Origin of the sequence: Pedobacter cryoconitis, assembly GCF_001590605.1 — a bacterium.
GTDB classification, from domain to species: Bacteria; Bacteroidota; Bacteroidia; order Sphingobacteriales; family Sphingobacteriaceae; genus Pedobacter; species Pedobacter cryoconitis_A.
Map to the genome: position 1 here is coordinate 5,823,866 of NZ_CP014504.1, position 57,671 is coordinate 5,881,536.

The 57,671-nt window shown below is 38.5% G+C and carries 49 protein-coding genes and 1 tRNA gene (2 of these 50 running past the window's edge); 25 read left to right on the forward strand and 25 right to left on the reverse strand.

The window, feature by feature from the left end:
- Nucleotides 1-4,066, reverse strand: partial view of a translocation/assembly module TamB domain-containing protein gene (locus tag AY601_RS24640; protein ID WP_068406604.1) — the 5' portion only. Its footprint begins 953 nt before the window's first position; 4,066 of the gene's 5,019 nt are visible here — the first part of the coding sequence; its start codon is at nucleotides 4,064-4,066; its stop codon lies beyond the left edge, outside the window.
- Between the two features lie 168 nt (nucleotides 4,067-4,234).
- Entirely contained in the window at nucleotides 4,235-5,089 is an 855-nt protein-coding gene (locus tag AY601_RS24645; protein WP_068406605.1) for an Rpn family recombination-promoting nuclease/putative transposase, read from the reverse strand.
- A 233-nt stretch (nucleotides 5,090-5,322) separates the two neighbouring features.
- On the opposite strand from AY601_RS24645, the gene AY601_RS24650 reads away from it, so the two are divergent.
- Together AY601_RS24650 and AY601_RS24655 are read left to right on the forward strand one after the other, a co-directional pair.
- Complete coding sequence (locus AY601_RS24650; RefSeq protein WP_068406612.1) at nucleotides 5,323-5,811, forward strand: cytidine deaminase; 489 nt, start codon at nucleotides 5,323-5,325, stop codon at nucleotides 5,809-5,811.
- A 104-nt stretch (nucleotides 5,812-5,915) separates the two neighbouring features.
- Nucleotides 5,916-9,122 (forward strand): DNA gyrase/topoisomerase IV subunit A, encoded by a 3,207-nt coding sequence (locus AY601_RS24655; RefSeq protein ID WP_068406615.1) that lies wholly within the window; start codon nucleotides 5,916-5,918, stop codon nucleotides 9,120-9,122.
- On the opposite strand, the gene AY601_RS24660 is transcribed toward AY601_RS24655, so the two are convergent.
- Entirely contained in the window at nucleotides 9,119-9,709 is a 591-nt protein-coding gene (locus AY601_RS24660) for a HupE/UreJ family protein (protein WP_068406625.1), read from the reverse strand. The two genes, AY601_RS24655 and AY601_RS24660, sit on opposite strands and share 4 nt — an antisense overlap.
- A gap of 167 nt (nucleotides 9,710-9,876) precedes the next feature.
- Nucleotides 9,877-10,929, reverse strand: coding sequence for a hypothetical protein (locus AY601_RS24665; RefSeq protein ID WP_068406629.1), 1,053 nt, complete (start codon nucleotides 10,927-10,929; stop codon nucleotides 9,877-9,879).
- 215 nt (nucleotides 10,930-11,144) lie between these two features.
- On the opposite strand from AY601_RS24665, the gene AY601_RS24670 reads away from it, so the two are divergent.
- On the forward strand, nucleotides 11,145-12,305 hold the full coding sequence (locus AY601_RS24670; RefSeq protein ID WP_068406632.1) for an HmuY family protein: 1,161 nt from the start codon (nucleotides 11,145-11,147) through the stop codon (nucleotides 12,303-12,305).
- Between the two features lie 31 nt (nucleotides 12,306-12,336).
- Here AY601_RS24670 and AY601_RS24675 read toward each other — a convergent pair whose 3' ends face one another.
- The 3 genes from AY601_RS24675 to AY601_RS24685 are packed head-to-tail and all read right to left on the reverse strand — an operon-like array spanning nucleotide 12,337 to nucleotide 14,729.
- The gene (locus tag AY601_RS24675; protein ID WP_068406634.1) at nucleotides 12,337-13,224 is read right to left on the reverse strand and encodes a class I SAM-dependent methyltransferase; all 888 of its coding nucleotides are present in this window, start codon (nucleotides 13,222-13,224) and stop codon (nucleotides 12,337-12,339) included.
- 21 nt (nucleotides 13,225-13,245) lie between these two features.
- Nucleotides 13,246-13,998, reverse strand: a complete 753-nt coding sequence (locus AY601_RS24680) for an ABC transporter ATP-binding protein (RefSeq protein WP_068406637.1) — start codon at nucleotides 13,996-13,998, stop codon at nucleotides 13,246-13,248.
- Nucleotides 13,995-14,729 carry an MlaE family ABC transporter permease gene (locus AY601_RS24685; protein ID WP_068406641.1) on the reverse strand — a complete coding sequence of 245 codons (735 nt, stop codon included), beginning with the start codon at nucleotides 14,727-14,729 and terminating at the stop codon, nucleotides 13,995-13,997. Before AY601_RS24685 ends, AY601_RS24680 begins: the two co-directional genes overlap by 4 nt.
- A gap of 319 nt (nucleotides 14,730-15,048) precedes the next feature.
- Between AY601_RS24685 and AY601_RS24690 the strand changes: the two genes are divergently transcribed.
- From AY601_RS24690 to ispG, 4 genes are all read left to right on the forward strand, one after another.
- Complete coding sequence (locus AY601_RS24690) at nucleotides 15,049-15,717, forward strand: PspC domain-containing protein (RefSeq protein ID WP_068406643.1); 669 nt, start codon at nucleotides 15,049-15,051, stop codon at nucleotides 15,715-15,717.
- Nucleotides 15,718-15,737: 20 nt separating this feature from the next.
- Entirely contained in the window at nucleotides 15,738-16,691 is a 954-nt protein-coding gene (locus AY601_RS24695; protein WP_068406646.1) for a LiaF transmembrane domain-containing protein, read from the forward strand.
- Between the two features lie 6 nt (nucleotides 16,692-16,697).
- Nucleotides 16,698-17,306, forward strand: coding sequence for an RDD family protein (locus AY601_RS24700; RefSeq protein WP_068406649.1), 609 nt, complete (start codon nucleotides 16,698-16,700; stop codon nucleotides 17,304-17,306).
- A 197-nt stretch (nucleotides 17,307-17,503) separates the two neighbouring features.
- Nucleotides 17,504-19,462: a (E)-4-hydroxy-3-methylbut-2-enyl-diphosphate synthase gene (gene ispG, locus AY601_RS24705; RefSeq protein ID WP_068406652.1), complete on the forward strand. Its 1,959-nt coding sequence runs from the start codon at nucleotides 17,504-17,506 to the stop codon at nucleotides 19,460-19,462.
- 40 nt (nucleotides 19,463-19,502) lie between these two features.
- Here the strand turns inward: ispG and AY601_RS24710 are convergent, their stop codons facing one another.
- Nucleotides 19,503-20,333: an alpha/beta hydrolase family protein gene (locus tag AY601_RS24710; protein ID WP_068406654.1), complete on the reverse strand. Its 831-nt coding sequence runs from the start codon at nucleotides 20,331-20,333 to the stop codon at nucleotides 19,503-19,505.
- A gap of 174 nt (nucleotides 20,334-20,507) precedes the next feature.
- Here AY601_RS24710 and hemA point away from each other — a divergent pair, with 174 nt between their 5' ends.
- From hemA to AY601_RS24765, 12 genes are all read left to right on the forward strand, one after another.
- Entirely contained in the window at nucleotides 20,508-21,734 is a 1,227-nt protein-coding gene (gene hemA / locus AY601_RS24715) for a glutamyl-tRNA reductase (RefSeq protein WP_068406657.1), read from the forward strand.
- Between the two features lie 172 nt (nucleotides 21,735-21,906).
- Nucleotides 21,907-23,487, forward strand: coding sequence for a hydroxymethylbilane synthase (gene hemC / locus AY601_RS24720; RefSeq protein WP_198163575.1), 1,581 nt, complete (start codon nucleotides 21,907-21,909; stop codon nucleotides 23,485-23,487).
- A 17-nt stretch (nucleotides 23,488-23,504) separates the two neighbouring features.
- A complete protein-coding gene (gene hemB / locus AY601_RS24725; RefSeq protein ID WP_084359462.1) occupies nucleotides 23,505-24,473 on the forward strand; it encodes a porphobilinogen synthase in 969 nt (322 codons plus the stop codon).
- Between the two features lies 1 nt (nucleotide 24,474).
- On the forward strand, nucleotides 24,475-25,845 hold the full coding sequence (gene hemL, locus AY601_RS24730) for a glutamate-1-semialdehyde 2,1-aminomutase (RefSeq protein ID WP_068406665.1): 1,371 nt from the start codon (nucleotides 24,475-24,477) through the stop codon (nucleotides 25,843-25,845).
- 61 nt (nucleotides 25,846-25,906) lie between these two features.
- A complete protein-coding gene (locus tag AY601_RS24735; protein WP_068406668.1) occupies nucleotides 25,907-26,773 on the forward strand; it encodes a sensor histidine kinase in 867 nt (288 codons plus the stop codon).
- Nucleotides 26,774-26,778: 5 nt separating this feature from the next.
- Nucleotides 26,779-27,486 carry a response regulator transcription factor gene (locus AY601_RS24740; protein ID WP_068406671.1) on the forward strand — a complete coding sequence of 236 codons (708 nt, stop codon included), beginning with the start codon at nucleotides 26,779-26,781 and terminating at the stop codon, nucleotides 27,484-27,486.
- Nucleotides 27,486-28,010, forward strand: a complete 525-nt coding sequence (locus AY601_RS24745) for a tetratricopeptide repeat protein (RefSeq protein WP_068406674.1) — start codon at nucleotides 27,486-27,488, stop codon at nucleotides 28,008-28,010. The genes AY601_RS24740 and AY601_RS24745 overlap by 1 nt, the downstream gene beginning before the upstream one ends.
- 6 nt (nucleotides 28,011-28,016) lie before the next feature.
- Nucleotides 28,017-29,039, forward strand: a complete 1,023-nt coding sequence (gene hemE, locus AY601_RS24750) for a uroporphyrinogen decarboxylase (RefSeq protein WP_068406679.1) — start codon at nucleotides 28,017-28,019, stop codon at nucleotides 29,037-29,039.
- Nucleotides 29,039-29,587 (forward strand): CopD family protein, encoded by a 549-nt coding sequence (locus AY601_RS24755; RefSeq protein ID WP_068406682.1) that lies wholly within the window; start codon nucleotides 29,039-29,041, stop codon nucleotides 29,585-29,587. Before hemE ends, AY601_RS24755 begins: the two co-directional genes overlap by 1 nt.
- A 383-nt stretch (nucleotides 29,588-29,970) precedes the next feature.
- The gene (locus AY601_RS25830; protein ID WP_157288098.1) at nucleotides 29,971-30,129 is read left to right on the forward strand and encodes a hypothetical protein; all 159 of its coding nucleotides are present in this window, start codon (nucleotides 29,971-29,973) and stop codon (nucleotides 30,127-30,129) included.
- 576 nt (nucleotides 30,130-30,705) lie between these two features.
- Entirely contained in the window at nucleotides 30,706-31,530 is an 825-nt protein-coding gene (locus AY601_RS24760; protein WP_068406686.1) for an outer membrane beta-barrel protein, read from the forward strand.
- 167 nt (nucleotides 31,531-31,697) lie between these two features.
- Complete coding sequence (locus tag AY601_RS24765) at nucleotides 31,698-32,690, forward strand: ABC transporter ATP-binding protein (protein WP_068406690.1); 993 nt, start codon at nucleotides 31,698-31,700, stop codon at nucleotides 32,688-32,690.
- 9 nt (nucleotides 32,691-32,699) lie between these two features.
- Here the strand turns inward: AY601_RS24765 and AY601_RS24770 are convergent, their stop codons facing one another.
- From AY601_RS24770 to AY601_RS24780, 3 genes are all read right to left on the reverse strand, one after another.
- Nucleotides 32,700-33,110 carry a hypothetical protein gene (locus tag AY601_RS24770; RefSeq protein WP_068406693.1) on the reverse strand — a complete coding sequence of 137 codons (411 nt, stop codon included), beginning with the start codon at nucleotides 33,108-33,110 and terminating at the stop codon, nucleotides 32,700-32,702.
- A 154-nt stretch (nucleotides 33,111-33,264) separates the two neighbouring features.
- Nucleotides 33,265-34,398, reverse strand: a complete 1,134-nt coding sequence (locus tag AY601_RS24775; RefSeq protein ID WP_157288100.1) for a hypothetical protein — start codon at nucleotides 34,396-34,398, stop codon at nucleotides 33,265-33,267.
- A 1-nt stretch (nucleotide 34,399) separates the two neighbouring features.
- Entirely contained in the window at nucleotides 34,400-34,831 is a 432-nt protein-coding gene (locus AY601_RS24780) for a hypothetical protein (RefSeq protein ID WP_157288102.1), read from the reverse strand.
- A gap of 122 nt (nucleotides 34,832-34,953) precedes the next feature.
- On the opposite strand from AY601_RS24780, the gene AY601_RS24785 reads away from it, so the two are divergent.
- Nucleotides 34,954-35,439 (forward strand): M12 family metallopeptidase, encoded by a 486-nt coding sequence (locus AY601_RS24785; RefSeq protein ID WP_084359464.1) that lies wholly within the window; start codon nucleotides 34,954-34,956, stop codon nucleotides 35,437-35,439.
- A gap of 168 nt (nucleotides 35,440-35,607) precedes the next feature.
- Nucleotides 35,608-36,459: a cupin-like domain-containing protein gene (locus AY601_RS24790; protein WP_068406705.1), complete on the forward strand. Its 852-nt coding sequence runs from the start codon at nucleotides 35,608-35,610 to the stop codon at nucleotides 36,457-36,459.
- 144 nt (nucleotides 36,460-36,603) lie between these two features.
- Here the strand turns inward: AY601_RS24790 and ilvA are convergent, their stop codons facing one another.
- The 11 genes from ilvA to AY601_RS24845 form a co-directional block, all read right to left on the reverse strand.
- Complete coding sequence (gene ilvA / locus AY601_RS24795) at nucleotides 36,604-37,854, reverse strand: threonine ammonia-lyase IlvA (RefSeq protein WP_084359465.1); 1,251 nt, start codon at nucleotides 37,852-37,854, stop codon at nucleotides 36,604-36,606.
- Nucleotide 37,855: 1 nt separating this feature from the next.
- The gene (locus AY601_RS24800; protein ID WP_232324667.1) at nucleotides 37,856-39,370 is read right to left on the reverse strand and encodes a 2-isopropylmalate synthase; all 1,515 of its coding nucleotides are present in this window, start codon (nucleotides 39,368-39,370) and stop codon (nucleotides 37,856-37,858) included.
- Nucleotides 39,371-39,372: 2 nt separating this feature from the next.
- Nucleotides 39,373-40,464, reverse strand: coding sequence for a 3-isopropylmalate dehydrogenase (leuB, locus tag AY601_RS24805; RefSeq protein ID WP_068406711.1), 1,092 nt, complete (start codon nucleotides 40,462-40,464; stop codon nucleotides 39,373-39,375).
- Entirely contained in the window at nucleotides 40,461-41,930 is a 1,470-nt protein-coding gene (locus AY601_RS24810; RefSeq protein ID WP_198163576.1) for an ATP-binding cassette domain-containing protein, read from the reverse strand. The genes leuB and AY601_RS24810 overlap by 4 nt, the downstream gene beginning before the upstream one ends.
- Nucleotides 41,930-42,514, reverse strand: coding sequence for a 3-isopropylmalate dehydratase small subunit (leuD, locus tag AY601_RS24815; protein ID WP_068406717.1), 585 nt, complete (start codon nucleotides 42,512-42,514; stop codon nucleotides 41,930-41,932). The genes AY601_RS24810 and leuD overlap by 1 nt, the downstream gene beginning before the upstream one ends.
- Before the next feature lie 9 nt (nucleotides 42,515-42,523).
- Nucleotides 42,524-43,930, reverse strand: a complete 1,407-nt coding sequence (leuC, locus tag AY601_RS24820) for a 3-isopropylmalate dehydratase large subunit (protein ID WP_068406721.1) — start codon at nucleotides 43,928-43,930, stop codon at nucleotides 42,524-42,526.
- Nucleotides 43,931-43,986: 56 nt separating this feature from the next.
- Nucleotides 43,987-45,468 carry a ketol-acid reductoisomerase gene (gene ilvC, locus AY601_RS24825; protein ID WP_068406724.1) on the reverse strand — a complete coding sequence of 494 codons (1,482 nt, stop codon included), beginning with the start codon at nucleotides 45,466-45,468 and terminating at the stop codon, nucleotides 43,987-43,989.
- 68 nt (nucleotides 45,469-45,536) lie between these two features.
- The gene (gene ilvN, locus AY601_RS24830) at nucleotides 45,537-46,157 is read right to left on the reverse strand and encodes an acetolactate synthase small subunit (protein WP_068406727.1); all 621 of its coding nucleotides are present in this window, start codon (nucleotides 46,155-46,157) and stop codon (nucleotides 45,537-45,539) included.
- A 9-nt stretch (nucleotides 46,158-46,166) separates the two neighbouring features.
- Nucleotides 46,167-47,906 carry a biosynthetic-type acetolactate synthase large subunit gene (gene ilvB / locus AY601_RS24835; RefSeq protein WP_068406730.1) on the reverse strand — a complete coding sequence of 580 codons (1,740 nt, stop codon included), beginning with the start codon at nucleotides 47,904-47,906 and terminating at the stop codon, nucleotides 46,167-46,169.
- 32 nt (nucleotides 47,907-47,938) lie between these two features.
- Complete coding sequence (gene ilvD / locus AY601_RS24840) at nucleotides 47,939-49,639, reverse strand: dihydroxy-acid dehydratase (RefSeq protein WP_068406733.1); 1,701 nt, start codon at nucleotides 49,637-49,639, stop codon at nucleotides 47,939-47,941.
- A gap of 17 nt (nucleotides 49,640-49,656) precedes the next feature.
- Nucleotides 49,657-50,547: a branched-chain amino acid transaminase gene (locus AY601_RS24845; protein WP_068406736.1), complete on the reverse strand. Its 891-nt coding sequence runs from the start codon at nucleotides 50,545-50,547 to the stop codon at nucleotides 49,657-49,659.
- 739 nt (nucleotides 50,548-51,286) lie between these two features.
- Between AY601_RS24845 and AY601_RS24855 the strand changes: the two genes are divergently transcribed.
- Nucleotides 51,287-53,668 (forward strand): ABC transporter permease, encoded by a 2,382-nt coding sequence (locus AY601_RS24855; RefSeq protein ID WP_068406741.1) that lies wholly within the window; start codon nucleotides 51,287-51,289, stop codon nucleotides 53,666-53,668.
- A gap of 60 nt (nucleotides 53,669-53,728) precedes the next feature.
- Here the strand turns inward: AY601_RS24855 and atpC are convergent, their stop codons facing one another.
- Together atpC and atpD are read right to left on the reverse strand one after the other, a co-directional pair.
- Entirely contained in the window at nucleotides 53,729-53,971 is a 243-nt protein-coding gene (gene atpC / locus AY601_RS24860) for an ATP synthase F1 subunit epsilon (RefSeq protein WP_068406744.1), read from the reverse strand.
- Nucleotides 53,972-53,993: 22 nt separating this feature from the next.
- Nucleotides 53,994-55,499, reverse strand: a complete 1,506-nt coding sequence (gene atpD / locus AY601_RS24865) for a F0F1 ATP synthase subunit beta (protein ID WP_068406747.1) — start codon at nucleotides 55,497-55,499, stop codon at nucleotides 53,994-53,996.
- 150 nt (nucleotides 55,500-55,649) lie between these two features.
- Here atpD and AY601_RS24870 point away from each other — a divergent pair, with 150 nt between their 5' ends.
- From AY601_RS24870 to AY601_RS24880, 3 genes are all read left to right on the forward strand, one after another.
- Entirely contained in the window at nucleotides 55,650-56,582 is a 933-nt protein-coding gene (locus tag AY601_RS24870) for an SDR family oxidoreductase (protein WP_068407951.1), read from the forward strand.
- Nucleotides 56,583-56,613: 31 nt separating this feature from the next.
- Nucleotides 56,614-57,078, forward strand: coding sequence for a redoxin domain-containing protein (locus AY601_RS24875; protein WP_068406752.1), 465 nt, complete (start codon nucleotides 56,614-56,616; stop codon nucleotides 57,076-57,078).
- Nucleotides 57,079-57,184: 106 nt separating this feature from the next.
- A tRNA-Arg gene (locus AY601_RS24880) sits at nucleotides 57,185-57,258 on the forward strand.
- Here AY601_RS24880 and AY601_RS26140 read toward each other — a convergent pair.
- A protein-coding gene (locus AY601_RS26140; protein ID WP_335340596.1) for a recombinase family protein crosses the window boundary here: on the reverse strand, nucleotides 57,217-57,671 show its 3' portion. The gene runs 274 nt beyond the window's last position; only the last 455 of its 729 coding nucleotides appear in the window; its start codon lies off the right edge, out of view; the stop codon is at nucleotides 57,217-57,219. The two genes, AY601_RS24880 and AY601_RS26140, sit on opposite strands and share 42 nt — an antisense overlap.

Genomic DNA, 57,671 nt, shown 5'->3' on the forward strand with positions numbered 1-57,671 from the left:
TTAAGCTTGTCTTACCACTAGGATCTATCGTTGCAATCAGGTTAGCTGTTCCTTTTACTTTCAAAGCATCACCATTTGCCGGGTCAACTACCACATTCAGTTCTGCCTCCGGATCAATCTTGATATTGGCACTCAGATTAATTCCTTTAATAGGCGATTTGCTGATACTATCTGCTTTCAGCGCCTTCTGACCATTAAATGGTGCCGCGTCTGCATCAATAAACTGTACAATACCTTCCTGGCTGATTACCGAAGGATCATCAGGAGGTAATGCGAAAAAGAACTTGGTTCCTTTCTCTACCTGAACGTTCATATTGACATCTGGCTGGTTTAAGTCACCTCTTACCTTGATCAGACTGGTTAGGAAAACCGTTCCATAAATCATTTCATTATCCGCTGCTGTAGAATGCAACGCCCTGAAGTTATTAGTTTTGATATCCATATTGAACTTGAAGTTCCTGTAATCTTTCGTCAGGATCCCACCGTTTATAGTGGCTTGTTTATTCAATGAATCAATAATGGTGAAGTTATTGAACTTAACGCCTTCTTCAGTAAAGCTGATCGTCTCATTTGGCATTCTGAAGTATGAATTCACATAAGTTGCATTGAATGCAGCCTGGTTAAATTTAATGTCTCCTAATACTTTTGGTGAAGCGATTGCCCCTTTAATGGAAAGTTGTCCGGTTATCGTTCCTGAACCCTGCTTAATCTGTCCCATGGAAACACTTTCCAATGCTTTAAGGTCTATTTTGTCAATATTTAAGGTAAGATCCAAAGCATTCTCGGCTTTCGTATAATAGAATCCATTTACCCTTAATTCATGAACACCTGTCAAAGCTATATTCGTTTCAAATGCGTTTTCAGTATTGTTATTTACAGCTACCCGTAGCGTTCCCAGCTGATCTTTCTGATAACGAAGATGATCAATAGTCAGGTTGGCTTCGAATTTTGGGCTACCGGTTAACTCCTTCACATCCACTATTCCGTTAATAGCCCCGCCTACTAAAGAACTGTCTTGTTCTGCAAACTTAGTCAATGTTTCTATCTGAAAATTCTTGAACTCTACTTTTAGCGGTGAACCTGGTGTTGAATTCAAACTATTCACACTCAATAACTGCCCGCCTTTGCTCAGGTTAAATTGATTGGCCAGAATACCCGAAGCTCCAAACTGGATAAAGTTTTCTGGCGAAACTGCCCATTTATCATAATTCAAAAGTAACTTCTGCGGATCGAAACTGAACTGGAAGTTTTTATTAATTGATTTAAATGTACCTCCAAGTACATATTTATCTTTCAGTTTACTATCTCTAAGGAAAATGTTAACCCCCAATAGATTATTAGCAGCTTCACCACTTAGTTCTGTATTATATAAAGCGATTGATTTGCTTTGCACATGCTTTACCAATAACTTATAGTTCAGTTTTTGATTGACATTGTCTACAGTAAGGCGTGTACTGTCCACCTGATAATCTCCATAAACAACTTGTGGGATCCAGGCGTTCATGACTAAGCTGTCTTTTTTTGTATCCAGTAAACCACTGATTCTGGAAGGAGAGAAAGTGGTCAGTTCAGGAACAAAGTTTTTAATGAACTTAGGGTTATAAATGTTCATACTAAATCTGAAACGCTGATCCGGTATCTTCGTCACCTCACCAAATGCATAATATTTATTAAGCTGATTGATCATGGCAGGCGCCAGGTTGGTGAGTTGGTATTGTCCATCAACACGTGCACTTAGTAACTCTGATTTTAAAGTTAATAAGGTATGGTTGGCTGTTGCCTGAGCATGTGCATCAATCGTGTCTACATTAAACCTTTGTCCATCCTTAACAAGTTGTAAACCCCTGATGCTTACATCACCATTCAGGTAATTCGGGTCTGCTGTTTTGATATCGGCTTTAACCACACCGGCCATCCTTAATTCTGTAGCACTAAAATTTAATTTCTGCAGATCGACTTGTTTTAAGTTAAGGTCTGCTTTAACTGCAGGGTATTTGTCAGCCATATTTACAAAAGCAGTTAAATTGAAATTAGCATTGGTATCTGCCATTTCACTTTTGATATTCATTTTCTGGCCTGAATAAGTACCGCTCAGCAATAAGTTCTTGTAAGTGTATTTATTATAATAAGCACTTAATAGCTGTGCATTGATCTTTGCATTAGCCGTTTTTGCATCTAAACCTGTTCCATTCACTGTCGCTTTAACACTGATTTTTCCTAACTGAGGCTGCATTTTTAACAAGCGGCCAGCATTAAAGTTATTCAAGTTGATATTTGCAGTATAACTCTCTTTTCCTTTAGGCCCTTTCAGGCTGGCCAGTAATTTGGCTGCACCCATATCTGTGTTGATATTGAAATCCGTATTGAAATTGGTCATGGATCCTTTAAACTTTCCGTTCGCTACAATCGTGTTAGGCAATTCAATATTAGCAGGCAGGGATTTTTTAGGAATAACGACTAAAAGATCTCTTTTTGTTAAAGAGAAGCGCTTAATGTTAAGGTCCAGAAACGTTTTGTTGACATCTGGTAAGCCTTTAGCAGTACCATTCACGTCTATATTTGTGCTTTTCAATCCACTAATCTGCAATTGAGGAATTGAAAGATTATTCATATATCCATTGGCGCGGGCAGTTATTTTAATCTTCTCATTGCGGTATGCTGCTGGAATTGCATCACTGAAATAGGTTGCATCTTTTAAGCCTAATACAGAATTTTTCAGCTGTATGTTTATTTTCACCTTTTCGGGATGTTTTGTTAAATCATCGAGCGAGGTATAGTTCAATGTAGTATTGTTTTCAATATTGGTATTAGGCGTTTTAAAGACAAGATTAGTTAGTTTAACCATTTTATCACTATAGACTACATCACCTTGTAACTTTGAAAGTTCAAAACCACTTCTTTCCTTGAATGCCCCACTTTTAACGTTTACTTTGATTCCGGCCTGACTGTAGGAGAGTGAGTCTGCTGCTAATCCAAGTCCATTGACTTTTAAGTGGTTATAATCCAGTCCTTTTGCGGTAGGTTTTACAGCCAGATTATCATACTGTATATTGTTTTCTGCAAGATTTAATTTGCTAACCAGTACAGCTAACGCAGAAGGTTTTGCAGCAGCACTATCCACGTGTTTTGTTCCGGAAGCATCAGGGAGTGGCTTAAAAGCAAAGAGGATATTAGATTTGTTCAGTGTCGCCTCTTCCAGCTTAAAATCACTTTTAGTCAGGTCGGCAAACAGTTTTTTCAGGTTAAGTTCATTGATGTTTAAATCGGCACGCATGTCTGAAAGCATGTCGTTGAAGTTGATTTTTACATTATTAAAAGTAACGTCCTGAATCTCTACCAAAGGAAGTTTTCCGGTCGCTGTTTTTGCAGTATCAATACTCTTTTCCAAATGGGCCGCCAGTTGGGTAAGTGGTTTTTGCTGCAAATATTTCAGGGAAGTATTTTTCAGCACCAGGTCTTTAATCACATAGTGTTGGTTATCCAGATCAAAGTCTTTAATATTTGTCTGAAATTCTCCAAGATTTACGCTTACATCATTACCTGCAACATCATCACGATAAACAATACCTATATCTTTTAAGCTTATTTTGCTGATCGAAAACTTCATGGTAGAAGTAGTATCCTTTTTTACTTCGTCTTCTGGTTTTTTCTGCTCGGACATAAAAGCATCCAACAAGAAAGAGAAGTTAAATGTAGTATCAGGATTGATACGGGTTACGTTTGCGCGGATTTTCTCCAGCTCAATATTGTTGATTTCAATTTTATTACTGAGTAACTTGAAAAGACTAATATCGACAGCTAATTTCTGTGCATACAATAAAGTGTCGCCTTTTTTATCTTCCATGTAGAATTTGTTGAGCACAATATCCTTAGGCAAGGCAATCTTAATACTTTCCAGACTAACTTCTGTATGGGTTTTATTTTTTAGGTAGCCAATAGCTTTGCCTTTAACGAAGTTCTGAACAGCGGGGATATTTAAAGATATAGCCACTGCGACCACCAATAGTATGATTGTGGCAATAATCCATAGAACGACCTTTAAACTTTTACGTACGTATTTATTCAATTCAAGTAGATTTTGAGAGATTTATGACTAACCAAGGTATAAAAACTATGCCATAAGGCTGTTTTAACCTATAGTATACTACAAATAAACCAAAACTTTGTTTAAATAAATATGACAATATATACATAAAGATCTCGGATCCGGTTCTTTATGTATATAATGAGATAGCTATAAATTATTAATGACTTCTATGGGTAACTTCGTAAACTGAACGATCTTAAGTGTATCAAAATTTTCTTTTTTCATTTCTCTTGCCAGTTCAAGAGAAATTTCGAGTTTCCCTTTTTCAAGGCCTTGTTCAAACTGGTCATCAAGAACACATTGATATTCCCATTTTTTCTGCTGATCTAAATCGTGTATAAACCGTTGTTCGGGTGTTAGTCTGCTCATTTCAGATACATTAAATATTTTTTGAAAGATACGTTTGTCCAGATACTCCGGGATTTTGCCCAGACTTTGCATGTGTTTAAGCATATAAACCCATTTGTCCAGTTCATTCTCCAGCTCATCTTCTTTTTTATCAAATTTAGGTAGTTCCAAAAACTTAAATCCCAGTCCATTGTGGAATATTTCACCTGTGCCCGTGTTAACCAGTGAAATACTCTGCAGATAATGATCGTTTGTGCTGCTTTTCATTTTAAAATCCAGTATAGCAATCAGAAAGACCTCTTTCAACTTGAAATTCCAGTTTTCTTTACCTAGTGATTTTTGCTGGTGGATCAGCCGGCTTAAGTAAAAAATACACCGGTCGCCAAAATTAGAATGTGCAAGCCGCTGCATTTCCACAATAAACTGCTCACCCTGCGTTCCAGTACATAATAGATCAAAAGAGACTTTTCTGTAATCTTGCTCATCACCCCCATACTCCGTTGGACCATAAATAATATCGGTAATGTGTTTCTGTCCTTCAAATATTGCATTTAAAAATCCGATCATAATATCCTTATTCGGCTCACCGCCGAAAAGGTGCTTAAAACCGAAATCTGACAACGGATCAATATACTTGTTCATTTTTTCTGACATAATTCGATTGATTTGTGCCCAACTTACTCTACATTTCTCTATTGTTGGTAATATTTATCTATATTAGAAATAATATGTTTTATTATTACATGTGCTTGTGTTATTTAGGATCTGTTCAAATTAACAGCGTATATTGTGAGCCCTAATTTTTATTGGGATATAATTGTTCTCTAATGGTTTACCAGGCATGAACATCAATAATGATGTCTGCTGTATTTTAATTTTAAATTGATATGAATAACTTAAATATTTCCATTGCTTATGAATCCTACGATCAGTTAGAAGAACTGAATGCAGCCGATCAATCCTTATGTATACAAGCAAAGGAAGCATTAAAGACCTCTTACTCTCCATACTCCAAGTTTAAAGTTGCCACTGCGGTAAGGCTAAATGATGGTGTGGTCGTTTCTGGAAGTAACCAGGAGAATCTGGCCTACCCATCCGGACTTTGTGCAGAACGTGTGGCTCTTTTTACAATTGGTGCCACTTATCCTGATGCAATTATAGAAACGATGGCGATTACAGCCCATACCGATAACTTTAAAATTGAACAGCCTATTACTTGCTGTGGTGCTTGTTTACAAGTTATGGCCGAATTTGAAAGAAAACAAAATAAAGAAATAGAAATACTTTTTTATTGTCTGAATGGTAAGATTCTAAAAGTGAAGGGTATCAAAAGTTTGCTGCCTTTTGTATTTGTAGAAGATCGTCTGGCTGAATAACTTCGAAATCCAAGCAGCACATCAGTTTTTTAAAACTGTTGGGAAATTGTGTTCTCAAAATTTGAGCGGATGCCTTATCTTTACGCCATCCAAACCCTTTCTTAATGAGCGACGAATTAGATAATAACGTAAACGAAGAGACAAAACATACCGTAATACCTATTAATGGCCTTTACGAGAACTGGTTCCTCGATTATGCCTCTTATGTAATTTTAGACCGGGCAGTACCCCATATTAATGATGGACTGAAACCCGTTCAGCGTAGAATTATGCACTCGCTGAAAGAAATGGACGATGGACGTTTCAACAAGGCAGCCAATGTGATTGGAAATACCATGAAGTATCACCCGCACGGGGATGCTTCAATTGGAGATGCCATGGTGCAGATTGGTCAGAAGGATTTGCTGATTGACTGTCAGGGTAACTGGGGAGACCCGATTACCGGAGACAGTGCAGCTGCGCCACGTTATATTGAAGCACGTTTGTCAAAATTCGCCACAGAAGTCGTTTTTAATGCAGACACAACCATCTGGCAATTAAGTTATGACGGACGGAATAATGAACCACTTACTTTACCTGTAAAATTCCCGCTGCTATTGGCGCAGGGAGCTGAAGGAATTGCAGTAGGTCTGGCTACTAAGGTTATGCCGCATAACTTTATTGAGTTACTTGATGCCTCTATTGCTATCCTGCAAGGTGGAAAACCCAATATCCTTCCCGACTTTTTTACCGGAGGTATGGCAGATTTTTCTGCTTATAACGAAGGAATGCGTGGTGGTAAGATTCGGGTCCGTGCTAAAATCACTGAAAAAGATAAGAAGACCCTGGTCATTACTGAGATTCCTTACAGTACAACAACGGGTTCTGTGATTGACAGTATTCTTTCTGCCAATGATAAAGGTAAAATCAAAATCAAGAAGATTGAAGACAATACTGCCGCACATGTGGAGATTGTGATTCAACTTGCTCCGGGTATATCACCGGATGTGACTATAGATGCACTTTACGCATTCACTTCTTGTGAGGTTTCTATTTCTCCGAATACTTGTATTATTAAAGATGATAAGCCTCAGTTCCTGAGTGTAAATACTATCCTGATAGAAAATACTCAGAATACTAAAAATCTGTTAAAACAGGAGCTTGAAATCAAACTGCATGAGCTTCAGGAAAAGATTTTCTTCAGTTCTTTATTGAAGATCTTCATTCAGGAAGGAATGTACAAGCATGCTGAATATGAGAATGCAAGTAATTTCGATGCCGTAGTAGAAGTACTGAATATCTTGTTTGCCCCGTTCAAGGAGCAATTGTACAGAGAAATCCTGCCAGAAGATTTCAAGAAGCTGATCGATAAACCGATGAGCAGCATTACCCGCTTTGATGTTAAGAAAGCGGATGACCAGATGAAAGCATTGGCGGATGATATTAAAGTAGTGAAAAATCACCTTCGCCATCTAACTGATTATGCGATTGCATGGTATCAGAAATTGAAAGATAAATACGGAAAAGGCAGAGAACGTAAAACGGAGATCCGCCTGTTTGACAGAGTGGAAGCTTCCAAAGTTGCTTTAGCCAACGTTAAACTTTATATGAACCGGGAAGATGGTTTTATCGGAACGGGACTTAAAAAAGACGAATTTATTGCTGACTGTTCTGATCTGGATGAAATTATTGTATTCAGAGAAGATGGTAAATGCACGATTACTAAAGTTGCAGATAAAACATTTGTGGGTAAAGGAATTGTTTACGCACACGTATTTAAAAAGAATGACGACCGTACCATTTATAACCTGATTTACAAAGATGGAGCAAGTGGTACTTCTTATATTAAACGTTTTGCTGTAATAGGGGTGACCCGTGACAAAGAATACGACTTAACAAAAGGAAGTAAAGGGTCGAAGATGTTATATTTCACGCCTAATCCAAATGGTGAGGCTGAGATCGTTACCGTACTGCTTAAACCGCATACTAAGCTAAAGAAATTACAATTTGATATAGACTTTGCGGAAATTGCTATTAAAGGACGTGCTTCTCAGGGAAACATAGTTTCTAAATATCCTATTAAGAAGGTTTTATTAAAGAGCAAAGGTGTTTCTACATTGTCAGGTTTGAAAATCTGGTATGATGATTTATTAAGAAGATTAAATGTTGATGGAAGAGGTAAATACCTGGGTGAATTTGATGGTGACGATAAAATCCTTCAGGTACATAAAGAAGGTTGGTATGAACTGAGTTCTTTTGAATTGAGTAATCATTTTGATGCTGATCTGCTACTGATTCAGAAATTTGATCCTGAAAAAGCATTCGCAGTTGTGCAGTATGAAGGAAAGGCTAAGAATTACTTTATTAAGCGCTTTGTCTTTGAGCCTATTGCAATAGGAAAAAAACAAACGCTGATCAGTGAGGAAACCGGGTCCAGGTTCCTGCATCTGACCAGTAATCCTGAAGCTACCTTAACGGTAGATGTATTAAAAGGTAAAACACAGATTCCTGAGACATTAGAAATTGTGCTTGCAGATTTTATAGACTTAAAAGGTATCAAAGCTAACGGTAACCGGTTAAGTCAGCATGAGGTGAAAAATATTACAATCAGCAATGCGGAGGAAAATGAGCTTGTTCTGGAAGAGGAGGTTAAAGAGAGTACTGTTGTAGCAGAGGAAGTTTCTGGAGATGATCAGGAGCCTTCAGCTAAAGCAGGATTAATTGAAACTAAGACTGAAACGGAGGATAATGAAGCTGAGGATGATGAGGCTGAAACCAATGGTGAAATTACATCGGTTCAGGAAGAAACCACACCAGTTGACGATATTTCTGAAGAAATAGCCGAAGAAGTAATTATTGAAGAAGAAGTAATAGCTATTGAAGCTACTACTATAGAGAAGCAAGAGAACGCTTCTATAGTTGAAGAGAAAAAAGAGGTTCCTGTTGTTAAAAAAGAGTGGGTTAGGCAGGAGAATGTAGTTCAGCCTGTTGAAGAAGCAGATAAAACTGTGCGAACTCCGGTAAAACGAACAAAGAAAGCAGAATTACCAGTTACTCCAGAAGTGGAAGAAACACCAGTTGTTTCTGAAAAAGCCGAAGTGCCTGTTACCCCGGAAGCGGAAGAAACACCAGTTGTTCCTGAAAAAACAGAAACACCTGTTACTCCTGAAAAAACAACATCACCGGCAACTAAGCCAGCGAAGCCAAAGAAAACTGACGATGCTAAAAGTAAAGTCACTAAAGAGGCATCACTCAATAAAAATGTCAAACTCGAGATCACTAACCCTGATGATGTAGAGATCGATGATAAAGGTCAGCTTGGCTTATTCTAACGGAATAAGTCAGGCCACCGCTCTGCGGCCATAATAAAAGAGATACCAAATATTGCGGAAGACAGGAAGAAATTCCAATTCCATTTTTTGACCTTGAAGATATTGATCAGGGCAAAAGAAATCAGCAATATACCAGTGACGATAATAATCTGACCGAATTCCAGCCCGATATTGAAAGCAAATAACTCTGCTACAATATTGGTGCTTTTACCCAGCAAGCTATTCAGATAATTGGAAAAACCCATTCCATGGATCAATCCGAAGAACAGGGCAAGTATATACTTCAACTGCACACCCTTGGGCCTTGATGATTTTCCACCAAGTATATTCGAAGTTGCTGTAACTAATATCGTTACCGGAATCAGAAACTCAATCAGATTAGTTTTGACTGTAATTACCTTGAATACACTTAAAGCAAGTGTGATACTATGGCCAATCGTGAAAGCGGTAACCAGTAATAATACCCTCTTCCAATCTGTTAAAGTATACGCTCCACACAATACGATCACAAAAAGAATATGATCATATCCCTTCCAGTTTAATATGTGTTGCCAACCCAATTCGAAGTATAAAGAGAAATCATGCATGAACCAAACTTATTAATTTTAATTAACAATGAAAGTATAATTGTTGTGTCTCGAGGCAAAGGAACGGTTATATTACAGGATAACCGTTTTAGATATTCGATTTTGCAGGAATAAAAAAACGCCCTGTTAATTGTTAACAGGGCGTTTCTTGTAGAAAATCAACAGAACTACTGATACTGTATGTATACAGGTACCGGTGTAAGTTTCAATAACTCTTCAGGTGTCATTAATCTGTTTGGTGCTTTTTTCAAATCGTTCTTATAAAACAATTTGAAACCTGTGAACTCTACCGGTTCGCTGAAAATGAAGTGACGGTAAGTACCTTTTTTAAGGTCTGGCTCTCCCCATCCATCCATATGCATTACGATTTGAACCTCAGGACGTAATTTGATATTCTTGTAATTCGTAATCATTTTCTTTGTAAAACGGTGAACAGTAAAAACCTTTGGAGGCAAATTGTATTTTTTTACCAGGTTAGCAAGGAATTGTGAACAGTAATTGATATCAGCAGCATCATATGTACCTATTCTTTTTCCTGGTTTCACGCCTTCTTTCATAGAGAATTCAGGATCTATACCTAAATGGACATTTGGCATTTTCAGATATTTTTCCAGCAAAGGCAATTCATCTCTGATCGTACTTAACGATACTTGAATATCAAGAAACACAATCATGTTTTTGCGCATTCTTGAAATAGCCAGTACAGAATCAATTTGTTTATCCGGCATTCTGAATCTATGCTTGCCATCTTTACCAGGGTCACCCTGAGCTACAACAGCTATATAATGTAAAGCAGGCTGAACAGGGGTAGAAGGATCAGCCTTTTCCCATTTCTTAACTTCAACATCCAGTCTGGATAACATTTCCTTAGGTGCGTATTCACCTAAAGCACCCATTCTTTTTGAATATATATTTCCGTAGTAAGCAATAATCCTTTTGTAAGGTAAAATAGCACCAGGCAGTGGATAAGGCTGAGGTTTAACCGGCCATCTTCCCGTAGTATCTCCATGTGCAAGCTTAAGCATTAAAGCGTTATATTTTGCAGTGTCAATAGGCTTACGTGAGGTATCAGTCACAGCAACTTCCGAAGAATCTCCTGATGCACTTATAGTCGTTTTTGTTTTTTCACCTTTTTTATCAGTACCGGAAGTACAATTGGCAAAAAGCGTGACTGTTGTAAATGCAATTAATAATGTTCCCGCGAGTTGTGGTATTTTCATAGGTTATAAAGTGATTTAAATATGAATTCGTGTGGTTGCAAAACTACACATTCGGCTGACAAAATCTCAAATCTGTAAAAAAATTATCAAATTAATAAGAGCCAGGCCGCTGAAGCTGAGATAATCTGCCTGCCCCGTACCAGATTTGTGAAAAATTCAAGGTCAGGAATATTATCTTTACGCTTCTTAGCGTTTTAGAGGATTAGAGATTTAACATGAATAAAAACAATATATTTATGATTTGCTGCGGTGTGGTTTTTGCATTTGCAGGATGTAAAAAAGACAGTGTCGACTACAAATATCCACAGCCATTTGCCGGACAACAGGTGACACTTCCTGGTGTAGCCGGAACTGAGCTAGGCCTGAATGCCGCTAATAGTGTTTTTGTCGATTTCAGTAAAGGCGTGGTGACTCCAATAAGACGAGCGAACTGGGATCTGGGTCTTTATCCCGGAGCAGATTTTAAAGCTATTCTTAACCATACTATGGGGGCAATGGCTTACGACACAGGGAAGCAAAATTTTGCTGATGTGCAACAGAAAGATTCTATTGATTTTGTAGATAAAATGAAGCTTGGTGTAGCAGGGAGCGGAGTATATGTAGATCCTGTAACTGGTACTGCAGCTGATTATTTAGCCAAACTAGTCACCATAAAAGTAGGCGCATCTGAGGGAGCGAGTAATATTTATATTGTTAACAGTGGTTATGCAGGTCTTCCGGAAATGACTACCCTGGTACCGGCTACTCCAACTACACCAGTTATTCCATCTGTGCCAGTTAAAAGACCATGGTACAAAGTGAAAATTTACCAGGGGACTAATGGTTATCGCATTAAACATGCGAGGATGAATATTGATAATCCTTCTTTTACTGAGTTTGTAGTCAATAAAGATCTTTCCTATAATTTTAATTTTTTTAGTTTCACCAGCCCGTCCGCGGTCGGAGAACCCGCACAATCACTATGGGATATACAATGGACATGGACCACTTCTACCATAGCCGATGCAAGTGCCACAGGTACAACAGCCGTGGCAACCCATGATTTTGTACTCATTAACTTTTTGGGAGGCGTAACCGCTGCTGAAGTGAAGATTGCAGATCAGACTGCAAATGAATATGAAAACTTTACTAAAGAAAAACTGGCAGGGATTACTTATTTAAATACGCGTGAGGCCATTGGCGTAAAATGGAGATCATTGACTACAGATGGAAGACCAGTAGTTAACAGAGATCGTTTTTATTTGGTTAAAGATGCAGATGGAAACGTTTATAAACTCAGGTTTGTAAGTTCCAGTAATGCTGACGGTGGAGTAGCAGGTGCGCCTGTTATCGAATATAGATTGGTGGATGCGGCAATAACCCCCGGAACTACCTGATTGAGCTCAAAAGCAATAATACTTTCTCTTGTTAAGAAGAGAAAGTATTAAATTTTCCAAATACGCCCAGCGGTAATTTTATCCCTGAAGTAGCCTGAAGATATAACTCACCAGTTTCAAGGTTTTTTACCTGAGGGAAAGAAGTCTTGATCAGATTTTCTACAATTACAGAAGAGAATCCCAGGGAGTACGTATTCAGAATCAGGAAGTGTTCCTCCTCATCCAGTAATTGTACTACATCCTGCATCATTTCCTGAATATGATCTTCCAGTTTCCACTTTTCTCCATTCGGGCCATGACCGAATGCAGGAGGATCTAAAATAATACCATTATATTTTTTACCACGTTTCAACTCACGTTGTACAAATTTTAAAGCATCTTCCACAACCCATCTTACATCTTTCAACTGAGATAATTCCTGGTTCTCATTTGCCCAGTTCACTACCTGTTTGATCGAATCCACGTGTGTTGTATCCGCACCTGAAGCTTGTGCAATCAATGATGCTGCACCTGTATAAGCAAAAAGGTTAAGTACTTTCGGTTTTGGATTTTTGAACTTTTTAATAGAAGAAGAAATGTAATCCCAGTTTACTGCCTGCTCAGGAAAAACACCTACATGTTTAAATGAGGTTAAACCAAGGCGCAGGTTAATTTTTACCTCATCATTCTTATATTCCACATTCCAGCGGTCAGGAACATTTCCAGCAGACTTTACCCATTCTCCAGAAGTCGCAGAACGACCTTTAAACCTGATATGTGTTAATTTTTTCCATTCCTGTTCCGGAAGCATTTTCTTCCATACAGCCTGAGGCTCAGGTCTGCAAAGGATAAGATTGCCAAAGCGCTCTAATTTTTCAAAATCTCCACAGTCAATCAACTCATAATCTTTCCAGTGCGTGGGGGTAAGTAGGCTTATCATAAATATTTTTGTACAATGTTATTAAAAGTTTTTCTTGGCAGCTTTCATGAAACGGCTGGCAAAAACAAAATCATTAAGTTCTGCTATGTCTGTATGGGCGATTTCTTTATTAGAACCTTCCCAGAATTTTTTTCCTTCGTGTAAGAAAAGAATATAGTCACCAATACCCATTACCGAGTTCATATCGTGGGTAACTACAATAGTAGTGGTATTGTATTCTTCTGTAATTTCCTTAATCAGCTCATCAATAACGATAGATGTTTTCGGATCGAGACCTGAATTAGGCTCATCAACAAAAAGATATTTTGGGTTCATGGCAATTGCACGGGCAATTCCCACACGCTTTTTCATCCCTCCTGAAAGTTCTGCCGGAAAAAGTTTGTTTTTACCTTCCAGGTTGACCCTTTCCAGACAAAAATTAACACGTTCCAGTTTTTCTTTAAAAGCGTGATCGGTAAACATATTCAACGGAAACATGATATTTTCTTCTACAGTCATGGAGTCAAAAAGTGCCGAACCCTGGAAAAGCATACCGATCTCTTTACGGATTTCAATACGCTGTTCAAAATCCATATCAATGAATTCTCTTCCATCATATTGCACACTTCCTTTTTCGGGGGTATGCAAGCCTATCATGCATTTTAGCAAGGTAGTTTTTCCTGAACCTGAACCACCAATGATCAAATTCGTCAACCCTTCTTTGAATATACCTGATATACCTTTCAGGACAGTATTGGACCCGAAAGATTTTTCAATGTCTTTGATTTCGATCATAATAATAATTGGGTTACAATGTAATCACAAGCCAGGATGCTGATACAGCTTACTACAACTGCCCTTGTACTTGCCTGAGCAACTTCTAATGCACCACCTTTGACGTAAAAACCTTCGTAAGCAGGAACCGTAGTAATGATGAAACCAAAAACAAATGCTTTGACCAGTGCAACAACGATAGTATAAGGATTAAAATCAGTAGTGATACCCTGGATATATTCTGCCGGAGTTACTGCCCCTGACAAAGTACCACCTAAATAACCACCCGTTATACTTAATACCATCGCAAAAATTACCAGAACAGGAACCATTGTAATTCCTGCAATCAGTTTAGGAAGAATCAGATAACCAGGTGAATTGATCCCCATGATTTCGAGTGCATCAATCTGTTCACTCACCCGCATGGTACCAATTTCCGAAGAAATCGCGGAACCAATTTTACCCGCAAGTACAATGGCTGTAATAGTAGGACTGAGCTCAAGAATACTGGAATCACGCGTTACCGAACCAATAATAGTTTTAGGGATAAAATCACTCACCAGCTGGAAGGCGATCTGTAAAGTCATAACAGCCCCGATAAAAGTAGAAATAATGGCAATTAAGCCAAGAGAACCTACTCCGACAAAGTCCATCTGTTGAAAAATGGCTTTAAGATATATTTTAAACTTTTCGGGCTTTCTGAAAACTGCCTTCAACAGCAACAGATATTTACCAAAATTGGTGAAGTTCATTCAGTAAGAAATTAGCTAATGTATTAATACTATAATAATACAAAGAAACAACAAAAAATGTTGTGGGTTTGTTTATTTCAAAAAAATATTCTGCTATTTGATGAATAATGCGGTTTTTTGCAGCCAATTAGGGCTGGATCTATAGAATTGTCAATGACAGGAAAAAATGCTTTGCAGTCTTTTGTAACTAAATAGAACTTGCTCAGTCTTAATTGTGTATTGAGGCTTAATCAATGTTTATAGCTTGTGAAACTTAAACATAATAAACGTTGTTAAGACCGTTAATAATTTTATTGTTACTAATATAGGAGAGTGATTTATGGAAAACAGATTGTTAAGAAACGAACATGACAAGATAATTGCAGGCGTTTCATCGGGATTAGCAGAATATATGCAGGTAGATGTAACTATCATCCGGTTATTATTTGTGTTGTCAACTATATTTTTGGTTGGAACTGGTATCCTGGTTTATCTGGTGATGTGGATTGTAGTGCCGGTAAATAATGATCCGGCTGCGAGATTTTCAAAGTTTAATGATTATTTCAAGAAACAGAGTGATTTTCAGGGATTTAATACGCCGCCGCCATTTGGGCAGCAACCGCCATCTGCAGCAGCAGGAAACCCGGATGTGAAAAGTGCACCCGCACAGGACTGGCAGAATCCGTTAGATTTTAAATCTTTGCCAAAAAATAACGATACAGGACGGACTGTCGGAGGATTAGTCCTTTTGGTAATCGGTTTATATTTTTTAATGAATGAGTTTAATCTGATCCCTTATTGGTTCAGGTTAGGTAAATTATGGCCTTTATTGTTTGTTGCGATCGGTTTAAGTTTCATCTTGAAAGCGAAACGACAAAATAAATGGGAAGACTGGAAAAAAGAACAACCTGAGGATTTAAATACCACAGCAGGGCAACCTGCAACAGAACAACCTGTTGCGCAAGAGCCTGCAAAACCTGCAGACCAGACCCCAGAGAATCAATTGTAAACCCCCTAACAAATAATCTTATGAAACTTAATAGAGTGATGTGGGGCGTAATACTACTGTTTGTAGGTGCTGTCCTTTTATTAGAAAACTTTGACGTAATTAATTTTTACTGGAGAAATGTATGGAGCTTCTGGCCTGTATTCCTGATTATTGCCGGAGTAAATATCCTGTTCAACAGAAACAAATCGGAGACAGGAAACATAATTTCTCTAGCTGTACTGGTATTGATGCTTGGTTTTGTGTTTTACAGGGGGCAGCAGCCTCCGCATAACAAGAACTGGATAGGCGATAGGCTGACGAAAGACCTGGACCTGGATTTAGATAGTGCAGGAGATGATGAAAGTCAGAATATCAAATTTACAGAACCATTTATTGTTGCAGACAGTTCAAAAAAGACTGTACTTAATATTTCTGGCGGTGGAACATCTTTTAATTTGAAAGGGGAAACTGAAGAGCTCATTACAGCTGACGTAGAACGCAAAAACGGCAATTTCATTTTACAAAAAGAGACTTCTGATTCTGTGAATACAGTAACCTTTAAAATGAAAGATAAGAAAGGCAACTGGTCTCTTGGAAATGGAGGGAACAATGTTGATTTAAGGCTGAATAAAAGACCTGAATGGACTGTGAATATGAACATGGGTGCTGGTGAGGTAGATTTAGACCTGAGCGATTATAAGGTGAGAAGTTTCAGGTTTGATGGTGGTGCGGCTTCTGTTGATCTTAAGGTAGGTTCTTTATTGCCTATCACCGATGTGGTTGTGAAAACTGGTGTTGCCTCGATAGAAATTAGTATTCCTGAAGCTTCAGGTTGCAGAATTAAAACAAAAACCGGGCTTTCTGCAAAGGATTTCCCTGGTTTTATCAAGATTGATAATAATAATTATGAGACTTCAAATTATAACGGATCTGCGAAAAAGATTTTTATTAATCTGGATGGTGGATTGAGTAATTTTGAAGTAACCAGACATTAAGAGCTATTGGAATCAAATTATGTTGTAGTCGTTAATGGAAAGCCTGAGGGGCCATACGATTTTGAGCAGTTAAAGCATATGACTATTGTAGCGGGCACCTTTGTAAGGAAGCCCGGAATGGACGATTATAAAGAAGCGCACGAGTTCCCTGAACTCCGTGCGCTTTTTGGTTTTAGCTATGAACAGACTGCCCCGCAGTATTTTGCTTCGTTTGATCAGCGTTTGCTGGCGGCTGTAATTGATTATTTTATTTTGTTTTTGGTTTACATTGTGCTGTTACTTTGCTGTTTTGTTTTTGTGAAGGGGCAGGGGGAAAGGATTTCTTTTGCTTTGTTGTTGTTACCATTGATTCCAGTGTTTAAATTCATTTATGGTGTTTTTGCAGAGGCTTCTGAGAAGCAGGGGACAATTGGGAAAAGACTGTTAAGTATTAAGGTAACGGATATGGGAGGGGCAAGGGTAAGTATTGGTTTGTCTTTCTTAAGGAACCTGGGCAAGGTCTTATCTGTTGCTCCATTTTTTTTTGGGTATCTATATAGTTTTTTGAATAAGAAGCAACAGTGTTTTCACGATGTTGCTGCAGGCACTTTGGTCATCAAGGATCGCCTGATCTAAAAATAAAAAAGGAATATGGCTATTCCTTTTTTATTTTTTCTCTTCCACCATTTATTGGGATTACAGGGCTGTTTTGTTGTGTAAATTCAAAACGTGGCTTGTGTCTATTCCTTATTTGACTTGACAAAGTTTAACATAATCTTTATATTTTTGATGTGAATTCACATACAAAACATAATCTTTATCTTTGTACCCTTATGGAAAACGTAGCAGCACAAAAAGAATTAGCCGGAGGGTATTGTAATCAGCTAAACCAGTATTCCAGGTTCTTAACACGTGAGGTTTCTATAGGAGATATTCCTATGGGTGGGTTGAATCCGATCAGGATACAATCTATGACCACTACGGATACTATGGATACGCTTGGGACCGTAGAACAAACCATCAGGATGGTAGAGTCTGGTTGTGAATATGTGAGGATTACAGCGCCTAGCATGAAGGAAGCTGAAAATCTGGCTAATATTAAGAAAGAGCTGAGGTTCAGAGGCTATAACGTTCCTTTGGTAGCAGATATACATTTTACACCAAATGCTGCTGAAGCTGCTGCCCGTATTGTGGAGAAAGTAAGAGTTAATCCAGGTAATTATGCGGATAAGAAACGTTTTGAAAATATAGAATATACACAGCTGGCTTATCAGGCTGAGCTGGAAAGGATTTATAAGAAGTTCTCACCCCTGGTAAAAATTTGTAAGGAATACGGTACTGCAATGCGTATTGGTACAAATCATGGCTCGTTATCAGACAGAATTATGAGCCAGTACGGAGATACACCACGCGGAATGGTGGAATCTGCTATGGAATTTATGAGGATCTGTGAGGACCTGAATTATTATAATCTGGTGATTTCCATGAAAGCGAGTAATACACAGGTGATGGTCCAGGCTTATCGTTTACTGGTAGAAACCATGGTTAAAGAAGGGATGAACTATCCGCTGCACCTTGGGGTAACTGAAGCTGGTGACGGAGAGGATGGAAGAATCAAGTCTGCAGTGGGTATTGGTACTTTACTGGAAGATGGTTTAGGGGATACGATCAGGGTTTCTCTGACTGAAGATCCTGAATTTGAAGCTCCGGTAGCCAAAGCATTGGCCAATCGTTATGTAAACCGTGCTTTAAATATGGTGGAGAATGAAAAAATTGAGATCAGGGATTTACCTTATAATCCTTATGAATATAACCGCAGGGTGACTTTACCAGTGCAGCACATTGGGGGACACCATCATCCGGTAGTGATGCTGGATGTGTCTTCGAAAAATTTAAAAGATCCTTATTTCCTAACCGAAGTTGGCTACAAATACAGCGCAGGGCTGGATAAATATAATATGGCCGATCAGGCCTGTGATCTTGTTTATTTAGGGGATGAACTACCTTCTTTTTCTTTCCCGGGGAATTTACGTCAGATTTATAATTACAGCACCTGGTTAACACTGAAGGATAAAAGCAATTGTCACCCGTTGATTAAACTGGAAAATTATGCAGCGGTGGTTCAGAGAGATCCTATACTGAACCTCGTTATTGTCAATGCAAAGAACTATAGTAAAGCATTGCTACCTCTATTGGATAAAACAGTGGTGCTGGTACTGGAAACTTCTGCTGAGCAAGGAACAATAGAACAAAGAGCCTTTTTTATTGACCTGCTGAAGAGCGGTAATCAGATTCCGGTTATTATAAAGAGATCTTATGCTGCAATTAGTGCGGATGATCTGCAGTTATATGCGGCGACTGATTTAGGCGCCTTGTTTACGGATGGTCTTGGGGATGGGGTTTGGATTGATGCTCCTGAAGCAGTAGGGCTTCCGGTTATGAACTCTACAAGTTTTGGAATTCTTCAGGCTACCCGGACGAGGATTTCTAAAACAGAATACATTTCTTGTCCAAGTTGTGGCAGAACATTGTTCGATTTACAGGAAACTACCCAGTTGATCCGTTCCAGAACTGATCATTTGAAAGGGATCAAAATTGGGATTATGGGCTGTATTGTGAACGGACCTGGTGAAATGGCAGATGCTGATTATGGGTATGTAGGTACGGGCCCCGGTAAAATTACTTTATACCGTGGTAAAGAAGTCGTGAAAAAAAATGTGAATTCTGCCAAAGCGCTCGATGATCTGATAGACCTGATCAAAGAGGATGGCAATTGGACAGAAGGGAAATAAAACTTTATAATAAAGTATGCAGATGCCAGCTTGTATTAATTTATAGGCTGGCATTTTTGATAAAGGCAAGTGTTTTTTTACACACTTCAAGCAATTGAGCAGGTAGTTCGGTTGCTGTGTAAGGATGCGAAGCTCCAAAAACATGATTAGCGCCTTTGATTTTCTGCAATTGAGCTTTCGGCTGTGCTTGTGCGAGTTCTTGTGCTACACTGAATTTTACATTTACATCTTCATCGCCATGCAAAATTAACCAGGGTATTTTAATTTTTGCAGCAGCATGCAGCAAGTCAAATTCTTTTTTATGTGCATTAAAATCTTCGAGCAATGTACTGTTCAAAGGCATTTTCTCTTTTGTTCTGGCATTTTCTACAAAGATTCTTCCTGTAGATAACCATTCTTTCTCTTGCTCTTTTTTCCATAAGGAATTAAAATCTGAGATAGCAGACCAGGTAATTATTTTGTTGATGCGTTCATCGGCTGCGCCTTTTAAAATAACTAAAGCACCACCACGGCTATGTCCAATGACATAAACAGGGTTGAGCGGGTAAGTATGTGCAATGTAGTTAAGAGCCGTATCTACATCTTTAAGCTCCATACTCACCGTGTTTGCAGCAAAAGCTTCTGAATCAGTAACATCATCAGGTTTTTGTTCGGTTACACCACTATGGCTCAGGTTAAATTTGAAATAACGGTATCCATTGGAGGCAAAATAGGAAGCTACCAGGTTATGGGCGCCCCAATCTTTAAATCCTTTGAAGCCATGTACGAATAAAATGCAAGGCTGATTTGTCTGATTATCGTCATAGGTAAGGTCGCCTGAAATGGTTTTATCTTTGGATCCGGACAGAATAAAGTGCTCTTTTTTAATCATAACTTTCTTTTATAGCGTGTTAGCTTATTAACAAACATAATGATCTCTTGTTTTTTTCTGAAAATGTTTAATTTAAAATCTTTCTAAATTGATCTTAATTACAGCATAATGACAGACGCTAAGGGAGGTCTTATTACTTTTGTTTCCACTATATAAACACAACACAAACCCAAATTGGAATATTTAAAGATACTTGCTTTCACTCATAAACAAATTGACTTAAAGTCTTTAGGGAAATTAGTTATCTGTGAGCAGACACTGGACGACAGACTGAAGAATATTCAAAATGAACTGGATGTAAAAGAAATCTTTTATATCGGTACGTGTAACCGCGTTGAGTTTGTTTTTACCACTGCTCACGAATTGGACCGTGAATTTATCCTTCGTTTCCTGACTGTGCTTGACATGGGATTACCGGAAGCATATATGGATAAGTTTCTGGAAAGTGTTTCTGTTTATGAACAAGTGGAAGCTTTCAACCATTTATTACGTACTTCCTGCTCATTGGAAAGTTTAGTGGTTGGTGAAAAAGAAATCCTTGCCCAGGTACGCCGGGCTTATGAAGCATGCCGTGTTTCTGGTTTTACAGCCGATTATATGCGAATGATCATGAACCGCGTAGTTAAAACAGCAAAGGAAGTTTATACCCATACGAATATCTCTAAAAACCCGGTTTCGGTAGTCTCTTTAGCTTACCGCAAATTAAGGGACCTGACTATAACTGCCAGCTCAAGAATTCTGATTATAGGAGCTGGTGAGACTAACAAAAACTTAGCGCAATACCTTAAAAAACACAAGTACTCTAATTTTTCTATCTTCAACAGAACGGTAGAAAATGCACAGTCCCTTGCAAAAGATTTAAACGGTATCGCTTATCCATTGACCGCACTGGAAAATTTCGATCAGGGTTTTGATGTCATCATTACCTGTACCGGTGCTACTGAACCCATCATCACAGAAAAAATTTACCGTAAGCTATTAAATGGCGAAACGGGCAAAAAAGTTATTGTAGATCTTGCAATTCCTAATGATACTGCACCAGCTGTTATCCAAAACTTCCCTGTACATTATATTGAGGTTGAATCTTTAAAAGAGATCGCCCGCAAAAATATTCAGGAACGTTATGATGAACTGGTTAATGCAGAGCAAATTATCGATCAGAATATCAAAGAATTTGATTTAGTACTTCGCCAGCGCAAAATAGAAATTGCCATGAGTGAAGTTCCTCAGAAAATTAAAGCAATTAAAAGTAAGGCACTGGATATTGTTTTTGCAGAGGAAATCAATACACTGGATGAAAATTCAAGACTGGTTCTTGAACGGGTGATGGATTACATGGAAAAGAAATATATTAGCGTACCGATGATCATGGCAAAAGAAATTCTGGTCAACAATAGCTAACCTTCCTGGGTAGATTAGTCAGCACAAATACATTATTTGTTTATTATTTAAGACTATAGCTCTTTTAGGTTAAATTTGCGCGAATCTAAATACGTGATAGCTACAAAAGCTTAATTCAACGTTTGTTTATTAACGGTTGACGGAAGCTTTATAAAAGAACAAATATATACTGATGAAGAAACTTATTATCGGAACAAGAGGCAGTGATCTTGCATTGTGGCAGGCCAATTATACGAAAGACAAACTTGCGGAAATTGGTGTCGAAGCAGAACTGAAGATCATTAAAACCCAGGGTGATAAAATATTAAACCTGAGGCTGGACAAACTTGAAGGAAAAGGTTTTTTTACCAAAGAGCTTGAAGAAGAACTATTAGGAGGCAGCATTGATATTGCTGTACACTCTCACAAGGATTTACCAACCACCCACCCTGCCGGATTAACAATTGCGGCAGTATCTGAAAGAGAAGATGCTTCAGAATTATTACTGATTTTGAAAGATTGTGTAGATGTTACGCAAAAACTTTCACTGAAAACAGGTGCACAGGTTGGTACATCATCTAACAGACGTAAAGCACAACTGCTTGCTTTGAGAACAGATCTTAACATTGAAGACTTACGTGGTAATGTAAACACCCGTATTCAAAAACTAAGAGATGAAAAGTATGATGCTATTTTACTGGCAAAAGCAGGTGTAAACCGGCTGAATCTTGATCTGTCTGAATTCCATATGGAAGTAATAGACACTACTGAACTGATCCCTGCTCCTGCACAAGGGGTACTGGCCATTCAGATCAGAGAAAATGACCATGAATTATTTGATGTGCTGCAAGGGATTCATGATGCAGCTACTGCAGAAGAGATTGGCGTAGAACGTAAAGTGCTGAACCTTTTTGAAGGTGGTTGCCATATGCCTTTAGGTTGTTACTGTAAAAAAGAAAACGGCAAATATGAGGTATGGACGTCCAAAGCATTAACGGCTGATGATTTTCCAAACCGCTTATTCTTCAGGGTAGATAGCCTGGAAGGATTGGCAGAAAAAATCGTAGCTAAATATGATAAAGACAGAAAGCTGCCTGCAAGGGTATTTATTTCCAGAGAAATCGGGGAACATAATTACTTCAGAAGAGCATTGGAGACCAATAATATAGCAATAGAAGGCAGATCATTGATCCGTACTTTTCCTATTGTCAATGTATTGGATCCTTTTTACCTGAAACATATCAACTGGATCTTTTTCAGTAGCCGTAATGGCGTAGAATACTTCTTTAAACTGAAGCCTGTATTGCCTAAACATGTGAAGTTTGGTGTAGTGGGCAGAGGGTCAGAAGATGCGCTTAGAAAACATGGTCATAAAGCTGATTATGTTGGTGAAAGTGGTGATATTACTGAGGTAGCGGAAGATTTTGCAGCATTGGTGAGCAATCAGACTGTTTTATTTCCACGTGCACAGGATTCATTGTTAAGCATTCAGAAATCATTAGCTGAAGACACAAAAATCATTGATCTGCCTATTTATGAGACAGTCATGGAAGAAAATATAGATCATACTTATGCTGATGTATTGATTTTTACCAGCCCATCCAATGTGGAAGCTTATTTCGCTGACAACTTACTGGATCCGGGACAAAAGGTAATTGCCATCGGAAATTCAACAGGAAAGAAATTTGAGGAAATGGGCGTGGAGTACGTCCTTCCTTATTCACCTGACGAAATCGGCCTTGCAGAAGCAGTATTCGGAATTGATATTAAATAAAAAAAGAGAGGTTGATTATGTTGCACCGTCCGCGTAGATTAAGAAAGAACCCAATTGTAAGAGAAATGATGGCCGAAACAAAACTGTCAAAAGACATGTTTGTTTATCCCTATTTCATAGTTCCTGGAAATGGAGTGAAACATGCTATTGATTCCATGCCTGGAGTAAACCATTTTTCAACGGATATGTTGATCAGAGATGTTGAAAAGGGGCTTGAACTGGGGGTAAACAAGATCATGCTTTTTGGTGTGGGGGATGAAAAATCTGAGGATGCACGTTCTGCTTACCATGATCATTCGCTGGTACCTGCTGCTGTCCGTGAATTAAAGAAAAACTTTGGGGATGATTTATATGTAGTTACTGATGTATGCGTTTGTTCTTATACTACACATGGTCATTGCGGTATTTTGAAAGATGATTACGTACAGAATGATGAAACGGTAGAAGTAATTGCTAAAATGGCTTTGGCACATGTGCAGGCTGGAGCAGATATGTTAGCGCCTTCAGATATGATGGACGGACGTATTGGTGCAATGCGGAATTTACTGGATCAGCATGGTTATGTGAACGCAGCGATTATGTCGCATGCCACTAAATTTGCTTCTGCTTATTACGGGCCGTTCAGAGAGGCTGCAGATTGTGCACCAAGTAAAGGAGACCGGAAGGCTTACCAGATGGATTTCAGAAATCCTGAGGAAGCATTACGTGAGGCGCTACTTGATCAGAGTGAGGGTGCGGATGTATTAATGGTTAAACCAGCATTGGCTTATATGGATGTAATTCATAACCTGAAGCAAAATACTGATTTGCCTATTGCCTGTTACAATGTATCGGGTGAGTATGCAATGGTGAAAGCGGCTGCACAAAGGGGCTGGATTGATGAACAAAAGATTGTAATGGAAACTATGTATGGCTTTGCACGTGCGGGAGCAAGCATAATTACCACTTACCATATAAGAGATATTGTAGAAAAGAACTGGATGTAATATGTTAGAATCGTTAAAAAAGATGTTTTCCGGCAACGAAGGAGATATGCCTGTAAATACTGGAAGTAAACCAGATATTTCAAGAGAGAAATCCAAAGAGCTGTATGAAAAGGCAAAAACCTATTTTCCTGGTGGCGTAAATTCACCGGTAAGAGCGTTTAAATCTGTTTACGGAACGCCATTGTTCATTCAAAAAGGTGATGGATGTTTTGTCTGGGATGCTGATGGAAATCAATTTATTGATTTTTGCGGTAGCTGGGGCCCTTTAATTCTAGGTCATAATCCTCCTAAAGTAAGAGAGAAAGTAATTGAAACCATGCAGAATGGGATGAGTTTCGGTGCACCTACTGCTTTGGAAAATGAGTTGGCTGAACTGATCATCAAAAATAACAAACACGTAGAGAAAATTCGTTTTACGAGTTCTGGTACGGAAGCGGTAATGTCTGCGATCCGTCTGGCACGTGGTTACACCAAAAGAGATAAAATCCTGAAATTTGAGGGTTGTTATCATGGGCACAGTGATTCATTATTAGTAAAAGCGGGTTCAGGTCTGGTTACTTTTGGTGAAACTTCGTCTTTAGGTGTTCCTAAATCTTTTGCGGAAGAAACAATTGTGATCCCTTTAAATGATACGGAAGCTTTAACACAAGCTTTTGCTCAGTTTAAAGATCAGCTTGCTGCGGTAATTATTGAAGGTATTCCTGCAAATAATGGGTTACTGATCCAAGATCCGGCTTATATTGAATTCCTGCAGAAAATCTGTAAGGACAATGGTACTTTGCTGATTTTTGATGAGGTAATTACAGGTTTCCGTTTAGGTTTTGAAGGTGCTGCGGGTTATTACAATGCTAAACCGGATATCGTTACTTACGGTAAGATATTAGGTGGTGGTTTACCTGTAGGAATGTACGGGGCTTCTGCCGAAATCATGGGGCATATTTCTCCCGATGGTGGTGTTTACCAGGCGGGTACTTTATCAGGAAACCCTGTAGCCATGTCGGCGGGTATTGCCCAATTGACTGAATTATTAAAATCAGGATTTTATAAAGAGCTGAATGCAAAAGCTACTGAATTTGCAGAGGGTATCCAGCGTTTTGCTACGGCAAGAAGCTATAAATTCAAAGTATTTCATGTAGGTTCTATTTTCTGGTTTGCTTTTACGGACAAGGATAAAATACAGTGTGCGGAAGATATTGATCCTGCTAGTATGGAGAAATTTAAAGTGATGCACCGTGAATTGCTAAACAGAGGTATTTATTTAGGCCCTTCTGGTTACGAGGTAGGATTTGTTTCTGCAGCGCATACAAAAATAGAGTTGGAAAAAGCTAAAAGAGCGATTCTTGAAGCGCTGGACATTGTTTTTAGGAAATAAGTAAATTAGCGTATATTTAAGAACTGTTTGATTTTGAACAGTTCCAAGAGATTTAAACATTTTGAAGAAATCAATAATCATATTTTATTTCATGTTGCTGTACTCTTTGGTGCAGCTGATCTCCTGGGGAACGCTTGTGGTGAAGCTCCAGCCTTCCAGAATGGCCATGGTTATGGGAGAGGGATCTGTGTTTTTGTTTCTTTTGTGTGTTGGGGCTTATTTCCTGCACCAGTCGATCAAAAAGGAAGATCTGTTAAGAGAGCAGCAGCAGAATTTCCTGCTATCTGTTACACATGAATTGAAATCGCCTTTGGCAGCTATTAAATTATCACTTCAGACTATCGTGAAGCGTGATCTGGATAAAGCGCGTCAGACTTCTTTACTGAACAATTCATTAAAGGATATTGAACGCCTGGATGATCTGGTAGAAAATATGCTGCTGGCTACAAAAATTGAAAACCGCTCGTATTCCTTCCCTAAGGAAGAGTTTGATTTTTCAGAACTGGTTACCAAAATAACTGACAGGTTACAAATTCATTCTTGCGGATGTGAACAGGTGATTAATCCTGTGATCCAGCCGAATGTGATTGTTTTGGGTGATCCATTTACCCTTTCATCTGTGGTGACTAACCTGGTAGAAAATGCGGTGAAATATTCTGGCCCATGTGCTGAAGTGGGGGTTGAACTGGGAATGCGTGATGGACATCCTTTCCTGAGTGTTTCTGATAGAGGGCCTGGTATTCCGGATGCGGAAAAAATGCTCATATTTGATAAGTTTTACCGCGTTGGTGAAGAGAACACAAGGAAAGCGAAAGGAACTGGACTGGGATTGTTTATAGTCAAAGAAGTTTTGCAAAAACATGACGCTGATATCAGCGTCAGAGACAATGTGCCGCAGGGTACGATTTTTGAAATCACATTTAGTTGATCATTATGCAACAGAAATTAAGAATTTTATTGGTCGAAGATGAAGACCATTTATTAGATGCTATAAAATTAAACCTTGAATTAGAAGGTTACAAAGTCCATGCAGTGAAGGATGGTAAAACCGCTTTGAAGATTTTCAAAGAGGAACGTTTTAACCTGATTATCCTGGATGTGATGCTTCCAGAAATGGATGGTTTCCAGGTTTGTGAAACTATACGTTTAGAAAACACCGAGGTCCCTATTTTATTTTTAACGGCTAAAAACACAAGTGAAGACCGTGTAATGGGCCTTAAAAAAGGTGCTGATGATTATTTAGTGAAGCCTTTCAATTTAGAAGAGCTGATCTTAAGAGTTGGTATCCTGGTTAAACGCAGTATGAAGTCTGACGATTTAAAAGAATTAAATTCTTATAAAATCGGTGAGAAGACTATCTATTTCAATTCGTTCGAACTGAAACAGGATGATGGTGTGATTGTGCCTTTAACTAAAAAGGAAACCATGTTGCTTAAGTTACTGATTGAGCGTAAAAACGAAGCAGTTTCAAGAGAGCAGATTCTGGAAACTGTTTGGAATTATGATGTTTATCCTTCGACGCGTACGATTGATAATTTTATCCTTACTTTCCGTAAATATTTTGAACCAGATCAGAAAAACCCGGTTTATTTCCACTCAATCCGTGGTGTAGGCTATAAATTTACGGATATCCATCACTAATGTATAACGCAAAAGGCAGGTATGCTCTAATGGCAATTTTTGTTATTGCCGCTGGGGTGTGCCTTTTTTATGATGAGTTCCAGCTGGCAGTAATCTTAGGATTAATGGCTGGATTTGTAGTCTGGAGCCATTTTAAAAGCAGCTCCATCTTAATTGCTTCGAAGTATTTTAAGAACGGTGATTACGATAAAGCTGAGAAATTATTGGCAGAAGTGCCAAATCCGGATCGTCTGGCTAAAAACAGACGGGGTTACTACGAATTTATGATTGCGAATATAGCGCTGAAGAAGGAGGATTACCAGGCTGCCGAATATCATTTTCAGGTGGCGAGCAGGTTCCCTCTGGGCACAAAAAGCGATAAGTCTTTTGTATTGATACACCTGGCTAATCTTGCGCTGCGTAAAAAAGATAAAGTAAGAGCATTGGCTTATGCTGATAAGGCAAAGGATCTTGCAAATACAGAGAGAACGAAAGAGATAATTAATAAAATAGAAAAAGAAGCAAATAGCTTACCAACAAATTAAGATTAGATGAACACTTTATTTTTAGATGCAGCATGGTCCAAACAAACTGAACGCCCACCGGTATGGATGATGCGTCAGGCTGGTCGTTTCATGCCAGAATATTGGGAGATTAAAAACAAGTATTCATTCTTAGAAATGTGCAAAACGCCTGAGATTGCTGCTGATGTAACGATGTTACCGGTAGATTTATTGGGTATTGATGCGGCTATTCTGTTTTGTGATATATTGGTTACGGGTGAGGCAATGGGTGGTGATCTGAGCTTTACGCAAGGTATTGGACCACGTTTTGCAAATCCTGTACGTACGTTGAAGGATGTAGAAAACCTGAATGTTGATTGTTTAGATCAGCTGCAGTATGTTGCTGATGCGATTAAAGTAATTCAGCAGCGTTTGAATGGAAGTATTCCACTGATTGGTTTTGCTGGTGCTCCGTTTACGGTAATGAGTTACCTGGTAGAGGGTGCTTCTTCGAAGGATTTCAAATTAACAAAGTTGTTGATGCATAATCATCCTGAGGTTGCGCACAAATTGTTAGCGAAAATTGCAAAGGTAACTGCTGATTATCTGAATTTGCAGATTGCTGCTGGTGTGAATGCGGTACAGATTTTTGATAGCTGGGCTATGGCTTTGTCATGGAATGATTATCAGGAGTTTTCGCATCGTTATATTCAGGAGATCATTGCTAATCTAAATAGAAAAGATATTCCTGTAATTTCTTTCTGTAAGGGTAGTTCTGTGTTTGCGCCGATTATGGCTACTGCAAAACCGGATGTGATTTCTGTAGATTGGAATGCTGATTTATTAAATATTAAACAGGCTTTACCTGCTGGTATTGCTGTCCAGGGAAATCTTGATCCGCATATTTTATATGCTGAGCAGCCGGTGATTAAGAAACATATTTTACAGTTGTTTGAGCGTATGCGCGGTGAGAAAGGGTTTATATTTAACTTGGGTCATGGTATCATGCCTGATATTCCTTTTGATAATGTGAAGTATGCGATTGATTTCATTAAAGAATTCCGCTATTAATGGACTCTTATTATCCATATGTGCTTTCTGTCCATATCATCTTTGTGGTGAGCTGGATGGCTGGGTTATTTTATAGTGTGAGGTTATTTATTTATCATACGGAAGCGAATGATCGTCCTGAAGTTGAGAAAGAGATTCTTCAGAAGGAGTTTATTAAGATAGAACATAAGTTGTGGCATATTATTACGAATCCGGCGATGACTTTTGCTGTTCTTGCGGGAATAGGAATGATTTGTATCAGACCGGGTTTGTTAAGTACGCCCTGGTTACATGTAAAGCTTGGTTTTGTTTTGTTATTGCTGGTTTATCATTTTATTTGTCAGCGGTTAATGAAACAGATGAAGAGTGGGGTTTTTAAACTGAGTTCTTTTAAGCTGAGGTTGTGGAATGAGGTGGCTACGGTTTTATTGGTAGCGATCGTTTTTACGGTGGTGTTGAAGAGTGCGGTTGACTGGGTTTATGGGTTGATCGGATTGATCGTGTTTTCTGGGGGAATTATGATGGCTGTTAAGTTGTACAAGAATTATCGTCAGAAACGGGGAGAGTAAAAAGGTACTGTAAGAGGGAAATAAAAAAACACCATGCAGTATTTCGGCTGGCATTCATCTGAAGGGATGAATAAGGCTCGAAATACTGCATGGTGTTTTTTTTATTTCTCTGAGGGGTTTTTACATGCAGGATGTTTAAGCGAGAATTGCTTGTTTGGTTTGGTTGTTGGAAGAACTGGGTGGCGAAATTAGTTGGAAAGATTAGTTGGCGAAACTGGGTTGAGAGACTTGTTGGCTAAGCTTGTTTGAAAGATTAGGTGGCGAAATTGGTTGGTTGGAAAGACAAGGTGGAAAGATTGGTTGGCGAAACTGGGTTGCGAAATTGGTTGGAAAGGCTATGTGGAGAAGCTTGGTTGAAAGACTGGTTGGCGAAACTTGGTTGAATGACTGAGTGGAAAAAACTGGGTGGAAAGATTGGTTTGTTAAGCTTGTTTGAAAGATTGGTTTGCGAAACTCGGTGGAAAGACTCGGTGGAGAAACTGGGTGGCAAACTAGTTGGAAAGATTAGTTGGCGAAACTGGGTTGAAAGACTGGTTGGATAAGCTTGTTTGAAAGATTAGGTGGCGAAATTGGTTGGAAAGACTAGGTGGAGAAACTGGGTGGAAAGATTGGTTTGTTGGTTGGGTGGCGAAGCTAGTTGGAAAGATTGGGTAGAGAAGCTTGGTTGAAAGACTGGTTGGCGAAACTGGTTGGTTGGAAAAACTAGGTGGTAAAAAGAAAATTCGCTTTAAAGTGCACAAATTAGGAAAACAAATCAGAAGATAACTTAGGAAGCATTTTTACGAATTTGTTGGTTAGTGCATTAGTTTAATATTTATTTTTTGTGGTGTGAAACTTATATTGGATTTCTGGATCTACTAGGTATCAACAAAATATTATTTAATACAATAGATGATTTGTGGGGGAGAAAGGAAAATGAAGGAATTACCTGGTCTGATAGCTTCTCTTTTATTGGATTAGATTAAGGAATGCTTAAATTTAGCTGCCGGAAAAGATAATTGTGCATATGCTAATTATTAGAATACATTGGTAGGATACTTTTAAAGAACATTAATGTATATAGACTAGTTATTAGATAGAGACGGATATTGAATAAGATATAGAACTGAAATGATAATATGAAGAAGAATTTACTAAAGACTTTAATGTTGACTGGATTGATGGGAGTGGCTTGTTTAACGGCTGCTGCGCAATCCAATGATAATGTGGATACAACAGTGGTACAGACTGCTAAAACTTCTGTAAAGAGCCGGAAATACAATTTGCAGATGTCTTTTGGACGTAATGAGGATAGTGTTAAGAATGTTTCTGCTCCTAAGGGGCAGTTTGGCTACGCACTTACTTTTACGAGGCTGGATATTGGTTTTTCAAGATTGATTGATAATGGAAGTTTTAAGCTTTCTCCTAAAAATGATTTTCTGGATTACAGGGGGATCAAAACGAGTACGATATCTTTTGATTTGGCGTACTTTGGGTATCGCTTCAATCCTAATTTCAGAATTTATGCAGCGGCAGGGTTTGATTGGACTTTGATAAGGTTGGAAAAGAATATTACGATTCAGAAGAATACGCCGGATCTTACTTATGTGGAGGAATCGATTGATTTTAGTAAGAATAGATTTTCGAGTAGTTATGTGCATATTCCACTGAATTTTGAGTTCAGAACAAACGAAAATCAAAGGGGAAAAAGATTTTATTTTGTTGTTGGGCCTGAGGTGAGCTTTTTACTGAATGGAAAGGTTAAGCAGATTAGTGAGGAGCGTGGTAAGCAGAAGTTCAGGAATGATTATGATTTTCAAAAGGTTCGTTTAGGCGGTACGTTGAGAGTAGGATATTCGGGGATTGGTTTGTTTACTAAGTATTATTTCAATGATATGTTTGATACTGAGGCACAGAAGGGGCTTAAGAATTTAGCTTTCGGTATTACCTTCGGGATTCATTAGACGATATTTGTTGGCATTATAAGCGTCAGTGAGATCACCAGACTATACTCGCTATTTCTAAATTGCGGGAGGAAACTTAGTGACCTTACTGGGGATTTTTTATGTCATACGGGATTCAATTCGGTGCTTATATTAGGTAATTTCTCTTTGAAGCGTATCTTTACGGTGTGGACGAAATTATCATCAGCGTTAGACAACTAACTAAGCAATATCAAACTGAACAGGCTTCAGGAATCAGAAATATCACTTTCGACATTAAGCGTGGAGACATCATTGCGGTGATCGGGGAGAGTGGTAGTGGAAAGTCCACTTTGTTAAAGTCCATTTTTGGTTTGCTGAAGGTTGATGAGGGGGAGGTTCTGTTGAATGGTAAGCGTGTGCTTGGGCCACATGAACAGCTTATTCCCGGACACAAGGAAATGGAGATCGTGACTCAGGATTTTTCACTGAATATTTATGCAAAGGTGTATGATAATATTGCTTCTGTGCTGTCTAATACGGATGTAAAGGGCAAGCAGGAGAAAACGGTGAGGATGATGGAGCATTTACATATTGATCATCTGAGGAATAAAAAGATAACTGAACTGAGCGGGGGTGAGCAGCAGCGTGTGGCGATTGCCAGGGCTTTGGTTACGGATACGAGTGTTTTGTTATTGGATGAGCCTTTTAGCCAGGTGGACGCATTGTTGAAGAATCAATTGCGTGCGGACATTAAGCGAATTGCTGCTGAAACAGGAGTGACAGTGATCATTGTGTCTCATGATCCTGCTGATGGATTATTTCTGGCAGATGAGTTGATCTTGATGAAGGATGGTATGCTGATTCAAAAGGGTAGACCTGAGCATGTTTATAATCATCCAGAACATATTTATACTGCACAGTTATTGGGGAATGCGGTTGTGCTGAAGCCGGAGGACGCGATTAAGTTAGGGCTTCAGGCTAAGCAGCAGTCTGTGGTGTTTTACCCGGAGTGGGTAGAGTTAAAGGGTGGGTGGAATAGTAAAAGGTACGAGGTAAAGGATGTTTACTATAAGGGCTTTTATGAAGAATTGTTGCTGGAGAGAAATGGTGTGATCATCAGGGCCATTCAGCTGAACAGGGGAGAGCATAAAAAAAACGACCACGTTCAGGCGAACATTGGTCGTTTTTTAGAGTTTTAAGTTATCTGATTACTGAATCAGAAAAGAGTCTATTAGCGTTACTTTTACGTTTGAATCAAAAGTTGGTGCCCCAATTGCAGCGCCATTTGGTTCGCTGAAATATATATTTACAAAACCTATACCAGAGTCAATGGTGTAGGATATACCTTTATAAGTTTGAGGAAGAGCTTCATAAACGTTTGGATCATCGATTGACATCGCTACCACGATATGCCCATTTTTATTAAAGTAAGCATCGTTTTCAGGAACTGTAATGGTTGTGAACCAAGATTTATTGTCGCTGGTTAACTTCCAGTTTGCTTTTGGAACATTAACTAAAATAGTTCTGTTTGTAGTCTGATTATTAGCGATGACTTCTTTCTTACACGAAGACAATCCAATTGCCGTAATGCTCAAGAGTAATAGTAGGTATTTTTTCATATTTGTGTGTTTCATATTTACCTAGCAAATATATTGCCAAATTGAAATTGTTTTTTTAATTTTATGAAATTACAATTTTAAATTTAAAAAAATTATCATTATTTAAAATTCTTAAAAAATTTGTCTTTCGTTAAAAAACTCAATAACTTAATAGTTAGTTATAGAAAAGAGCAAAGTCAACTTTATTTGATGGTTGAGTATTTGAAACATTATTAATTGTAATTACTACATCCCCGCTTGATAAAAATTGATAAGTATAATTATTGTTTTCAAAGGCTCCTGGTAATACAATTTGCTCAATTGGTTGGCGAGGTAACCCTGTGACATTTCCATATACTATAACATTTGATAATTTTGATATACTTAAATCAGGGACTAAATCACTTAAATAAACTGAATATCCATTCCCATCTGTGTCTAAAGCCCACTGGCTTGGGGTAATAGTGAATTTTTTAGTTATCGATCTGGGTGTACTACCTCTTTCTGTTGAAGTTACTTCCGAGATTATATCGTAACCTGGTGTTCCACGTGGTGGTCTTGGAGCATTTTTATACGTAGCAATTATTCTTGTAGGTATTTCTTCATAAGGTAATTCAGTAATTTTAATATTAGTAAGCCTGAAAATACCATCAAATTGGAAATTTGGATCAGCTGGAGAAGGATCGTATGTAATTTTTATCGAATTCCTATCCTCTAATGGCGAGAATTTAGCCGTATAATTTCTTGATCCAATGGATTTATTTTCATCTGCAATAAGAATAGAATATCTATCTACCTTTTTCTCAACTTCATAATGAGATTCAATACACTTATTTTGAGCGTTACTTATAATTTCTGGATTGTTATCCAATTTAAGCCATAGAACTGGAGTTAAGAAATTGGACGGTCTTGTCGTTCCTCCCATCCATACTTGATCATCTTTAATGCCATTTAATTCTACTTTGTATGTTTTATTTGCCTTAAAAGGATATTCTACTGAAATAGTGGAATTATTATAATTAGAGTTTTTTTTTCCACTCGCATACATATTAATAGCTGCAATAATTGTACTGGCATCACTAATCCATGTATTTCCCACAGTTCTAATATTATAACCATTCAAAGGCGTTGGATTCGGACCAAATCTATTATACAGACCACAACCAGAATTATCAAAATAATGAGGATTAGGATGACTACCGTATTTCGTAGCATCCTTAAAGTTTATTGTTATTGTTTGGGCTTTCGTAGTACAAAGAAAGCATAGTAGAAAACAAGTTATTATAAGGGCTTTTGATATTTTCATCATATTAATCTTTCTGGAAATAGTATTTTGTTATTCTTTGTTGACTTGAAGTAGAATCAGAGCTTTCCAATACAAACGAAATATTGTCTTTTTTTATTAGCTTAAGCATAATTACTGAATCGTAAACAGCGTATTTAATATAATTTTCATTCTTAATATTAACTATGCTATAACTAACAACTTTATCTTTTATCCTAAATCCTTTTTTATCGAAACTAAGATCGTCGGTATATCCTTTGATTGCTTTTACACTGTCAATAAATAATTTCCCGTTTTTGTCGGTTAGAATATTAACTGTTTGATTTAGCGACCAATTTCCTGCGATTTCTAAATCTTGTTTGACCGGTATGGCGGTAGTTGGAGAAATAGTTTTTTTGCACGAACATATTATAATCATGAAAATTACTATTGATAATGTTTTTGTTTTTTCTTTCATTGAAGTTTTTTTTTGTAAAAATATCATTAATTAATGATAAAATATTAATTATGTTTATTTTAAAGTTCTTTTTTATTGAAATACATTATCTGATTTCTTAATTATTAATTTAAGCTGATGCAATAGCGCACTGGGAAGCTAAAACCAAGTTAACTTTTACAGTGCGTACCAACCAGGCAAATTATATCAGGTTTGTAGTTGGTTTTGGTTGTTCTTTATCTTTGGGAATGATTGGAGGAGCTCAGAAATTAAATTTGTCATCGAGCTGTTCGGCTGGTAATGCTATACATGAGATAGGACATGCGCTGAGATTAATCCATGAGCAAAGCCGAACTGACCGCGATGATTATGTAATTATCAATAAGGACAATATTGAGGCGGGTTATGAGCATAATTTTGATACCTGGGCAGATAGGGGCTATACTGGTGGACAAACTGGTGCCTTTGATTTTGGATCAATTATGATGTATCCTTCTAGTGCTTTTTCTAGCAATGGTGAACCAACGATTACAGAACTTGACGGGGCTACTTTTGGTTCACAAAGAACAGCTTTATCTGCTGGAGATCTGGCAGGATTCAAATATTTGTATCCAGGTTACGCACTGTAGTTTATGTCGCTATTTAACTGTGGTCTGCCTGATAACTATAAGTACGCATGATTGTCATTGATAAACATTTTTATAACAACAAGGCAGCTTTAAGAGCTGCCTTTATTATTTCTTGGAGACTTGATAATATTTACACTATAATTGTTATCATTTAATAATTAGAGTTTTATGGAAATCCAACGAAAGTCAAATCTTAGTTATCAGGAATTTATGGACGAGCATCATAATCCCGGAATTCCTGTGATTTTAACGGATGCATCCCAGGTCTGGAAGGCAAATGGTTTGTTTACGCCTGATTGGTTTCGCGAGAATTATCCGGAGAAGGAAAGTGACGTCTTGAATAAGGAGACAGGAAAACCTTATCAAATGAAAGAGGTCATGGATCTGGCAGAACATAGCTCTGAAGAGAAGCTTGCACCTTATCCGCTTACTTTTAATATCAGTAAGGAAATTCCTGAAATGCTGGATTTACTGCTGCCACTCAATTTGGGATACGCAAAGCCAAACTGGTTAGAGTCATCTTTATTTAAACGTGGAAACTGGGGTGGTATTATCGAACTTTTTGTTGGTGGGCCAGGTGGCAAATTTCCTTATGTACATAAAGACTATTATCATTTGAGTGCCTGGATTAATCAGCTTTATGGAGAGAAAATGTTTACTGTTTTTCCACGCGGACAGGAGAAATTTTTATACGCCACAGAAAAGAATCAATGGCGCTCAGAAGTAAATGTTTTTAATCCTGATTTAGAGAAACATCCGGAGTTTAAACATGCTACGCCGATTAGTTTTAAAGTAAGTGCTGGTGAAACTTTATATATCCCTTTTGGGATCTGGCATACGGCACATTCTTTATCACCTACAATTTCTGTTGCTTTTGATCAGCTGAATAGTAAAAACTTTCCTCTGTTTATGAATGATGTCTGGAATTTTAAGAAGGAGGGAAGTAAAGTAAAGGCTGTTGCTGCTTATTTGTATGCGCTTGCCTCTGGTATGGGATGCAGGTTAAGAGAGAATATTTAAAAGGAAGTTGAAGCTAATTTCAACTTGAAGCTAGTTTCAACTTGAAAGCTGATATCAGCTATAAAAAACTGCTGGCAATAGCACAAAAAAAGACCTTAGTTAATCAATTAGCTAAGGTCTTTTTGTTGTGCAAAAGAAAGGTTATTAAACCAGGTATTCAAACAAAGTCTGATCATCATTCAGATCAATAACTTCAAACTTAAATTCTGCCATTCTCTCCTTTAATGAAGTATAGTCGGAACTTTCCTGCAATTCAATGCCAACCAATGCCGGGCCATTCTCGCGGTTTGTCTTTTTGATGAATTCAAAGCGGGTGATGTCATCGTGAGGCCCTAATACATTATTCACAAATGATTTCAATGCCCCTGGTCTTTGTGGAAAGCGAACGATAAAATAATGCTTCAGACCTTCGAAAAGTAAAGATTTCTCTTTAATTTCCTGCATCCTCTCAATATCGTTGTTACCGCCACTTACAATACAAACTACGGTTTTGCCGGCAATTGTATCTTTTAATTGATCGAGTGCAGCTACAGCAAGTGCTCCTGCTGGTTCCACGACAATCGCATCTTCATTGTATAATTTTAAGATAGTCGTACAGATTTTTCCTTCAGGAATCAATAACATCTGATCCAGTAAATCACTGCAATATTTGAAATTGAGGTTGCCTACACGTTTCACAGCTGCACCATCTACAAAACGATCAATATAATCCAGTGTAACCGGGCTACCGTTCTTTAGTGCATGATTCATGGAAGGAGCGCCTTCAGGTTCGACACCAATCAGTTTAATCTGCGGATTTATATTTTTGAAGTAACTGCCTACACCAGAAGCCAGACCACCGCCACCAATAGGCATTACAATAATTTCAGTTTCCGGAAGATCCTGATATATTTCGATACCTACTGTTCCCTGACCTTCTATCACTTTAATGTTATCAAAAGGAGGAACAAAAACCATCTGGTGTTCAGCCGTATAAGCAAGTGCTTCCTTCATACAGTCATCAAAAGTATCACCGACAAGTACAATTTTTATATTGTCTCCACCAAACATTTCAGTCTGTTTGATTTTCTGTCTTGGGGTAATTTCGGGCATAAAAATGACCCCCTGGATACCTAATTTCTTGCAAGAATAGGCAACCCCCTGTGCGTGATTTCCTGCACTTGCACAAACCACACCGCGGCTGGTTTGTGTTTGATCCAGTGTGCTGATCATATTGTAAGCACCACGCAATTTATAGGAACGCACCACTTGCAAATCTTCTCTTTTCAGATAAATTTTAGCATTGTATTTTAGCGATAGTCCTTCATTATACTCTAGTTGAGTACGTTTAACAGTATCTGCAATACGTGCGGCCGCTGCCTCAAAATCCAGTTCTACTTCCTTTTCCAGCTCCATGTTATAAGAATTTATTTAATGCGTCCAGATAAGCATCGGCTGATGCCTTAACGATATCGGTACTGAAGCCATAACCTAAATAAGAACGCTCTTCGAAAATTACTCTCATATTTACTTTACTGGTGTCATCACTGCCACCGTGCATCGCCTGAATAGTAAATTCTTTCAACTGAATATCTTTACCAATGATGCTTTCTATAGCTTTAATAGTCGCATTTACGGGGCCGTTACCTTCAGCTTTTGCTTCTTTTTCTATCCCTTCGTGTTCTAATTTTACAGTCGCTACTGGTAATGCTGAATCTCCGCAAACTACATGTAAAGAATTCAGTTTATAACCGTTTTTATAAGTATGTTCTTCACCATCACTCATTAATGATAATAAATCATCATCTGAGATCTCTAATTTCTGATCAGCAAGTAAAAGGAATTTCTCATATACCTGATCCAGGTTGATTTTCTCAATCACATAACCTAATCTTTCCAGGTGATGTTTTAACGCATGACGACCACTTCTGGCAGTCAGGATAATTCCAGCTGCATCGATCCCTACATCTTCAGGGTTGATGATTTCGTAGTTCTCTCTGTGTTTAAGGAAACCATCCTGGTGGATACCTGAGCTATGCGCAAAGGCATTCTGTCCGATAATTGCCTTGTTCGGCTGTACCGGCATTCTCATCATCCGGCTCACTTTAGCACTGATCTCACTGAAATGTTTAGTGTTGATATTGGTTTTCAGGTTCAGGGCATGGTGTGTTTTTAAAACCATAGCCACTTCTTCCAATGCAGTATTACCGGCACGTTCTCCAATACCATTGATCGTACATTCTATCTGGCGTGCGCCATTGATTACACCGGCCAAAGTATTCGCAGTTGCCAGACCTAAATCATTATGACAATGCACAGAGATAATGGCCTGATCTATATTTTGAACATTTTGTTTCAGGTAAAGGATTTTTGAACCATATTGTTCCGGCAGGCAATAGCCGTTGGTATCAGGAATATTTACCACGGTTGCACCTGCTGCAATTACAGCCTCAATCATTTGGGCCAGGAATGCATTATCTGCACGGCCGGCATCCTCCGCAAAAAACTCGATATCTTCTACAAACTGTTTGGCATATTTTACAGCTTCTACGGCACGTTGCAGAATTTCTTCGCGTGTACTGTTGAATTTGTATTTAATGTGCATATCAGAAGATCCTATTCCAGTATGTATCCTTGGTCGTTTAGCATATTGTAAAGCAGCAACGGCCGAATCAATATCCTTTCTGTTTGCTCTGGTCAGTGCACAAATAATTGGCTCTCTTACGGCTTTGGATAATTCAACTACACTCTGAAAATCGCCAGGACTGGAGATTGGGAAACCAGCTTCAATCACGTCTACGCCGAGCGCCTCCAGTGCCAATGCAATTTCTATTTTTTCTGGTGTAGAAAGCTGGCAGCCTGGAACTTGTTCTCCATCACGAAGGGTCGTGTCAAATACGTAAACTCTATTAGGATCGTGTAGCATAGTCATGGTTAGTTAGTGTAAGTTTGTTGTGTAATGAATTTTAAGACGAGTTTACCCATATCCTGAGTACCTAATACTTTGTACGGGCTTGTGGAGTCGTCTGCGATGTCACTGGTTCTGTAGCCATCTTTTAATACCCTGTCAATAGTCGAAATGATCAGTTGAGCTTCTTCTTTTAAGCCAAAGCTGATTTCCAGCATCAGGGCAACAGATAGGATAGAAGCTAATGGGTTGGCCAGGTCTTTACCTGTGATATCATGTGCAGAGCCGTGGATAGGTTCAAAGAAGCCAGTTCCATCTCCAATTGAAGCAGAAGCAAGCATACCCATTGAGCCTGCAATTTGTGAAGCTTCGTCAGTTAAAATATCACCAAACAGGTTTGCTGTTAAGACCACATCAAATTGTTTAGGATCTTTAATTAATTGCATCGCTGCGTTATCAACAAATAAATGCTGTGTTTCTACTTCAGGATATTGTTTGGCTATTTCCTGAACGGTTTCTCTCCATAATCTTGAGCTTTCCAGTACGTTTGCTTTGTCTACAGAACATAGTTTTCTGCCACGTTGCATAGCTGCTTCGTAAGCTTTGTGTGCAATTCGTTCTATCTCATATTTGTGATAAATCATCAAATCTGATGCAGTATTTTTGTCTTCTGATCTTGTTTTTTCACCGAAGTAAACATCACCTGTCAGTTCTCTGAAAAACAGGATGTCGGTACCGCGCAGAATATGTGCTTTAATACTTGATGCGTTTAATAATTCATCAAATAATAAGATAGGACGCAGGTTTGCATAAAGACCAAGCTCTTTACGGATTTTAAGCAGTCCTTGTTCCGGACGCACTTTTAAAGAAGGGTCATTGTCATATTTAGCATGACCTACTGCTCCAAAGAGGATCGCATCACTCTTTCTGGCTTTTTCTAAGGTTTCATCTGGTAATGGATTACCAGTTGCTTCTATAGCTGCATGTCCCATTAAAGCCTCATCAAAATTAAACTCATGATTAAAGCTGATTGCAATTTGTTCTAATACGGCTTTCCCCCATTGGGTTACTTCTGGTCCAATGCCATCCCCTGGTATAACTAATATGTTTTTCTTCATTTTAATACGGGTTCTAATATTTTTCCGGCGGATTTTACTTCGCCGTTTTCCAATAAAATTCTTTTTTCTATACAAGCTGGCAGCTGAGTTTCAAAGTGGCCAACATAAATTAATGTGGTTCCATTTTTACACAATTCATCTACGAGCTTGTTAAAATATTGTGTTTGTTGCTGGTCTAGGCCCTGACATGGTTCATCGAGAATGAGCAGTTCGGGGTTCTTGATAATAGTACGGGCTAAAAATGCCAGTCTTTGTTTTCCTAAAGGAAGTTGGTTGAGCAGGGTGTCCTGATATTCGGTAAGTCCGAAATAATCAATTAATTCTGCTGCCTGTGTTTTTTTTGTATAATCAGCCTCACGGAATAAGCCTGAACTATCAAAGAATCCCGAAATGATACTATGTTTGACAGTTGCCAGCGGATCAAAGTACCAGTGAAGTTCTGGTGAGATCAAACCAATACGTTTTTTAATATCCCAGATACTTTCACCACTGCCTCTTTGATGACCAAACAGGTAAAGATTGTTCGCATAAGCCTGAGGGTGATCACCCGTTATTAAACTTAACAGCGTCGATTTACCAGATCCGTTAGGGCCTTGCAGCAACCATTTTTCTCCTGCTTTAACTTCCCAGTTGATGTTTTTTAAAACTTGCTTTTCTCCATAGCTGACATTTACATCAATCATTCTGATCACACTGTCTGCAGATGAAACCGGAGCTTCTTTTAAAAAATCAGGAATCGGTTTGCTTTCTTGTTCATCAAATTCCAAAGTATGTTCATTGGCTGAGATTTCAATCAGCTGGCCTCCGCTGATTTCACCAAAGCGGTGGACACATGGAGGGAATAATTTATCATTACTGATTAAAATCAAAGTTGTACCAGCTGCAGTAATCTCTTCAAACAGCAGGTTTAAATGATGACGGGAAAGTTTATCTAATCCGTTATAAGGCTGATCTATGATTAATAGCTGAGGTTTAAGCCATAAAGCGCTAACCAATTGCAATTTTTTATGTTCACCACTTGACAATTGAATCAATGTAGAGTCTATCAAGTCTGAAAAACCTAAAGCGGCTAAAAGTTGCTCTGCTTCGCTGAATTGAAGCTGATGTTTTTTGCCATAGCTTTCCAGTTCTGCGCGCACAGTTGCAGTAGTTTCGGTTGCCTGTTTATTGTAGCGCTGCTGATAATAAAAGTTAGATTGGCCTTCCAGGTCTTTAAATTGATACCAGTTCGCTACATAATGAACCGTTGGGGCCAGGTTACGCTCTGTGTCGAAGTTAATTTCAATATCACCTTGAAATTTGACCAGACCAGCAATTGCTTTTGCCAGTGATGTTTTTCCACTGCCGCTAATCCCACGTAACAACCAGTTTTCATGGCGTTTTATTGTCCAGTTCAGTTCCTGAAGTACCGGTTTGTGGTGATACTTCAAGTTCAGATTGGTGATATGTACAATGGGTTGCGTCATTATTTTGCTTGTTCGAATGCTGCGATCAAATGTTTTTGGTTTAAGATAAAGTCGATGTCATCGTAGCCGTTAATCAGGCATGATTTTTTATAGGCATTGATTTCAAAATCGACTTGTTCACCGCTATCTACAATAGTTACGGTTTGTTTTTCCAGATCGACATCCAATTGTGCTTTGTGATTTTTACCCACCGCAGTGTAAATTGCAGATAAGAAGTCTTCACTGACCTGGATAGGTAACAAACCATTGTTTAAAGCATTTCCTTTGAAGATATCAGCAAAGAAACTGCTGATCACTACATCAAAACCTGCATCCTGGATAGCCCATGCTGCGTGTTCACGGCTGCTGCCACAACCAAAGTTCTTTCCTGCGACTAAAATCTGACCACCATAAGCAGGGTCATTCAGTACAAAATCAGCTTTTAATGTATTGTCCCCATTGTAGCGCCAGTCGCGGAACAGGTTCTCACCGAAACCTTCACGGGTTGTCGCTTTCAGGAACCTGGCCGGAATGATCTGGTCAGTATCAATATTTTCTATGTTTAAAGGCACAATTGCCGATGTTAGTTTCTCGAATTTTCTCATTGTGTTTTTCTAAGCCTTGGTCAACATTTCTCTTATATCTGTAATTTTTCCTGTAACTGCTGCTGCTGCTGCGGTTAATGGACTTACCAGTAAAGTTCTTGCATCAGGGCCCTGACGGCCTTCAAAGTTTCTGTTTGAAGTAGAAACACAGTATTTTCCAGCAGGTATTTTATCTTCATTCATCCCTAAACAGGCACTACAGCCTGGTTCGCGAAGTTGAAAGCCTGCTTGTTCAAATATCTGGTCAAGACCTTCATTTTTGGCTTGTTGTTCGACTTGTTTTGAGCCTGGAACAATCCATACCGTTACATTTTCTGCTTTTTGTTTTCCTTTTACAAATTCTGCAACTTCACGCAAATCTTCGATGCGGGAATTGGTACAGCTTCCAATAAATACATAGTCAACAGGTTTTCCGATTAAAGAAGAATCATCATCAAATCCCATATAATCCAATGCCTTTTGATAAGATAATTGTTCTTTATCTGGTTGAGAGCTTGTAGATGGAATGTTTTCCCGAATGCCCATACCCATACCCGGATTTGTTCCGTAAGTAATCATTGGGGCAATGTCTTCAGCTTTGAACGTTAATACGCTATCGAATTTAGCATCTGCATCACTGTACAAAGTTTTCCAGTAGGCAAGTGATTTATCCCATTCTGCACTTGCCGGGGCAAATTCTCTGCCTTTGATATAATCAAAAGTAATTTGATCGGGTGCAATTAATCCACCTCTGGCACCCATTTCTATACTCATATTGCAGATCGTCATCCGGGCTTCCATACTTAAAGCCTCAATTGCCGAACCTGCATATTCTATAAAATAACCAGTACCACCCGCGGCTGATATTTTAGAGATAATGTATAAAATAATGTCTTTAGCAGACACGCCTTTTCCTAAAGTACCGTTAACCTCAATTTTCATGGTCTTCGGCTTTTGCTGCAATAAACATTGTGTCGCAAAAACCTGTTCTACTTGTGAGGTACCTATACCGAATGCAATTGCACCAAAAGCGCCGTGTGTAGAAGTATGGCTATCCCCACAAACCATTGTTTTTCCTGGAAGCGTAATTCCCAGTTCAGGGCCAATTACGTGAACGATTCCCTGAAATGGATGTCCCAGGCCATACAATTCGATACCGAATTCTGCACAGTTTTTGGTCAGCATATCAACCTGATAACGAGATAGTTCTTCTTTGATCGGCAGCAACTGATCGATAGTGGGTACATTATGGTCGGCAGTAGCCACAGTTTGCTGCGGACGGAAAACGGGTAAGCCTCTTTTACGCAAGCCATCAAAAGCTTGCGGCGAGGTTACTTCATGGATTAAGTGCGTATCAATATATAGAATATCAGGAAATCCTGTTTCGCTTTTTACAACGTGTGCATCCCATATTTTTTCTACTAATGTTTTTGACATCTTCTGCTTGTTTTATAAACCTCTCAGGCTATTCACCTGAGAGGTTTCTATTATTCTTATGCTGTTTTAATTGATTTCATTGCGGTCATTGCTTTTCTCAGTTCTGCACCGATAGTTTCAACCTGATGTGAACGGATAACTTCATTCACTGCAATCAGTGCTCTGTTATCTACTGAACCATCTTTGCCTTCGTTAAAGTTTTTACCGATCAGCTCAGTATCTACATTTTTCATGAAATCTGCCAGCAAAGGTTTACAAGCATGGTCAAATAAATAGCAACCATACTCTGCGGTATCAGAGATTACTCTGTTCATTTCAAATAATTTTTTACGCGCAATGGTATTGGCAATCAGTGGAGTTTCGTGTAAAGACTCATAGTAGGCAGATTCCGGCTTAATTCCTGCTTCTACCATAGTTTCAAAAGCTAACTCAACACCTGCTCTGATAAAAGCAACCATTAATAAAGCGTTGTCAAAGTATTCTTGTTCTCCGATTTTAACATCACCTGCTGGTGTTTTTTCAAAAGCTGTTTCGCCAGTTGCTGCACGCCATGCCAATAAGTTTTTATCTCCTGCTGCCCAGTCTTCCATCATAGTACGGCTAAATTCACCACTCATGATATCATCCTGATGCTTTTGGAACAATGGACGCATAATTGTTTTCAATTCTTCTGAGATTTCAAAAGCTTTGATTTTTGCCACGTTACTTAATCTGTCCATCATGGCAGTGATCCCACCTTGTTTTAAGGCTTCAGTGATCACTTCAACACCGTATTGAACAAGTTTAGAAGCGTAACCTGCATCTACTCCTTTTTCAACCATTTTATCGAAAGAAAGGATAGAGCCTGTTTGCAATAATCCGCAAAGGATCGTTTGCTCACCCATTAAATCTGATTTCACTTCGGCAACGAAAGATGATTTTAATACACCAGCTCTGTGTCCGCCTGTTCCAACGCAGTATGCTTTTGCTTGTACCAGACCTTTTCCTTCAGGATCATTTTCAGGGTGTACAGCGATCAGGGTTGGTACACCGAAACCTCTTACATATTCTGCCCTTACTTCACTTCCAGGGCATTTAGGAGCCACCATGATTACCGTAATATCTTTACGGATCTGCATGCCTTCTTCTACAATGTTAAAACCATGTGAGTATAATAAAGTAGCGCCTTTTTTCATTAATGGCATAATTGCAGTAACTACTGCAGTATGTTGTTTATCCGGGGTCAGGTTGATGACAACATCAGCTTCAGGAATTAATTCTTCGTAAGTGCCTACAGTGAAATTGTTCTCTGTCGCATTTTTCCAGGAATCTCTTTTACCTTCAATAGCTTCTTTACGCAAGGTATAAGAAACATTTAAACCACTATCTCTTAAGTTTAAACCTTGGTTTAGTCCTTGTGCGCCACAGCCTACAATAACTAGTTTTTTTCCTTTTAATGCGTTTACATCATCCAGGAATTCTGAACTGTCCATGAAATCGCAAACACCTAATTGGTTTAATTTTTCTCTAAGAGGAAGTGTGTTAAAATAATTTGACATCGTTTATTGTTTTTGATTTTAAAGGTTCTTTTAATTGTTTATTGGTTAATTTTTAGGTCCACAATGGATTACATTGTAAATACGTTTTTTTCTTTGTCAAGGAATTCGTTTTCTATCACCTCCTGACCTGGTTCACGACGTTCAAATTCTCTCAGCTTGCTATTGAAGCCTTCGCTGTCTTTGATAATTGCAACGCGTGCACTGCGGACAAACTCAATCAGTCCGTAAGGTTGCAATACTTCGATTAGTTTATCTGTTTCGGTACGGTGACCTGTAGTTTCAAATACCGTGTAATCTTTACGGATCACAACAGCTCTTGCGCCATTTTCACGAAGTAACCGTTCCACGACTACTTTCTCTACAATGGTATCTGTAGGTACTTTATACAAGGCTAATTCCTGCCAGATGATATCCTCATTTGTATTAAAGTATACTTTAAGGACTTCTACTTGTTTTTCAATCTGTCTGGCCAGTTTACTCACTACTTCTTCGGTTTCAGTAATTAAAATATTGAAACGGTGGATGTGTTCAATTTCAGAAGGGGAAACATTCAAACTTTCAATATTGATCTTCCGTCTTGAAAATATAATCGCAATACGGTTAAGTATACCGATCTGATTTTCAGTATATACCGTAATGGTAAATTCTTGTTTAGCATTGGCTAACTCTATATCCTGAGAATTGCTCATAATCGTTAATTATTTAAGTCTGATTTCACTTACACTACAGCCCTGAGGGACCATAGGGAATACATTATGTTCTTTACTTACCATTACTTCTAAAAGGAATGATCCCGGATGCTGCAGCATTTGTTCTAATGAACCAACCAGATCAGCACGTTCAGTAACTTTTTTGCCGGCGATATAATACGATTCAGCAAGTTTGACGAAATCAGGACTGGTAATGTCTACGAATGAGTAACGTTTCTCATTAAATAATTGCTGCCATTGACGAACCATACCCAGGAACTGGTTATTCAGGATCAGAATTTTAACATCTACACCGAATTGCATAATCGTGCCTAATTCCTGTAATGTCATTTGAAATCCTCCGTCACCAATTACTGCAACAACTGTACGGTTTGGTGCGCCAAACTTAGCGCCTATAGCTGCTGGTAAACCAAAGCCCATAGTGCCTAACCCACCACTGGTTACAGTAAGGCGGGTTGCATTCAGTTTCCCGTATCTGCAAGCGACCATCTGGTGCTGGCCTACATCACTTACAATGACTGCTTCACCTTTGGTCAGGATATTCAATTGATGAATAACTTCGCCCATGGTCAGCTCTCCGCTTTGTGGGTTTAATTCTGGTTCAATCAGTTCTTCTTTCTCAATTTTCTCGTAGGCCTTGAATTCTGCTAACCAGCCTGCATGTGTTTTTTCAGTAATCAGCTTTGTTAATAAAGGAAGAGTCTCCTTACAGTCTCCCCAAACGGGTACATCTGCTTTTACGTTTTTATCAATTTCAGCAGGATCTATATCTAAATGGACAACTTTTGCCTGTTTTGCATATTTATCCAGACGGCCGGTTACACGGTCGTCAAAACGCATTCCGATAGCAATCAGGACGTCGCATGAATTGGTTTGTACATTAGGGCCGTAGTTACCGTGCATACCCAGCATTCCTACATTCAATGGATGGTCTGTCGGAATTGCACCTGCACCCAGAATAGTCCAGGCAGCAGGGATACCACTTTTTTCTACAAAAGCTTTGAATTCTTCTTCTGCATTACCTAATGATACGCCTTGTCCAAAAAGGATAAATGGTTTTTTTGCATTATTGATTAAAGCAGCTGCCTGCTCAATATATTCATTTCTGATGATTGGTTTTGGGCGATAGCTCCGGATATGATTACAAGGAACATAGCCTTCGTAATCAAATAATTGCATCTGCGCATTTTTGGTGATATCAATTAATACCGGTCCTGGCCTTCCGCTTCTGGCAATGTAAAATGCTTTGGCTAGTGCAGCAGGAATTTCACTGGCATCTGTTACCTGGTAATTCCATTTAGTAACGGGCGTAGTAATATTAATTACATCAGTTTCCTGAAATGCGTCAGTTCCTAAAAGATGTGCAAATACTTGTCCTGTAATACAAACTAAAGGAGTACTGTCTATTTGTGCATCGGCTAGTCCGGTAACCAGGTTGGTTGCACCAGGACCGCTGGTGGCGAAGACTACGCCGACTTTACCCGAAGTACGGGCAAAACCCTGAGCGGCGTGTGTAGCGCCTTGCTCATGTCTTACTAATATATGGTTTAACTTTTCTTTGTAGTCATAAATAGCATCATAGATAGGCATGATTGCTCCGCCTGGATAACCGAAAATAGTTTCAGTTCCTTCGGCAATTAATCCTTCTAGCAAGGCTACCGAGCCTGTTACCTGCGTGGTCTTTTTAGGTTCTGCCAGCTTGGTCGTTACCTCTTGTGTAGTGTCCATTTTGTTCGCGTTTAAATTGGGGCTTAGGTTAATTAATCAGTGTAAGCATCAGTAACACAGCCTTCGCTCGCATTACTTACTTGTTTCAGATATTTGTAAAGGACGCCGCTTTTGACGGGTGGTGGTAACTGTTTCCATTCGGATCTTCTTTGTGCAAGCTCCTCGTCAGATATATTTAATTGCAGTGTATTGTTTACTGCATCTATCGTGATCATATCGTTATCTCTAACTAACCCGATATTTCCTCCATCCCAGGCTTCTGGTGTAATATGACCTACTACAAAACCATGTGTACCTCCCGAAAAGCGTCCGTCTGTAATCAATGCCACTGATTTACCTAAGCCTGCACCAATAATTGCAGAAGTTGGTTTAAGCATTTCCGGCATTCCTGGTGCTCCTTTTGGACCAACATTGGTAATGACAACTACATCACCGCGTTGTACTTTTCCACTTTGAATTCCTGCAATCAATTTTTGCTCACCCTCAAATACACGGGCAGGGCCTTCAAATTTCTCTCCTTCTTTACCGCTGATTTTAGCTACTGCACCTTTTTCAGCCAGGTTTCCATAAAGCATTTGTAAGTGACCGGTTGTTTTTAACGGACTGGTTACCGGGAAAATGATTTTCTGTTTGTCGAAATCAAGGTCTGCTGCTCCTGCTACGTTTTCTGCTATGGTTTTACCAGTAACAGTCATACAATCTCCGTGGATCAATCCAACTTTCAGCAAGTATTTTAAAACGGCTGGTATACCACCTATTTCATGAACATCTTCCATTAAATATTGACCGCTTGGTTTTAAATCGGCCAAAACAGGTGTATTATCACTGATATTTTGGAAATCTTCTAATTTCAAACTTAAGCCTACAGATTTTGCCATAGCGATTAAATGCAGTACAGCGTTTGTCGATCCGCCTAATACCATTACAGTTACGATCGCATTGTGAAATGCTTTGTCAGTCATAATATCTGAAGGAAGAATGTTTTGCTCTAACAAGATTCTGATTGCTTTTCCTGCACGGAAACATTCGTCTTTTTTCTCCTCACTTAGTGCTGGATAAGATGAACTGTAAGGCAAACTCATTCCTAAAGCTTCAATTGCTGAGGCCATGGTATTCGCGGTATACATCCCGCCACAAGCCCCCGCGCCGGGACAGGTATGACGGATGATACCCTGATAATCTTCTTCTGATAAGTTACCAGCTAATTTTTCTCCCAGTGCTTCAAAAGCAGAGACTATGTTTAGTGATTTTCCTTTGTATTTTCCTGAATGGATACTACCACCGTAAACCATAATAGAAGGTCTGTTCAAGCGCCCCATAGCCATGATTGAACCTGGCATGTTTTTATCACAGCCCGGAATAGTGATCAGGCCGTCATAGTATTGTCCGCCACAGATTGTTTCAATAGAGTCTGCAATTACATCTCTGGAAACCAGTGAATAACGCATCCCGTCTGTACCATTTGACATTCCATCACTGACACCAATCGTACCGAAGGTCAAACCGACCATATCATTTTTCCACACGCCATCTTTAACAATTTTAGCCAAATCATTTAAGTGCATATTACAGGTGTTTCCATCATAACCCATGCTGGCAATACCCACCTGTGCTTTTTGCATATCTTCTGTGGTCAAACCAATACCATACAACATTGCTTGTGCACCTGGTTGAGTAGGATCTTGTGTGAAAACTTTGCTGTAGCGGTTCAATTCTGGTGATTCTTGTGACATCTTATCTTTTTATAGGTTTATATGATTACTTCGTAGTTTTGTTTCTCTAATACTAATGCTTTATAGGTGCGCTGTATGGTTGCTCCTAATGTTTCTGTCCATATTGCAGGAAAAACTGCTTCATCTACAGAGGCGATACCGATAACCTCCGCTGCTGTTCCGCAGAAGAAAGCGCTGTCTGCATTTTTCAGGTCGTCTGCTGATAAGTGTTTTTCGATACATTCTATATCAAGTGTTTTACATAATCTGATCACAGTTGCCCTGGTAATTCCTGCAAGGATATTTCCTAGTGGGGGAGTATATAGTTTGCCATTTTTCTCAATGAAAATATTAGCTCCTGGTGCCTCAGCAATATTATTGTTCATATCCAGTAAAATAGCTTCATCAAAACCTTTACCTTTTGCTTCTGTAGTAGCCAATATTGAATTGATGTAGTGTCCGCTGGCTTTAGCTTCTACATGGGTAGATTTAGGATTTGGTCTCTGGTAGCTGGAAATGCAAACTTTCTGTAATTGTGTTCCAAGATATGCTCCCCATTCCCAGGCACAGATCATAATCGAAACTTCTGTTGCCGGTGATAAGGTCATATTAGGCGCGCAATATACTAAAGGACGGATATAGGCGTCTTTTAATTTATTCTTTTCCAGTAGTTTATAGGTCTGTTTGATCAGGTCGTTAATATCGTATGGAAATGGAATGTGCATCAGTTCAGCAGAACGCTTCAAACGTTCATAGTGCTCTTTAGCTTTAAATATTCTGGTTCCGTTATGTGTGTTGTACGCACGGATACCTTCAAACACTGCATAGCCGTAATGTAAAGATTGGCTATACAAGCTTGTCTTGGCTTCCGGGGCTTTGATAAACTTCCCGTCTAGGTAAAGTACTGTGGCTGAATCGTAGTATTGCATTTTTTTTTGGTTTCGGTGGTTTGGTTTTGCTCTTACTAAAAAAGCGCCTCTGTTGGGAGGCGCTTTCGGATATTTTTTTAGGTTAAATATTCATTTACAGCGCCTTACTCTCCTGAAGAATCAGCAGAATAATTAGGTTAATAATGACATTAATTTGCGCTTTGAATAAACCTTGCATTTTGTTGTGTTTTAGGTTTGCTTTATATAAATACAATTTAGTTTTTGCTTTACAGACTGTCAATAGCAGAATGAAAATAAATGAAAAAAAATATAATGTATAAAATAGGTTATAATTCAATATAAAATTTTGCATGAAATAGGATTAACCTTTCTAAAACTGGTGTCTATTATACCAAATATGATATCGGTATTCGGTATAGGTTTTATGCTTGCATTATAATTTTTGATAAATTCTGCTTAAAATGGTTGGAAGTCTTAAAAAATTTGAAAAAATTGGGTTAAGAACCTTAGCGAAAATTATGTCTGAAACAGGATTATAGATCAAAGGTAATTTGGAAGACCTTGAATAATGCTGTCGGCTAAAAGGAAGAACCAAGTTAAATACATACCTGAAAAAGAGTTACTGTACATAATCGAACATAATTGTTCGATTATGTACAGTAACTCTTTTATTTTTAATTAAAATGCTGATTGTTAGGTGGTTTATTCTGTGTTTTGAGTCTGGCATAAAGTTAGCATCTTCCGATTTTAACTGATATCTTAACCTTAGTAAACTGACATGTATAAACTTACCCTGAAAATCGCCTGGCGGAATCTATGGAAGAATAAGGTTTTTTCGCTGATCAATATTGGCGGACTGGCCATCGGGCTCGCCAGTTGTTTGCTGTTGTTGTTATATGTGAATTACGAATGGAGCTTCGATAAGCAGTTTAAAAATATTGACCGGATATATGCTGTTTATGAAAATGACCGGATGAGTGATAAGGTGACAACGAACCGTAGTTATTGTACACCCAGTCAGCTTGCAGCTACTGCCAGACAAACTATACCAGGAATTGAATATACGTGTCGTTTAGCAGAGAGTGGAGGACTTTTCAGGTATAAGGAGAACAGCTTCAATAAAAAGATCATTTATACTGATCCTTCTTTTCTCCAGTTGTTCGATTACGAATTTATCAAAGGAAATCCTGCAACAGCTTTAACAGCGCCTTCCTCTATATTGCTTACAGAAGAAACGGCCAGGGTGTTTTTTGGAGATGAAGACCCTGTAGGTAAGACCATAAAATTTGATAACCGTGTCCCGCTAGTCGTTACTGCGGTTATTAAGAAATTATCAGCGAATCAAAGTTATCAGTTTGATATGCTGGTGCCCTGGTCTTTACTGGAAAAGGAGCGACCTTATTTTACACGTATGGATTGGAGTGATGGAGCATTGAATACGCTCATTCAATTGAAAGATAAAAGTTCATTTACGGCTGCGGATGCACAAATGAGAAAGATATTTACGCAGAAGCAGAATGGAGATAAATACATTGAGTTTTTTCTTTTCCCGTTTGAGAAAAATCATTTATATAACTCTTTTGAAAATGGAAAGCTGATTGGCGGGAGTATTGACCAGGTGAGGTTATATTTAATGCTGGCTGGGTGCGTGTTGTTTATTGGCTGTATAAATTATATGAATCTTTCTACTGCGCGTTCTGAAAAAAGAGCCAGGGAGGTAGGTGTTCGTAAAACGTTGGGATCATCCAGAAAGGCAATAGCATGGCAGTTCTTAATAGAATCTTTATTGTTATCTTTTTTGGCAATGGTACTCGCATTTATGCTGCTGGAAATCTCATTACCCTATTTTAATAATCTTTTGGGTATTCATATCGCTGTTAATTATCATTCTTATGGTATATGGGTGGCACTGACGCTGCTGATTATCATTACAGGCTTGCTTGCGGGAAGCTATCCTTCATTTTATTTGTCTTCATTTATCCCTGTTAAAGTATTGAAAGGATTCAGAGGAGCTGGCAAGACTTCCTTGCCTATGCGTAAAGTATTGGTGGTTCTTCAGTTTGGTTTTTCTATTTGCATGATTGTGTGTGCAATAGTTGTTTATAATCAGATGCAGTACATGAATACTAAGCCTTTAGGGTTTAATAAAGATAATCTGGTTCAGTTATGGCGGTCCGGATCTTTGAGGGATAATCATAAACTGGATCTTTTTAAAGCAGAATTGATAAAATCCGGCGCTATAGTTGCGGCGACAGAAACCTCGAATGGGGTGACAAATAATTCGGTGAGTACGGAGAAAATAGGATGGCCTGGCCAACAGAAGAATGAACAGATAAAGATGCAGCTCCATTTTTCTGGTTATGATTTTACGCAAACTATTGGTTCTGAAATACTCTTTGGGCGTGATTTTAACCGTGCTTTTGCTAGCGATTCTTTAGCTGTTGTGCTGAATGAAACTGCAGTGAAAACAATGAATCTTAAAAATCCAATTGGTGCTCAAATCAGCAATGGTGATTGGGGTCAGACCTTTACAGTTATTGGTGTAATGAAGGATTACATCTATTCCTCTTTAGGAACAAAGGTGGAGCCTGTATTATATTTTTATACGGAAAAAGATAATGCTAATATGCTCGTACTGCGTCTTAATCCAGCGGCCAATATAACCCAGTCTATAGAAAAGATAAAGGCATTGAGTCAGAAGCTTAATCCCGATTATCCTTTTGAGATGACTTTTGTTAATCAGCAAATGGCAGAAAAGCTCCATGATGAAAAGGTTTTAAGTATGCTCTCCAATGTGTTTGGTGGTTTCGCTATTTTTATTTCCTGCCTTGGTTTACTTGGCTTAGCGCTATATATGGCAGAGCAGCGAAGTAAAGAAATCAGTATCCGTAAAGTGTTAGGAGCGGATATGAAAAATATACTGATTCTTTTGAACAAGGATTTTATTAAACTGGTGATTATCTCCAACTTGATTTCGATTCCTGTGGCCTATATCCTGGCAGTTAAATGGTTGCAAAAATATGATTATAAGATAGAAATCAGTTACGGGCCTTTTTTAACGGCATTGATATTATCAGTAATGATTGCAGTACTGTCTGTTAGTCTGCAAACTTTCAAGGTGGCGAAGGCAAACCCTGCGGACGCATTAAAGTATGAATAGCGCATAAAAAAAGAGAGTGCTCTTTTGAAGCACTCTCTTTTGATAATTTATGATTAAATATTAAGCTACACCCTCAGCTAAAACAATAATCTTGTTCTTTAAAACCTCTACAACGCCACCTTTAATAATAAAGGTTTGTTCATCAGTTTTGCTTTTAATAATTACTGGTCCATCTTCTAAAGTTGAAATAATAGGAGCATGGTCTCTCAAAATTTGAAAAGATCCCATGGTACCTGGTACAGTAACTGCTGTAACTTCGCCTTCGAAGACTTTTTTATCTGGTGTTAATATTTCTAATGTCATATGTTGAGTGTATACGCTTTAATTAAGCGTTTGCTTCAGCTAATAGTTTCTTTCCTTTTTCAATTGCATCATCGATGCCACCTACTAAGTTAAATGCAGCTTCAGGGTATTCATCAACTTCACCATCCATAATCATGTTGAATGCTTTGATGGTTTCTTTAATGTCAACCAATACACCTTTTAAGCCTGTAAATTGCTCAGCTACGTGGAAAGGTTGTGATAAGAAACGTTGAACACGACGTGCACGGTGAACGATTAATTTATCTTCTTCAGATAACTCGTCCATACCTAAGATCGCAATGATATCCTGTAACTCTTTGTAACGTTGTAAAATTTCTTTCACACGTTGCGCAGTGTTATAGTGCTCATCTCCTAAAATAGCTGGAGAAAGGATACGTGATGTAGAATCCAGTGGATCTACAGCAGGGTAAATACCTAGCTCAGAAATTTTACGTGATAATACTGTTGTTGCATCTAAGTGGGCAAACGTTGTAGCCGGAGCCGGGTCAGTTAAATCATCCGCAGGTACATAAACTGCTTGTACGGAAGTAATTGATCCACGTTTAGTTGAAGTAATACGTTCTTGCATTAATCCCATCTCTGTTGCCAGCGTTGGTTGGTAACCTACTGCAGAAGGCATACGGCCTAATAGTGCTGATACTTCAGAACCAGCCTGAGTGAAACGGAAGATGTTATCAACAAAGAAAAGAATATCTTTTCCAGCGCCTTCGCCATCACCATCACGGAAGTATTCAGCTACAGTTAATCCTGATAAAGCTACACGTGCACGTGCTCCAGGAGGCTCGTTCATTTGACCGAATACCAATGTTGCTTTTGATTCTTTTAATTTCTCTGTATCAACTTTGCTTAAGTCCCATCCACCTTTTTCCATGGAATGAAGGAACTCATCACCATAGTTAATTACACCAGATTCAATGAACTCACGCAAAAGGTCATTTCCTTCACGTGTACGCTCACCAACACCTGCGAATACTGATAAACCAGCATATGCTTTCGCAATATTGTTTACCAATTCCATGATTAATACAGTTTTACCTACACCTGCACCACCAAATAATCCGATTTTACCACCTTTAACGTAAGGCTCTAATAAATCGATTACTTTGATACCTGTATAAAGTACTTCTGATTCTGTTGACAGTTCGTCGAAACGTGGAGGGGCGTTGTGAATAGATTTACCACCAGTTTTATCAACTGCGTTAATTCCATCAATAGCTTCACCTACAACATTGAATAAACGACCCTTGATTTGATCACCAATAGGCATTTTGATAGGAGAGCCAGTATCTACTGCGGCCATTCCACGTACTAAACCATCAGTCGAGTCCATTGCAATTGCACGGACACGGTCTTCACCAAGATGTTGTTGAACTTCTAAAACGATCTTCTGTCCGTTTTCTTTTTCAATCTCTAATGCAGAGAAGATTTGAGGTAAATGAGCATCGTCAGCAAAACTCACGTCTACTACCGGTCCTATAATCTGCGCTATTTTTCCAATGTTAGGCATATATTGTTTTTGGTAAAATTATAAATATCAAATTGTTAAAGGCCGTTTTAAAGGCTTCAATTCGGTTTGCAAAGCTAAGGATTTTCGATATAATTTTTGTATATAAATAAAAAGTTTTTCCACAGTTTTTTTATCAATAATTTAGTAGGCATGAAAACAGTATTAGTTACAGGCAGCAATGGGCTTCTCGGACAGAAAATTACCTCCGCAATATTGTCGGGAAAGCAGTTTAATCTGGTCGCAACTTCGAAGGGTAAAAATCGTTTTAAGATTACTCAGGGCTATGCCTATGCAGAAATGGATATTCTTGATCCTGTGAATGTCAGAGAAGTTTTAGGTCGTTATAAGCCTGATGCAATCATTCACACTGCAGCACTAACAAATGTTGATAAATGTGAGACGGAAAAAGAGCTGGCTTATGCACTTAATGTGGAAGCGGTAAAAACGTTAATTACGATTTGTGAAGAATATACGATACAGTTGGTTCATTTGTCTACGGATTTTATCTTTGATGGGTTAAATGGCCCGTATCTTGAATCGGATACCCCAAACCCTTTAAGCTATTATGGAAAGACAAAGTTAGAGGCGGAGGAACTGATAAAAAAGGCTTCTTGTAAATGGGCTATTCTGCGCACGATTATTGTCTATGGTATTATCAGTGATGAGAGCAGAAGTAATATTGTATTATGGGCTAAGGGCGCGCTGGAGAAAGGAACTCCTATCAACGTAGTAAATGATCAGTGGAGAATGCCGACTCTTGCAGAAGACCTGGCAGATGCCTGCCTTTTAGTAGTAGAAAAAGATGCACATGGTATATTTAATATTTCTGGGAAGGATATGATGGGTATTTCAGAATTGGTATTCAAAGTTGCTGATTTCTGGAATTTAAATAAGGAACTGATTACAGAGATTAGTGCAGCCTCTCTTAATCAGTCGGCACCAAGACCAGTAAAGACTGGTTTTATATTAGATAAGGCTATTCATGAGCTCGGTTATGCACCACGTAGTTTTGAGCAGGGACTGGTTTTACTGGACGAACAATTGAAAGAAAGAGAACGGCTGACTGAACAGGAAGCGAAATAAATAATTATACATACAACTAACATATATTAAAATGGGATTACAAATAGGCGATCAGGCTCCGGATTTTAAATTATTCAGCTCCGATTTAAAAGAAACATCATTAGCTGATTTTAAAGGAAAGAAATTAGTATTACAGTTTTTCCCAATGGCTTTTACTGGTACATGCACTACTCAGCTTTGTACAATGAGGGATAGTTTCGGTTTTTACCAGGGAATGAATGCTGAGGTATTAGGTATTTCTGTGGATTCACCTTTTACATTGGCTAAATTTAAAGAGGAACAGTTCTACCAGTTCCCTTTATTGTCAGATTTTAACAAAGAAACTTCTACTGCTTACCAGTCAATTTATGAGGAATTCGTCTATAATTTGAAAGGTGTATCCAAGAGAGCTGCTTTTGTGATCGATGAAGAAGGAAAAATTATTTATGCTGAAGTTTTAGAATCGGCAGGTGATCTTCCTGATTTCGATGCAATTAAGAAAGTTGTAGAGGGGTAATAAGGGTAGGAAGCTATATTTATTTGAATATTTATTTGAAAAAAGTTTTGAATTTCAAATAGAAATACTACTTTTGCAATCCCAAAGCGATACAGAATTGGGAATTGCATTTGTAGCTCAATTGGATAGAGCATCTCACTACGGATGAGAAGGTTTGGGGTTCGAATCCCTACAAGTGCACCTTACCGGAGTAAAATCTTTCAAAGATTTTGCTCCGGTTTTTTTATGCCCTAACTTCTTGTTAATCTGAAAGATAAGCTGGGCCGCTTCATTCACCTCAGGGGTTCGATGTAATTCGCCATCAAAAACCCATTTTTCAGGATAGACCGAACCCACGATTGCCCTCTTTATATCAGAATCTGTGTTTATATAGAATTCAGACAGGTTTTTAAGATTTTCTACTGCTAAAGTGGCCAAACCATCAATATCGAGGTCTTCCTCAACCTTTCTTTTGCGGAGTTCCAATATTTGCTGAACTCTGTAGAAAAGACTTTCTGAGATCAGGGGTGTATGCTGGCCATCTGCAAGGTAAGCCTCTTCATCCTTAAATTCTGGAATGGATACTTTACCGATGTAAGCGGGGTTGGTAATGA

Excerpts from the sequence above, each read along its gene's own strand:
- AY601_RS24645 (WP_068406605.1), bottom strand. The coding sequence starts at position 5,089 with ATGTCAGAAAAAATGAACAAGTATATTGATCCGTTGTCAGATTTCGGT.
- ilvC (WP_068406724.1), bottom strand. The coding sequence starts at position 45,468 with ATGTCAAATTATTTTAACACACTTCCTCTTAGAGAAAAATTAAACCAA.
- leuB (WP_068406711.1), bottom strand. The coding sequence starts at position 40,464 with ATGAAGAAAAACATATTAGTTATACCAGGGGATGGCATTGGACCAGAA.
- ilvN (WP_068406727.1), bottom strand. The coding sequence starts at position 46,157 with ATGAGCAATTCTCAGGATATAGAGTTAGCCAATGCTAAACAAGAATTT.
- ilvB (WP_068406730.1), bottom strand. The coding sequence starts at position 47,906 with ATGGACACTACACAAGAGGTAACGACCAAGCTGGCAGAACCTAAAAAG.
- ilvD (WP_068406733.1), bottom strand. The coding sequence starts at position 49,639 with ATGTCACAAGAATCACCAGAATTGAACCGCTACAGCAAAGTTTTCACA.
- AY601_RS24800 (WP_232324667.1), bottom strand. The coding sequence starts at position 39,370 with ATGACTATGCTACACGATCCTAATAGAGTTTACGTATTTGACACGACC.
- AY601_RS24810 (WP_198163576.1), bottom strand. The coding sequence starts at position 41,930 with ATGACGCAACCCATTGTACATATCACCAATCTGAACTTGAAGTATCAC.
- atpC (WP_068406744.1), bottom strand. The coding sequence starts at position 53,971 with ATGACATTAGAAATATTAACACCAGATAAAAAAGTCTTCGAAGGCGAA.
- AY601_RS24655 (WP_068406615.1), top strand. The coding sequence starts at position 5,916 with ATGAGCGACGAATTAGATAATAACGTAAACGAAGAGACAAAACATACC.
- AY601_RS24755 (WP_068406682.1), top strand. The coding sequence starts at position 29,039 with ATGGACTCTTATTATCCATATGTGCTTTCTGTCCATATCATCTTTGTG.
- hemC (WP_198163575.1), top strand. The coding sequence starts at position 21,907 with ATGAAGAAACTTATTATCGGAACAAGAGGCAGTGATCTTGCATTGTGG.
- hemB (WP_084359462.1), top strand. The coding sequence starts at position 23,505 with ATGTTGCACCGTCCGCGTAGATTAAGAAAGAACCCAATTGTAAGAGAA.
- leuC (WP_068406721.1), bottom strand. The coding sequence starts at position 43,930 with ATGTCAAAAACATTAGTAGAAAAAATATGGGATGCACACGTTGTAAAA.
- AY601_RS24690 (WP_068406643.1), top strand. The coding sequence starts at position 15,049 with ATGGAAAACAGATTGTTAAGAAACGAACATGACAAGATAATTGCAGGC.
- AY601_RS24740 (WP_068406671.1), top strand. The coding sequence starts at position 26,779 with ATGCAACAGAAATTAAGAATTTTATTGGTCGAAGATGAAGACCATTTA.
- AY601_RS24780 (WP_157288102.1), bottom strand. The coding sequence starts at position 34,831 with ATGAAAGAAAAAACAAAAACATTATCAATAGTAATTTTCATGATTATA.
- AY601_RS24745 (WP_068406674.1), top strand. The coding sequence starts at position 27,486 with ATGTATAACGCAAAAGGCAGGTATGCTCTAATGGCAATTTTTGTTATT.
- hemE (WP_068406679.1), top strand. The coding sequence starts at position 28,017 with ATGAACACTTTATTTTTAGATGCAGCATGGTCCAAACAAACTGAACGC.
- AY601_RS24870 (WP_068407951.1), top strand. The coding sequence starts at position 55,650 with ATGAAAACAGTATTAGTTACAGGCAGCAATGGGCTTCTCGGACAGAAA.
- AY601_RS24845 (WP_068406736.1), bottom strand. The coding sequence starts at position 50,547 with ATGCAATACTACGATTCAGCCACAGTACTTTACCTAGACGGGAAGTTT.
- AY601_RS24685 (WP_068406641.1), bottom strand. The coding sequence starts at position 14,729 with ATGAACTTCACCAATTTTGGTAAATATCTGTTGCTGTTGAAGGCAGTT.
- ispG (WP_068406652.1), top strand. The coding sequence starts at position 17,504 with ATGGAAAACGTAGCAGCACAAAAAGAATTAGCCGGAGGGTATTGTAAT.
- AY601_RS24695 (WP_068406646.1), top strand. The coding sequence starts at position 15,738 with ATGAAACTTAATAGAGTGATGTGGGGCGTAATACTACTGTTTGTAGGT.
- AY601_RS24660 (WP_068406625.1), bottom strand. The coding sequence starts at position 9,709 with ATGCATGATTTCTCTTTATACTTCGAATTGGGTTGGCAACACATATTA.
- AY601_RS24670 (WP_068406632.1), top strand. The coding sequence starts at position 11,145 with ATGAATAAAAACAATATATTTATGATTTGCTGCGGTGTGGTTTTTGCA.
- AY601_RS24875 (WP_068406752.1), top strand. The coding sequence starts at position 56,614 with ATGGGATTACAAATAGGCGATCAGGCTCCGGATTTTAAATTATTCAGC.
- hemL (WP_068406665.1), top strand. The coding sequence starts at position 24,475 with ATGTTAGAATCGTTAAAAAAGATGTTTTCCGGCAACGAAGGAGATATG.
- AY601_RS24775 (WP_157288100.1), bottom strand. The coding sequence starts at position 34,398 with ATGATGAAAATATCAAAAGCCCTTATAATAACTTGTTTTCTACTATGC.
- AY601_RS24675 (WP_068406634.1), bottom strand. The coding sequence starts at position 13,224 with ATGATAAGCCTACTTACCCCCACGCACTGGAAAGATTATGAGTTGATT.
- AY601_RS24710 (WP_068406654.1), bottom strand. The coding sequence starts at position 20,333 with ATGATTAAAAAAGAGCACTTTATTCTGTCCGGATCCAAAGATAAAACC.
- atpD (WP_068406747.1), bottom strand. The coding sequence starts at position 55,499 with ATGCCTAACATTGGAAAAATAGCGCAGATTATAGGACCGGTAGTAGAC.
- AY601_RS25830 (WP_157288098.1), top strand. The coding sequence starts at position 29,971 with ATGACTGAGTGGAAAAAACTGGGTGGAAAGATTGGTTTGTTAAGCTTG.
- leuD (WP_068406717.1), bottom strand. The coding sequence starts at position 42,514 with ATGAGAAAATTCGAGAAACTAACATCGGCAATTGTGCCTTTAAACATA.
- ilvA (WP_084359465.1), bottom strand. The coding sequence starts at position 37,854 with ATGGAGCTGGAAAAGGAAGTAGAACTGGATTTTGAGGCAGCGGCCGCA.
- AY601_RS24650 (WP_068406612.1), top strand. The coding sequence starts at position 5,323 with ATGAATAACTTAAATATTTCCATTGCTTATGAATCCTACGATCAGTTA.
- AY601_RS24680 (WP_068406637.1), bottom strand. The coding sequence starts at position 13,998 with ATGATCGAAATCAAAGACATTGAAAAATCTTTCGGGTCCAATACTGTC.
- AY601_RS24665 (WP_068406629.1), bottom strand. The coding sequence starts at position 10,929 with ATGAAAATACCACAACTCGCGGGAACATTATTAATTGCATTTACAACA.
- AY601_RS24855 (WP_068406741.1), top strand. The coding sequence starts at position 51,287 with ATGTATAAACTTACCCTGAAAATCGCCTGGCGGAATCTATGGAAGAAT.
- AY601_RS24770 (WP_068406693.1), bottom strand. The coding sequence starts at position 33,110 with ATGAAAAAATACCTACTATTACTCTTGAGCATTACGGCAATTGGATTG.
- AY601_RS24760 (WP_068406686.1), top strand. The coding sequence starts at position 30,706 with ATGAAGAAGAATTTACTAAAGACTTTAATGTTGACTGGATTGATGGGA.
- AY601_RS24790 (WP_068406705.1), top strand. The coding sequence starts at position 35,608 with ATGGAAATCCAACGAAAGTCAAATCTTAGTTATCAGGAATTTATGGAC.